Source organism: Streptomyces sp. NPDC007025 (assembly GCF_042869455.1).
Taxonomy (GTDB): Bacteria; Actinomycetota; Actinomycetes; order Streptomycetales; family Streptomycetaceae; genus Streptomyces.
Map to the genome: position 1 here is coordinate 111,127 of NZ_JBIAFT010000018.1, position 56,299 is coordinate 167,425.

Sequence of the window (56,299 nt, forward strand, 5' to 3'; positions counted from 1 at the left end):
CCGGGGTGAGCGCCTCGAAGTCGATCACCACGAAGGTCGTGCCGCGCAGATTCCCGATCAGGCTGCCCATCCCGCGGCATCCTGCCCGATCACCTCCGGAACACTGCTACCGCGGCGCGCCGAGCGTGTCGCGACACGGCAGCCCCTTGCCGCAGGCCCCGTCGCCGGGGAACCGGCCCGTGGCAGGGACGTGGTGGCAGGGGTGGCAGGAGTCGAACCTGCGGCATCCGGTTTTGGAGACCGGCGCTCTGGCCTCTGAGCTACACCCCTCCGACACGCTTCAGCCTGGCACCCCGGGCAGGCGGACCGCCAGGGAATTTCCGCGGTCCCGGTTGCCGACCGGAGTGCTGCCAACCGTGGATCCTCTCCGGCAGCCCGGGCACGGATGAGCCCGGTGCCCGCGAGGAGGCCCGCCCCTCCGGGCATCGGCGGACCGCCACCTCTCCGTGCCAGGACTACGGCCCCGAGGCGGAGGCCGGTTCCGCATCGTGCCCGCTCGCGGAAACCGTCACCGACCCGAGCAGTCCGTCCCCGCGGAGACGGGCCAGGTACAGGTCGAGCAGCGCCGCGTCCACAGGCGGGCAGGAACGGGCCCAGTCAGGCCAGATCTCGTCGGTACGGGTCCGGTGGATCTCAGGGAAGACGCTGTCGAAGTACATCTCCTTGACCGAGAAGTCCGCGCCCCGGGCGGGAGTCACGAACAGCGGCAGGAAGGGCGCGATCGGGGCCGCAGGATGCTCGCGGACATGTTCGCCCAGCATGTCGACCCATTCGTCGTAGGGCACCGTCCGCACCGTGTGGCCGGCAGTGCGCATCCGCTCGGCCATGTCCGCGAGCATGGCGGGCCGCGGGTTGGTCAGATGCACGGCGCCGCCCAGGTGCGGCAGCTGCATGGCTATGCGGGTGATCGCGCTCGCCACATGGTCGACAGGCACCAGATCCAGCGGGAGGGGCACTTCGGGGACGGCTCCCAGCCGGGCGACAGCATCGACGACGGCACAGATGGCGGTCGTGGTGTTCCAGGCTCCGGTGCGGCTGTCCCCCGTGATCTCGTACGGCCGGTGGATCGTCACCGGCAGCCCTTGGGCGGCTGCCTGCGTCAGCATCCGCTCCGCCACCCACTTCGACTCGGGGTATCCCATGCTCAGCAGTTCGGGATGGCTCAGCGGTGTGGACTCGTCCACGTCCGGTACGCCGCCGACACCGCTGCCGGCGAAGACCGCGGTAGTGGAGACGTAGTGCAGCGGCACCCGGCGGGCCGCGGTCAGGTCCACGAGGGCGCGCACAGCTCTCACATTCGTGTCCCGCAACTGTGCGTAGGGATAGAGGAAGTTGACGTGTGCGGCGTTGTGGAGCACGAGGTCGACGGTGTCCGCGAGATGCTCCGCCGTGCCCGCGGGCAGTCCCAGATCCGGCTGCGACAGGTCGGCGGGCACCGCGCGGAGGCGGTCCGCCGGTGGTTGCGGGAGCAGATATCTGCGGGCGGCGTCCTCGATACGGCGCAGCGCCTTGTCCTCGTCGGAGGCACGCACCAGACAGTGCACCGTCGCGTTCGTGGTGCGCACCAGCCGGTCCAGCAGGAAGGCCCCGAGAAATCCGGTGGCGCCGGTCAGCAGCACCTCACCTCCTCTTGTGCCGAGCGGAAGAGTCGGCCGTGCGCGCTGGGAGTCGGGGGAGCGCGGGGGGAGAACCAGTTGCGCTTCCTCCTCGAAGTGTGCGAGAGCCGCTGCCGCAGGCGCGGCGGGTGCCGCGTGCACTGCCGCGCGGTAGGCGGTCAGGGTGGGTGCCGTGAGCAACTGCCGTAGCAGTGGGTCGAACCGCGAAGCGGGCAGCGCGTGGGCCGTGAGCGTGCGGGTGACGGCCTGGGCGGCCAGGAGGGAGTTCCCGCCCGCGGCGAAGAAGTCCGTCGCTCCGGTGACCGGCGTGCCCAGGACATCGGCCCAGATGTCGGCCAGCGGATCCTGCGTGTCCGCGTTCGCCTGTGCGGGCGCCTCCGCGCCGTCGGCGGAGCGGGCGAGCGCGGTGTAGTCGATCTTGCCGTTGCGGGTCAGGGGGAGGCGGTCGAGCACGGTGATCGGGGCCGGAACGGCGTGTGCGGGCAGCCGGGTGCCTGCCTCCGCACGCAGGCTTTCCGGCTCGGGGGGCCGCTCTCCGCGCGCGGGGGTGACGAAGGCACTCAGCCCTTTTCCTATCGCGTCGTTGGTCCGTACGACGACTGCCGCCTCGGCCACCCCCGGAAGGGAGCGCAGCTGCGCCTCGACGGCGTCCAGTTCCACACGGAAGCCGCGGACCTTCACCTGCCGGTCGGTCCGCCCCAGGAACTCCAGCAGTCCGTCGCCCGCCCACCGGGCTCGATCGCCCGTGCGGTAGAGCTGACCCGGCAACTCCCCGGAGCCGCCGGAACGGAGGGCGACGAAGGCCGCAGCCGTCTCCTCGGGCCGGTTGAGGTAGCCGAGGGCCACCCCGGGGCCGCCTATGTGTATCTCGCCCTCGTCGCCGGGGTCCGCCGGCGTACCGTCCGGGCGCAGCAGCAGGACGGTGCTGCCCGCCACCGGACGCCCGATCGGTACCTGGGCGGCAGCGTCCGGCGGCCGCGGCACGTCGTGCGCAGTGGCCATGATGCCGCCTTCGGTCGGCCCGTAACCGTTGATCAGGTGACGTGGACGTCCGGCATCGCACACCGCACGGGTGAGCGCCGGATCCATGGCTTCCCCGCCCATCAGCAGCATCTCCAGCGGCGCGAAGGCGTCCGGCCGCGAGCGCGCGGTGTGGTGGAAGAGGCTGGTCGTCAGGAAGGCATGGGTGACGCCCTTCTGCCGAACGGTCCCGTACAGTGCCTCGGTGTCCAGGAGCGTCCGGCGGTCGGCGACCACCAGGCAGCCGCCGTTGATCAACGTCGTCCAGGTCTCGAAGAGCGAGCCGTCGAAAGAGAGTCCGAACGTCTGGAGCACCTTCGCCCCCGGCCCCGCCCCCGCTGCCCATGGCGCCGGACCCATGGCCAGCCGGGCCACGGCCCGGTGCGGGAAGAGCACCGGCTTGGGACGACCGGTCGTGCCGGAGGTGTACAGGACATAGGCGGCTTCCCCGCTCCTGCGCCCCGAGCCGGGCAGGGCGGGGAAGGGGCCCGCGGTTCCGCTGCGAACCAGTTCCCCGTAGCGGTACCACTCCACGAAACGCCCGCCGGCTTCCGGCGGGAGCGGCGCGTACCCCGGGAGGGTGACGGCCAGGCGGACGCCGGCGTCGCCGAGCATCTCGGAGGCACGAGCGGACGGATAGTCGGCATCGACCGGTACGCACACCGCTCCCGCGCCCAGGATGCCCGCTGCCGTGACCGTGGCCTGCCAGGAGCGCACGCCCAGCATGCCCACGGCATCGCCCGCAGCGACGCCGCACGCGGTGAGGGCAGCGGCCACCCGCCCCGCGAGCATTCCGAGTTCGCCGTAGGTCAGGCTCTCGGAGCCGTCCTCGACTGCGGTCAGATCCGGATTCCGGGCTATGCGGTCAGTCAGGGCCGTGGCCAGAGAAGGAAGGGGGAGGGGAGTGGCGGGCGTACTCGTGTCCAACATCGCGCTCCAGACGGAAGAGGGCAGGCGGAAGGGCCTACTTCGTGGCCTTGCAACCGCCGGGTAACACCGACCGGGCCCCACCGCGCCGACGTGCCACCGCCTGCGTCCTCAGCTCTGGTGCGCCCATGGCTTCCACCACGGAGCTCTCTTCCTGCCGGGCGCCGGGCTTCCGGCACCCGCTCCCGGTCCCTGCGCCGCGGGTGCTGCTGTCACCGCGCTCGGCAGCTTGGCCCGCAACGTCCCCGCGGCATCGGCATCCAGCACCGGAAGCTTGCGTGACACCGGGCTGAACTCGACCGGCAGCGCGGCCAGGTTCCGGTACATCAGTGCCGACGACCACCGAAGCTCCTCCTCGGGGACGGCCAGCCGCAGGTCGGGCAGCCGCCGCAGCAGGGCGTCGATCGCGCTCTCCGCGATGGCTCGCGCGATCTGCTGACCGGGGCACTCGTGCGGCCCCCGGCTGAAGGCCAGGTGCGAACGGTTGCCGATGACGGGCGTGTCCTCGTCCCGGACCGCGGAGTCCACGTTGCCGGCCGCCAGCCCGAGCAGCAGCAGGTCGCCCGCACGGATGCGCTGCTCTCCCAGAGCCGTGTCCCTCGCGGCCCACCGCCCCAGCAGGGTCATCATCGGCGGCTCGTCCCACATCACTTGCTCGAGCCCGTCCGGCAGTGTCATATGCCCCCCGGCCAGGTCGGCGCGGAAGCGCGAGTCGGTCAGCACCATGTGCAACGTGTTGGCGAGGAGGTTGACCGTGGTCTCGTTCGCGGCCGTGAGGATCAGCCGCAGATGCTCGCGGACCTCGTCCGTGGAGAGCCCGGCCGGATGGGCCAGCAGCATGGACGGCAGATCATGAGCGGGTGCGTCCTGCTTGCGGGCCACCAGGTCGTCGAGTGTGCGGGTGACGAAATCGTTGCTGGCTGCCGATGTCGCGGTACCCCGCAGAGCGTCCTGCACGGCCTCGATGAACGCGGGTCCGTACTCGCCGCCGTGCTCGTCCGACATGCCGTACAGCTGGGTCATCACGCGCAGCGGCAACTGTGCCGCGAACTGGCCCACCAGATCGGCCTGACCCGCTTCGGCGAACTCGTCCACCAACCGGTCGGTGTGCTGGGTGACATGGAGCCGGATACCGCGCGACTCGAAGGCGTCCAGGCTCTCGGTCACCGCCCCCCGCAACCGCCTGTGCTTCTCCCCGTCCACGAACACGCACAGCGGCTGCCAGGCGGTGATCGGAATGAGCGGGTGGTCGGACGGTACGCGCCCCTCCTCCATGTCCCGCCAGTACCGCGAATCGCGCGAGAACACCGAAGGGGTCTGCAACGCCTTGAGGTTCTCCCGGTACCCCAGCACCAGCCAGGCCGGAAGATCGCCGTGCAACAGCACCGGGGCCACCGCGCCGTGCTGCTCGCGCAGCTCCTCGTACACGGCCCTGGGATTGCGGATGGCATCTTCGGTGTACAGCCGCCGTCCGACGGGCTGGCCCCCGGCGTGGGCGGGGCAGCCGGGAGGCGGAGTCCCCGGCGCGTGGGGGGCGGGGTCGGAACTGGGGGCGGTCATATCGGCTCCGGGTTTGGAAAGGGGGTGCGCACGTCGTGCAAGGGGAGGATGGGGAAGTGGCGGCCGGGAGGCTGGACATCCGGCAGACGGGAGAGGGAACTTCCGCTTCCGGGCGACTCTCGGTGAGCCATCAGCACCTCTCATCCAGGAGAAGACGACACAGTCCACAGGCACGCAGTTCCGCCCTGCCGGGACGGACAGGAAGGCCGGGAGGGACGTACGTCGACCGTCACCGGCCGCGCCGCCTCAACTGGCCGAGCCGGTCGCAGAATACCTGTAGATGATCAATCTGTGCACGGTGCCTCCGAACGAGCGTGCGCATGCCGGGCGATGAGTTCCGGCCGGCGCTTCGAGAGGTGGTCTTCGCCACCGGGGCGCGGGCCGACCGGCCCTCGACGACGCCGGCACCGATGCCGTCCGCGACCTCGGTCGCCCGCGGACGCCGAGAAGAACCGGCGACGCGACGGCAGCCGGATACCGGGCTGCACCGCTGCCCGTGCACCGCCGACGAGGCAGGCTGCTCCGGAGCCAGGTTTTCGGCTCCGAGCCCGGGGAACCCCGCGGTCCATGATGGGCAGCATCGCGCGCGGCTGCGCCGCCGGTGCGGTCGGCACCACCGCACTCGACGCCGTGACCTGCGCGGACATGGCCCTGCGCGGCAGGTCAGCCGGCACGATCCCCGCCGCACTGGTGGACGAGATCGGCGCCACAATCGGGCGCCCGGTCGCCGGGGACGCCGGCCGGGACAACAGACTCTCCGGCCTGGGAGTCCTGTCCGGCATCCCGGCAGGCACCCCTACCGGGGCGCTGGGGTCGCCGGCCCGCGGAGTCGGCATCCGCCCGCCCGCCCGGGGCGGCGGCCTGCTCGCCGGAGCGCCGGCCATGGCCGCCGCCGACCCTCCCCCGGCCTGCCTGGGCATCAGCCACCCACGTACCTGGTCGGCCCGCGACTCGGCTGTCGAGGCCATACCGCACCTCATCCACGGCCTCACCACCTACGGAGTCCGCAACTCCCGGGAGCGGAGACGATGAGCCCGCCGCTCCCCGCGCTGATCCGGGCCGGTCTGATCGGTGCGGCCACGGGTCTGCGTTCCACTTCCGGCGCGACGGTACTGGTGTGCGCGGCGCCGGCGGTCCTCCCCTCGGGCTCCTGGGCGGCCCGGCTCGCTCGTCCAGGGGTACGGGCTGTCGCTCTGGCAGGTGCGGCGGCCGAATTCGTGGCCGACAAGTCGCCGCGCACTCCCGACCGGCTCTCTCCCGGCGGCCTGGCTCCCCGGGTCGCCCTCGGAGCGGTGACCGGGGGAGTCCTCGCGAACGGCCGCACCGCGAAGCGGCCGGCGGCGGCCGGGGCTGCGGCGGGGGCCGCCGCGGCTGTCGCGGCCGGATACGCCGGAGAACGCTGGCGAACCGTGCGCGACCGGCAGGCGGGCAGGGACTGCGTGGCGGCGGCGCTGGAGGACATCGCCTCACTCACCTTGGCCGCGGGGGCCTGCACTTGGGCGGCCACCGCACGGCGACGCGCGTACACGGCCGCAGAGGAGAACAACAGCGGCCTTTGGGAGGCGTCCCCCTCGAAGCGGGAATCCCGGCTGCCGTAGCGGACGAGACGCGGCGATGCCTCCGGGCCGGCCCACCGCCCTACCGCCCGCGCAGGGTCCCCTGTTCGAAGGCCTGCCGCCCGTCGATGCCTCCCCGCGTACGGCGACGCCTCCGGCAACACGTTCCAGCGCCCCCGTCCGCCGGTAGAGCTGTCGGTGATCCGTAGGCGAGGTGTCGGTGACCACTGGGAAAGTGAATGCCGCGTCGCCCGGCACACAGCCGCAGCAGCAGTCGCCCGCCCGGAATGCAGAGGAGCCCACCGCCATGTCGTCCGCAGCCGCCACCCCTTCTTGGAACGTCCATCGGCTCCCGCGCGCAGACGGCAGCGTCTTCCTGATCACCGGCGGCAACGCCGGGATCGGCTACTTCGTAGCGGAGCAGTTGTCGGCGACCGGAGCGACCGTCGTGCTGGGCAGCCGGAATCCGGCGAAGGCCGAGGCCGCCATGGCCTCGATACGTGCACGTGTCGCCGATGCGGACGTGCGGGCGGTGCCGCTCGACCTCGCGGACCTCTCGTCGCTGCGGTCAGCGGTGGAATCGCTGGGAGTGGAGCGGCTCGACGCGGTGGTCCACAACGCCGGCGTCGCGCTCGACGATCCGCCGCGCAGCACGACCGAAGACGGTCACGAGCTCATGTTCGGCACGAACCACCTGGGACACTTCGCGCTGACCTGCCGGCTGATGCCGCTGCTGTCGGCCGCGCCGTCGGCCCGTGTGGTGACAGTGGGCAGCTTCGCCGCGAAGTCCGAGCGGCTCGACCTCGACGACCTGCAGTCCCGGACGGACTACCGGCCCAAGCGCACCTACGGACGGTCGAAACTGGCGCAAATGTACTTCGGCCTCGAACTCGACCGCCGTCTGCGCGCCGTCGACAGCACGGTGCAGAGCGTGATCGTCCATCCCGGGGGAGCGCTGGACTCCCTCACCCCGTCCCGGCCGCCCGTGCACGTGCGGACTACGGGCGCCTGGCTGCGCGCGGCACCCGCGGCTCTCTTGCTCCAGGGCAAGCACGCCGGAGCGTGGCCCGCCGTCAGAGGAGCGCTCGACCCGGCCGTGCGCGGAGACCACATATGGGGGCCGGGTGAGCTTGTTCCGCTTTGACGGACACCGTCGGTGTGGTGGTCAGGCCGCTGTGGTGGCGGCTTCGTAGTCGGTGGGGGTTCGGTAGCCGAGGCTGCTGTGCAGGCGTTTGAGGTTGTACCAGCTCTCGACCCATTCGAAGATCGCGGCGCGTGCGGCGACTTTGCTGGGCCATGGGCTGTCGCAGGGAAGTTCCCTCTTGAGGGTGGCGAAGAACGACTCGGCCAGCGCGTTGTCCCAGCACTGGCCGGTGCGGCCGACGGACAGCCGGATGCCGAAGCTGTCGGCGAGTTCGGCGAATTCACGGCTGGTGTACTGGGCGAGTTCAACCAGTCGTTGCAACACCGGGCTGTTGCAACGAGCGTAGCTGCTCCTCGAACGCTTCGGCCGGTGTCCGCCAACCGAGGATCTTTCGGGGCCGGTTGTTGATCGCCATAGCGACGGCTTCGAGGTCCGTGGACGACCAGCGGGAGAGATCGGTGCCCTCGCGTTTCAGGGCGGCGTGGACGCGCGGGGCACCGTAGGTACCGCGGGATGCCTGATGGACCTCACTGATCCTCCCGCTCAGTTCCGCATCACGCAGCGCACGGGCGCCCGGGATGCCGATGCGGCGGGAGTAGAAGGCGGCACGGGAGACCTTCAGCAGCTCACAGACGCGTTTGGTGCTGTGGCCTGCCTGCTTCTCCGCCTCGATGAACGGGTCGATGTTCACCGGGTCTCCGTCGCGAGGAAAGCCGTGGCCCGCTTGAGGATCTCGACATCTTCGCGCAGACGCCGGTTCTCCCGGCGCAGTCGGGCGAGTTCCTCGTTCTCACTACTGGTCAGCCCGGGTAGCCGGCCGGCGTCGGTCTCGGCCTGGTGGAACCACAGCCGCACCGCGGTCTCCGTCAGGTCGAAGTCCTTGGCGATCTGGCCGATCGAGCGGTCACCGCGCTGACACAACTCAACGATCTCGGCCTTGAACTCCGGCGTGAACGAGCGGCGAGGACGCGGCTTCTTCTTCCCCATGCTCTCCATGATGGACATCCTTCCGGGGCGACGCCCCTGATCTCGAATGTCCGTCAAACCGAATCAAGCCCAGGACAGCAACGGCCCACAGTCGATGGAACGCGCTGCTGAAGGGTGCGTGACCAGCGCGTTCCGGTTCTGTGTGGGGAGAGAGTTCGGCGCAGCGTGCGGCGCGGGGGTGTGTGGTCAGGGGAGCTGGAAGGTGTCGGCGAGGACCGCCGTCTGGATGTCGAGCATGGTTGCGGGGTCGTGTCCCATGCCGCTGAACTGGCCGGTGATCTCCAGGCTGACCGTGCCGTGCATCTGGGGCCAGGTCATCACGGCTCCGGTCAGCGCGACGTCGGCGGCGGTGCCGGTGCCGGGCTGCCCCGTCCACTGCTCGACCCAGGCCGCCACCTCGGGTTTCTCGCGCAGCCATGTCCGAAGCTGCGCTACGAGCGGGTCCACGCGGACCAGTGGTCGGCCCCGGGCGAAGACGGAGAGGAAGGGCCCCAGGACGGAGCGTGCTTTCAGTACGGTTTCGGTCGGCGCGGTGAAGCCCGCCACCGGGGTGCCCTGGATGAGCAGGTACAGGTGCGGCTGCGCCACGGCCCATTCCCGGAAGGCGCCGGTCAGGGCGTGCAGGGCGGCCCGCCCGCCGTCTTCGGTGTCCACGGCGTGGACGGCTGCGGCCGCGCCCTCATAGGCGTCGAGCACCAGCTCCGCCAGCAGGTCGTCACGGCTGGCGAAGTAGCGGTAGAGCGCCGGGCCGGACAGCCCGATCTCCTTCGCGATCCGCAGGAGCGCCACGCCCTCGATGCCTCCAGCGGCGAGTTGTCTTACGGCCGCTTCCTTGATCTCCGTGCGGGTCTGCTCCCGGTACCGCGCCCGCGGGCTGTTCGCACGGACTGTCATGTCCCGCCTCCTGTCTCATGCCCCGCCTCCTGCTGCCGGCCGCGCAGGATCCGCGATGTATGCGTCACAATATCGCTGGTGCGACGGGGCAGTGCTCTCTCCCGGTCGCTGACGGGGGAGGGCTGCCGGAGGTGCCCGGGACTGGTCGGTCAGCTCTTCGACCGGGCGGCGAGGAAGCCCCGGTACCACGCCAGGGTTTCCCTCAGGGTGGTCTCGATCGGGGTGGGTTCGGCGTCGAACTCCTGCTGGAAAGCGGTGGAGTCCATGATCTGTGGCTCGGTGTGCTGGTAGAACATCTCGGCGTAGGAATTCATGAACGTTTCGTCGAACGGCCCGAAGGGGCGTGCCTCGTTCATCGTGACGGTCCGCAGCGGGCGGCCCATCAGGTCGCCCAGCGCGGTGAGGATCTCGCGCGTCGTGCGGGCGGGGGCGGTGGGCAGGTGCCAGACCCGGCCGTCTCCTGAGGGGTTCTCGCCGAGTGCGGCCAGGCCGCGGGCCACGTCGAGGACGTTGGTGTAGCTGTGCTCGAGGTCGATGTCGCCGAGCACCAGGACCTCGCCGTCCGTGAGTGCGGCCGGGAAGACGGTCCCGCCCAGTGTCGAATTCAGCACGCGGGGTCCGACGAAGTCCGCCGAGCGGCCCAGCACGGCCCTCGCTCGGCCTTCCTCGTGCGCGGCCAGGTACTTCTCGTCCAGGGCCGCCCGCATCCTGCCCTTGGCCGTGGCCGCCCGCCACGGGGTGTCCTCGGTCATGACCTCGCCGTGCGTCTCGCCGTAGGGGTACAGCGTGTCCAGGACCACCAGGCGCGCACCGGTGCGCGCCACCGCGCCCAGGACCGCCTCCTGGATGCCGGGCATGACGTCGACCTGGAGGTGGTAGGCGACGTTGACGCAGTGGTAGACCACGTCCGCGCCTTCGATCGCGGCGAGCGCTCCGTCCACCGTGCCGACATCCCCCTTGAGCCGCTCGACGCCTCCCAGCGGCTCACCGGAGCCGGCGCGGTCGACCAGCCGCACAGCGTGTCCCCGGCGCGCGAGTTCCAGCGCGACGGAGGTGCCCGCGGGACCGGCTCCCAGAACGGTGTGAAGCGAACCTGTTGCTGCGGTCATGACGCGGTCCTTTCGGCAGAGGGCCATGAAGCCCTTCGGTGTTATCAGCAGACACTTAAGTTATAACATGTAACTTATCCGAATGGCCATCGCGAATATGGTGCAGCGGCTGACGCTGTAGCCCGTGGAGGTCTCGGCGACGTGATGCGACCGGTTCCACGACCTGGACCCGCACACGATCGGCCGACATGGCTACGACGGGCACGCCCCCGCCGCATCGGGAACCGCGGACCTGTACCTGCGCACGCTCCCAGCCATGGCTGCGCCATCGGCGCGGCAAATGGCCACCAGCGGCCCGCGCTCGACGTCGGAGGGCTCTAACCACCGGCTACGCCTACGTTGACGGGGAGCCTGGCAGGACGAGTTGCCGCCGAGCGGCCCGCGGCAGACGGGGCGGTGCAGGATCACCAGGTGTATGGGCTCCGGGGATGGGCCAGTCCCGTCTGCGGCAGCCGCCGGCGGGCGGCCGGTAGCGGTGAAGGTGGTACGCCCCCGGCTCGCTCAGGAACCCGGCCGCCGCCGGTTCGCCCGCGAAGTGGCCGCCGCCCGCAGAGGTACCGATGTTCTTCGGGGGTGTGGTGGGAGATGGTCGGGACGCTGACGTGCCCGCTCGTCCCGGGGCCTCCCGCGGCGTCTCTCGCGGGCCCCGGGCCGGCAGCCGTCCGCCGGCGAGGGTGCAGGCCGGCGGCCTCGTCCGCTCGGGGCCCGCCCCGCCCCCATCTCACCGGCCCAGCCGCTGCCCCACCCACGCCAGCCGCAGCGCCTCGTGGTGCGGTCCGCCGCCCTCGTGCCCGTTGAACTCGTAGACCTCGATCCGCTTGTCCTGCTCCGCGTAGGCGTTGTACGCGGCGAAGACGGTGGAGGGCGGGCAGGTGTGGTCCTCCAGGCCGACCGAGAAGAGGGCGGGGGCGCGGCCGCGGGCGGCGAAGTGGACGCCGTCCACGTGGGCCAGGGTGTGGCGAACCCGTTCGGCGCTGCCGCGGTGGGTGGCCAGGTAGGCGCCGACCTCGCGGTAGGGGGCGCGCTCCCCGAGGGTGACCGCCCGGGGGAAGTCGCAGAGGAACGGCACGTCGGGAGCGACCGCCGCCAGATCCGGTACGAGCCCGGCGACCGCGAGGGCGAGGCCGCCGCCCTGGCTCTCCCCGACCACCGCGGTCCGCGCGGCATCGGCGAGCGGGTGGGAGCGGGCCGACTCCACCGCGCGCACGGCGTCGGTGATGACGCGGCGGTAGTAGAAGGTGTTGGGGTCCTCCACGCCGCGGGTGAGGAACCCTGGGTAGGCGGGGGCGCTGCCCACCGGGTCCGGGGTGTCTCCGCCGCCGCCCCAGGCGCTGCCCTGGCCCCGGGTGTCCATGACGAAGTGGGCGAACCCGGCGGAGGCCCACATCAGATGGCTGTGCGGCAGGCCGCGCCCACCGCCGTACCCGAGGAACTCGACGACCAGCGGCAGGGGTTCGGTGCTCCCGGCGGGCAGGACGAACCAGCCCCGGACGGGGTGGCCGCCGAAGCCCGCGTAGACCACGTCGTACACCTCGACAGTCTGCAGCGCGGTGGTGACCGGGGCGAAGCGGACTGAGAGCGGGAGCGCGCGGGTCTCCTGCAGGGTCGACTCCCAGAAGGCATCGAAACCCTCAGGCTCCACCGACGTACTGCGGTGGGTGCGGAGCTGTTCGAGGGGCAGATCGAACCGGGCCATCAGGCACCGCCTTTGCTCGGGGAGCGGGCTAGGGGGCACGCGGGAGGGGCCAAAGTCCGCCCGTCGGGCCGGGTGAGAGACGACGTGAACTGCGGCCCGGCCGAAGTCGCTGAGAGCGCCGACGAAGGGGACCGCGACCGGGGGCGTCCCGCGCTGCCGGCCGCCGCCGGAGCACGGGCGTCCGGCAGCACGGGGCGCAGGCCCCGGGGGTCAGCCCCTGGCAACCGCGATCGCTCCGGAGAGCCGTTCGCCGGCCTCGTACACCATGTACGGCACGCCGCTCATCGTGCCGAACGAGGGGGCGGCGGCGCGGCCGTTCTCCGGGGCGCTCGAGCGGGAGTCGTAGAAGACGCCCAGGTGCTTGCGGAGCGAGAAGTCCGCGCCCACTTCGGTGACCATGAGGTCGCCGCCGCTCTCCTTGTCCTTGTTGTAGACGACGTAGGCGGAGCCGTTCCGGGTGACCAGGTGCGGGCCGCCGACGTTGACCGCGCCGACGTCGGAGTGGCGGACCAGCGGTGTCTGGTCGAAGGTCCAGGTGCGTCCGTCGGCCGACCAGCCCCAGCAGATGTCCCGGTGGTTGGTGGTGTTGTTCAGCATGAACAGCATGACGTAGTGGGCGTTGTGCGCGGGGAGGTCGTGCCGGAAGACGCGGGCGTAGGAGGTCTCGGTCGTGCCGGACGGCATCATCGACGTCGACAGGACGACCTTGTCGTAGGTGAAGTGGATGCCGTCCTCGGACCGGGCGAGCCGTGTGGTGGTGTTCTCGCCGTGGAAGTAGAGCCAGAACTCCTTCAGGTCGTCGCGCCACAGCACGTGCGGCGAGGAGACGTGGCTGACCGAGTAGTGCGGGTCCCACGTGTTCGACACGATGGGGTTCGCCGGGTACTCGGTGAAGGGCCCTTCGAGGGAGTCGCCGTAGGCGAGGCAGATGCCGCCGGGGGCGTCGTGGGGCGCGTAGTAGAGGTAGTAGCGGCCGAGCGGGGACGCCAGTCTGTCGTAGACGCCGCGCATCGTCGGGAAGATGATCTCGCCCGTCGGGTTGTACTTCAGCTGCGACGGCGTCAGCAGCGTGCGGACGTAGCTGTAGTCCGGGAAGCCGCCGGGAGCGGCCGACGCGGACGGCGCCGAGAGCCCGCCGACGGCGAGCGCCGCACCCGTGACGGCGGTGGTGCGCAGGAACGTACGACGGTCGAGGCCGGACTGCGGCTCATGCATGACAGGCTCCTGAGGTCGGTGACTGCGGGGGATCAGAGGTAGGTCGCTGCCGTGACGCACAGGCCGCCCAGCGCCACCGCCCACACGTAGGGCAGCGTCCTGACCATCACCTGCTGCGGCGAGACGCCCGCGTACTGCGCGCTCCACACGGTCTGGGTGCTGGTCGGATCGGCGACGCCGAAGACCTGGTTGTAGGACGTCGCCATGCCGAGGACGGCGGCGGCGGGATAGATGCCGGTGGCGATGAGGACACCGGCGATGCCCGCGCCGAGACCGAAGACGTTCAGCGGGCCCCGGTACAGGCACAGCGGCACGAGCAGGGTGAAGACGAGGACGAACAGGACGGCGTTCTGCGGACTGACGGCTTTGACGAGCGGTTCGAGCGCGTCGACCGCGCCGGGCAGCTTCACCGCGGCGAGCAGGATGCCGATCGCGACGAACAGGGTGATGGGCGGGGCGGCCACCTCGAAGCCGCCGTACAGGGTGCGCAGCAGCCGACGGTTCATCTCGCGCGGCCGGGTCGTCGTGACCAGCGCGTACAGCACGCCCGCCAGCAGTGACGGGATGATCGCCAGATCGAGGCCGAGCGCGAGCACCAGCGGGACCACCGGGGTGAGCAGCGCGTACCAGGGGGCGTCGCCCAGCGCCTGGCGGCGTCCGGAGCGCGATGCCGGCCTGTTCGTCGCGGACTTGAGAGCCCAGGCGTGTTCCACTCCGCGGCGCCGGGACTCGATGAGGACGTAGGCGATCGCGGCGGCCAGCGCGAGAGGGAACAGCTTCAGCATGAACCCGCGCACCGTCTCGATCGGCAGGTCGAGGGCCGTGGAGAAGAACTGCCAGACCGGCAGCTCGAAGGGCATGCCCGCGGCGATGCCCATCAGGATGGTGCCGGCCGCGGTCACCTTGGGGATGCCGACGGCGATCATCGCGGGGATGCCGATGAGTCCGGCGAGCATCGCCGCGGGCGCCGATCCGGTCACCGTGCCGACGAGGGCGGACACGGCGAGGACGCCGAGGGCGACGAACACCGGGCGGTCGCCGCCGAACTCGACGATCTTGCGCACCAGCGTGCCCGCGATCCCGGTCTCCTCCAGGAGTTTGCCCAGCCAGGAGCCGAGGAGAATCGCGATCATCGTGGCGGCGAGTGCCGGGGCCCCTTCCTGGAGCACCGTGTCCAGCACACTGTTCTTGCCGGTCGGCGGTGCGCCGGCCAACAGGGCGATGACCACGGCGAGCAGGACCAGGGCGAAGGCCGTGGGGAGCTTGCGGCTGAGCATGGCGGCGACTCCGGCCGCCATGACGAGCAGGATGACGACACCCATGGGTCAGTTCTCGCTTTCCGGGGACACGGTGGCGGCGAGCGCCTCGGTGAGCAGCAGGGGGCTGCGGCCCAGGCCGCAGGCGGCGCGGGCAAAGGCGTGAGCCGCGAGTTCGTCGGCACCCGCGACATGCGCGTACAGCCGGTGACGGCCCAGGCGCAGCGCCGTGTGGCCGAGCGTCCGTTTGAACGCGGCCCGCACGTGGGCGTGATGGAGCCAGGCGTGCGCCTGCTCGTGGGCCAGGGCCGCGGCGCGCACCGACCCGGGGGGAAACCAGTGCCGCCAGCCACGTTCGGCCACGAGTTGCTCGGCACGCTCGACGGTGTCGGTGTACACCTCGACCAGCGGCGGACGGGAGCGGTAGCGGGCGAGGAGCCCGGCGGCGAGCCCGCCCTCCTGCTCGACTACCCGCACGGGCCGCTCGTCCGGGTTCATGGCGCGGCCGAACTCCTCGGCCGCCAGCGCCCACCGGCGCAGCAGCAGCGGGTCGCGCCCCTCATGCGTGGGGGTCGCGGCGAGCAGCGCCACGGCGAGCCCCAGGTCGTGCTCGTGGTCGCGGGCGGCGGTCATGACCGCGGCTCCACGACCGCGACGACCGGCTCGTCGGCGCCGCGCGAGCGCAGTTCGCTGCGGGCCAGGGCAAGCAGCGCGTCCGGCTCCAGGACGCCGGACAGGTCCGCGATGCGGGCACCGACCAGCAGTCGCACGGCCGGTGCCCGGACCCCGCCGTCGCCGTACGCGGTGGCGTCGCGCACCAGCGCTGCCAGCGCTTCGCCCGCGGCGCCGACGGTCGTGGTCGCGACCTGCGCGTCGGGGACGCCGAGGCGCACCACACCGTCCGCGTCCACGACCCGCACCGGCTGGCGGCGCCCGCGGAACCTGCGTCGCACCTCGGTGCCGTACACCGTGTACGCGTCCGTGCCGGCCAGCACCCGCACCATGGACTCCCGTGCCTTGAGGCTGCCGGCGGCCGAGCGCAGCCGCTCGGTGTCGTCGGCGCGGTGTGCGCGGTCCTGGGTGCGCAGTTCGGTGGCGCCGGTGGCGACGGCGCGCACGGTGCTGGTCTGCGGGTCGACGGTCACCTCGACCTCGACGCCGTCGGCTGCCGCGCCCTGGGCGACGACGGCCTGTTCGGCCTCGGCGCGCACGGCGAGGATCTGTTCCTGCGTGGCGCCGGGGATGATCCGCTCGACCTGCTCGCGGACCAGCGCGAGGGCGACACCGATGGGGCTGATGACCTCGCTGTGCCGGGCGATGCGCCCCTCCAGTCCGGTGTGCGCCGCCAGATGCGGGGTGACCGAGGCGGCGCCGCCCCCGCCGCCGACGAGAACTGCGGTGTCCCGGTCCAGACGGTAGTCGCGGATCATGGCGTCGACCACGGCCTCGACCTGCTTGGTGCCCGCGTCCAGCACCGCGCGGGCGGCGCCCGCCACGTCCGTGCCGAGTGCGGCCGCCAGGGGAGCGAGGGCGGCGCGGGCGCACTCCTGGCCGCTGCGTGCGAAGTCGCCCTCGGGGACCCGGCCGAGTGCGTTGGCCGCGCAGGTCAGGGTGAGCGCGAACCGGCCTCCGGCGGCGTCGAGCACGACATGGTCGTCCGGGTCGCCGTCCATCGGACGCACCGTGGCCAGACGGGCGTCGCGCAGTTCGTCCGGCGCGGCGAAACAGGCGTACGGCAGGCCCGCGATGTGCGCGCTGCGCGGACCCACGCCCGTCACCCTGCCGCCCGCCAGACGCACCATCGAGCCACCACCGACCCCGACGGTGCGGACGTCGAGGGCGTTGAGATAGGAGGTCTTGCCCAGGATCGTGGCGTGCCGCACGGCGACCTTGCCGCGGCGCACGACGCTGATGTCCGTCGAGGTGCCGCCGGTCTCCAGGAACACGCCCTCGCTGATCCGCTCCTGCATGAGGGCGCCCGCGACCCCGGCCGCCGGGCCCGACAGGATCGTCAGGAGCGGGCGGCGGCGCATCTCGTCCAGCGACATGACCCCGCCGTCACAGCGCATCACCATCAGCGGCGCCGTCACTCCGGCCTTGGTGATGGAGGCGTCGACGAGGTCGGCGGTGGCGAGCATGCGGGGCAGGATCGCCGCGTTGACGACGGCCGTCCTGGTTCTCTTGTGGAGCCCGTACAGCGACGTGATCTCGTGGGCGGCGGCGACGGGAAGCCCCGCGGGCCGCGCCGTCTCCAGCACCGCCTGCTCGCCCTCGGGCCGGTCCACACCGAACGGTTCCGTGGCCACGAGGACCTCGGCCCCCGCGCCGCGCACCTGCTCGACGGCGGCGCGGACCGCGGCCTCGTCGAAGGGGTCGGTGATGTGCGCGTAGGAAAGCGGAAGCCGCTTGCCCGGGGCGAGTTCGAGCTTGCCGAACGAGGCGAGGCGGCGGGTGAAGACCGCGCCGGCGCCGCTGCCGATCCCGAGCAGGCCGACCCGCGCGACGTCGCCCTCCAGCAGGGCATTGGTGGCCTGGGTGGTTCCGTGCGCCAGGAAGGTCACGTCGCCGGCCGTGCGGCCGGCCTTCACCAGGAGCTCTTCGAGCGCCTGGACGATACCGTGCGCGACACCGTCGGTGTGGTGGTGGCTCGTGGGCACCTTCACCTGGCCGACCAGGGCCAGGGTCGTGGCGTCGACCGCCACGGCATCCGTGAACGTGCCGCCCACGTCGATGCCGACGCGGATACGACGATCAACGGTCATGTCAGTGCACCTCCTTGTGCGTTGACGTGCGTGAGGGAGAGCAGGACGTGGGGGCTTCGAAACGTGCGGGGGTCAGTAGCCGCGAACGTCGGGCCAGTGGCGCTGCACGCCCGAGCGGTCCAGCAGTCGGCCGAACTCCTCGAACCGCTTGTCCTCGGCCTGCACCTGATACGGCTCGACGTCCTCGGACAGGCAGTGGGCGGCGAGGGCGCCCGCGACCTCGCCGATGTTCCACTCGACGGGGTGCAGGCGGTAGCAGCCGTTGGTGATGTGCGTGGTGCCGATGTTCTTGCCCGCCGGCAGCAGGTTGCGCACCCGCCGGGGCACCAGTGCGCCCAGCGGGATCTCGAACGGCACCGAACCGACATCGACATATGTGTCGCCGCCCGTGGAGGGATGCAGGTCGATGCGGTAGCCGCCGACACCGACGGAATCGCGGTACTGGGGCGTGCCGTACGGGCCCACCACGTCGATGGCGACGTCCTGTTCGACGACGGTCGTGACGGCCTTGATGCGGCGAGACTCCCGCACGTACGCCGCCTTGGCCAGACCGTCGGCGGTGCCGGTGACGTCCGGGCGGATGCGCAGGCCGGGGAAGCCGGTGCCGCCGTCGGCGCGCGGTGCCTCGGTCTGCAGCCAGTAGAGCACCGACAGCGACAACTGGCGTGCTCCGTGCAGGGCTTCGGCCTCCTGGCCGATGTACGGCTTGAGCCAGTAGTCGTTCAGCGGCCAGTTGACCAGGGTGATGTCGGAGTCGAAGCTGCCGGGCCGGTGCAGCCCCCGGGCCAGGATCCGGCGGAACCCCCACAGTTCCTTGTCCCCGGCGTCCGCGCTTTGATCGGCGCTCACCGCCAGCGGGTCGAGGTCCGGATTGGGCACGAAGGTGCGGCCCACGGGCTCCAGCGTGCGCGGGTCGGGCGCCGTGAAGCCGAGGAGCGGGCCGGGCCAGAAGTCCGGCCGGTAGTCGCGCCAGAAGGCGTAGTCGGCGGGCCGCTCGACGGTGTGGTCCTCGCCCTCGTGGTGGGAGAGCGCGAAGCAGACGGTGATGCCCTGCTGGTTGTCCGGCTGAGCCCGGGCGGGGGCGTGCGGTTCGTCGAACTCGCTGTGTGCCTCGGCGCCGACCGCGTGCTCGACACCCGCCAGCGCGAGCAGCTCCCCGGTCTCCGTGGCGTCGACGACGTAGCGGGCGGTGAAGGTCGCCAGGTGTCCGGTGCGCAGGTCGCGTACGGTCACGGCACTGATGACATCGTTGTCGGTCTCGGCGGACTCGGCCTTGTGCTCGATCAGCACGGTCAGCCGCCCCGCCGCCCGGTGCGGCGCCAGCATCCCCTCCAGAACGGCGAGGGCGACGCGCGGCTCGTGACAGAGCTTGCTGACCCGGCCCGCGCCGGGGTTGAGATCGCCCAGGCCGAGGGCCTCCGAGCGCAGCGGATACCACTGACGGTAGTAGGCCCGGATGCCCTCGCGCAGGGCACGGTAGGTGGCGGTCGTGCCGAACTGCTCCACCCACGGGTGCTCGTCCGGCGGCACCGCCTGGGCGGTGAGTTGGCCGCCGACCCAGTCGCTCTCTTCGGTCATCACCACGCGCCGGCCCGCGCGGCAGGCGGCGAGCGCGGCGGCGATCCCGCCGAGTCCGCCGCCGACGATCAGGATGTCCGGTTCGGGTGTCACAGTGCTCCTCGCGGTCGTCATTCGTGCGTCGTATGTGAACGGGTGGTGTGCGGCCCCGGCTGGGCTCACGGCGGGCCCGCCGTCTCACCGGTGCGCAACTCGCAGGCCACCAGGGGTTCGTGCGTGTCCTTGCCGGCCACGAGGGCGGCCAGGAGGCGCACGGCGGCGGCGCCGAGCCGGTGCCGGGGGATGTCGAAGCCCATCGGGACGGGCTGCCCGGCCAGATCCGCGGGCGGGCTGCCCAGCAGGGCGAGGGAGACGTCGTCCGGGCAGCGAAGGCCCGCCCCGCGCACGGCGGCATCGAGCGCCCGCCAGGCCGCCCCGGTGTCGGTCTCCTCCGCGACGAAGGCCGTCACTCCGTCCGCCACCAGATCCCGCACACGCTGCGCGGTCAACTCGGCGGCCGGGTCGGCGCAGCGCAGCACGGCCTCGTCGCCGTGCTCGATACCGGCCTGCGACAGCCCGTCCAGGAACCCCTGCTGGCGGTCGGTTGAGGCGGGCGCGTCGTCGTCCTCGCGCACGAGCACGATGCGGCGGTGCCCTTGGGCGGCCAGGTGGGCGACGACGTCACGACTGGCGCTGACGTAGTCGGCTCCGACCCAGGCCAGCCCCTCGAGTTCTTCCCTGCGCCCCAGGTGGACCACCGGGTAGCCGTCGGCCACCAGCCGCTTGAGTTCGGCGTGGGGCACATGGCGGCCGAGGAAGAGGCAGCCGTCGGCCAGCCGGACCCGGCTCAGGGTGTCGGGCCCGCCCGAGCCCGCGCCTCCCGTGCTCGACCCGGTGAACAGGACGAGGTCGTAGCCGCGGGCGGCAGCCTCCTGCTCCACGCCCACCAGGAAGGGGTAGTACGAATGCTGCACATCGGTGGGGAAGGCCGCCGTGAAACTGAAGACGCCCAGGAGGTTGTTGCGGGTCGCGGCGAGCCGGCTGGCGGCCGGGTCCGGTACGTACCCGAGGCTGGCGGCCGCGTCCAGGACGCGCCGACGGGTCTCCTCGGAGATGGTCGCGGCCCGCCCGTCCCTGCGGGCCGACAGCACCAGCGACACGGTGGCCTGAGAGACCCCCGCGAGCCGCGCCACCTCGGCCTGCCGCGGCCGTGAGGTGCGGCCCGCCGGTGCGGGGGTGCGGCCGGGCTTGGCCCGCTTCCTGGGTTGCTCCACGCCTGAAGACTCCTCGAACGCAGGGAAGTAATGCGCATTAGTAATGCGCATTACTGCACTCTGCGGACTGCCTGCGGCGGCCGTCAAGAGGTGTGCAGCAGGTTCTTTCCGGCTCCAGGCCGGTCGGCCGTCGCAGGGATGCGGAGCGCGGAGCGGTCACCGGGAGACGGCTCGGCGCGTGTGTCGTCGGGCAGGGTGGAGTCCGGCCCGTCGCTCGCGGGGACATCACCCCTCGTCAGGCAGGGGTCGGAGCGCGGTTCTGGACGCGTTGGGCGACGGTGAGGACGAGAGGCGCCGTGAGCCAGCACAGGTACGCGCCGGTGCTCGTGGTCAGGAACGAGACGGGGACGGACGCCCCGAACACCGCGGCCAGGCAGAGGCTGCGCACCCGGCTCCGGGCGAAGGCCCGGGGCGGGGCGTCGGTGCGGTACAGGTGTTCATGCCGGATCTCCCGGATCATCAGCGCGATCAGCGTGGACGCCAGGACCTGCACGATGGCGTAGAGGCTGAACCGGGGTGGGAACGCGCCCTCGGCGGTGATCACTCGGGTCGCGAACGGCATCAGGATCTGCATGAACAGCCATGCCAGGGTGAGGCTGGTCAGCCGGCTGCTCGGCGAGCCGACATACCGGAAGATCTCGTGGTGGGCCCGCCAGTGCGCGGCGATGACCACGAAACCGAGCGCGAAGGCCAGGTACTCCTTGCTGTGGTCGGACACCGAACGCAGCACGGCACCGGTGGTCTCGCCGGCGGGGACGGGGAGGTCCAGGGCCAGCAAGGTGAGTGCGATCGCGACGGCGGCGTCCACGAACGCGGTGAGCCGGCCGGTGGCGAACGTTCCGGTCTCGCCGTGCTGGTCGCCGGAGTCGTGGCTGTGGTGAGTCGGCATGGTGTGGAACAGCTCCTGGAGTGTCAGACGGCGGCGGCTTGCGTGGCCGGCCGGGGTGTGGCCCGCTCCAGGCGCTGGGAGCGCACGGCCAGCGTGATCATGACTGCCGGGATCAGGAGGTCGTTGACGAGGACTCCGCCGGTGTTGCCGGGGGAGTGGTCGCTGTTGACGAACCACTGGTAGACGTGGCCGGCCAGGGCTCCCCAGAGGAACATCCCCCCGCCGAGCCCGATGGTGATGCGCTCGCGCGCGGATGCCGAGGCGGCCCGGAAGCCCATGACCGCCAGCCCGAGGTTGGCGAAGGCGATCTCGAACAGGAAGGGCGTCCGGTCGAAGCCGATCGCCGTCGCCATGACGTCCGGGGCGCCGAGGAACGCGACCGTCATCCAGAGGCTGCCGCAGCCGAAGGCGCCGATGGCCCACCAGCGTTGCCAGGTTTCCAGCGCCTGTTGGGGGGAGGGGGCACGGCGGGTCCGGATGAAGGCTCCGACGGTCGGCACCAGGAGCCACACCAGGGGGAACGCGGACTGGGCGAGGTAGGAGAGGTTGCTCATGACTCAGTCTTAACAGGTTAATATTAACCGCGCAACAGTCAGGTACAGTGGTGCTGTGGATGACGGACTCGCAGACCTGCTGCACCGCGTGGTCATGCTGCTGGGCGAGGCCGCCCGGCGGCGTACCGATGGCCCCGACGGCCTGACCTACAGCCAGATCCGACTGCTCGGCACGCTGGAGGACATCGAGCCGACGACGCAGCACAAACTCGCGCAGGCCCTGTCGGTGTCCGACCCGGCGATCAGCCGGGCACTACGGCCACTGCAGACGGACGGCCTGGTGCAGATCACCGTCGACCCCGAACACGCGCGGCGGCGGCTGGTCCGCCTCACCGAGGCCGGCCGGGAAGCCTTCCACACCACAGGAAAGCCGCTCGACGAGGAGTTCCGGGCCGCACTCGTCGCCGCCGGCTTTCCCTACGACCGCTACCTCGAAGACACCCTCCGGCTGGCCGAACTCCTCGCATCCGACTGAGTACGCCGCCATGCGCTCCAGACCCCTCCCGCCCAACTCCCGGACACCGATGGAGCCACCACCACGCTCTCCCATCCGACCGGAGCAGCACTGCACCGGTCTCCGTCGTGGCTGCCGGCCGGGCCGAGGGCGGGCCGGCCGGGGCCGCCCTCGACGGCCGAGCACGCTCACGCGCCTCGACGCGGCTCGGTCAGTGGGCCGCCTTCACCGTGGGAAGCGTGGCCGGGATCCGCTCCAGGACTCCGCCCGCGAACACGTCGTACAGCGGCAGCGACTCCAGGTGGACGTAGCCGATGTGGCAGTCGCAGACGGCCAGCGGGCAGGCGCGGGGGCGCAGAGCCCGGCGGTAGGAGCCGTCGTAGAGGTTGCCCAGCCGGGCACGGACGAAGTGACAGCGGCGGACCGTGCCCTCGCCGTCCACCGAGAGGACGGACTCGCCCGTGCGGCAGGGGAGGCCCGCACTGCGATGCGGGTGAAGGCTGTACGGGAACAGTGGGTCGAGGGCCGTCCACCGGGCGGCCTCGGCATCGGTGTAGGTGTGCCCCTCGGCGGCGTTCACCCACAGATAGACCTGTGCGGGGAGGTCGGCGCGCAGTCGGCGTGCGTCCTCCAGATGCTCGGCGAGGCCGACGACGCCGACGCTGTGCCGGACACCGCGGGCGGCGAGGTCGTGGCACTTGGCCAGGAACCGGTCGTACGGCGTCTGCCCCGGGTGGAAGGTGCACCACAGTGCGAGGGTGTCCAGGTCGGCGGCGTCCAGCCAGTCCGTGCGGCAGCTCAGGTTGGTCTGGATCGCCACCCGGCGGATGTGCGGCTGCCGGCTCAGCTCCGTGAGCACACGCCGGTACCAGGAGCGCACGAGCCCCTCCCCCCACGGCGTGAACAGCACCGAGAGCCGGTCCTCGCGCTGCCCGGCCGCCCAGGCGGCGAAGCGCTGCAGCGCAGCACGGTCCGCAACCAGTTGGGCGCGACTGTCGCGGCGCTTGGCGAACGGACAGTACGGGCAGTCGTAGTCGCACGAGGCCAGCGGGCCGCGATAGAGGAGCGTCAGGTCCATCGAGTCCATCACAGCTCCGTCACCGTCCTTCCCCTCACTTCGGTTCGTACGCGGCCATGCGCTCCCGCACGGCCTCCGAGAACAACTCGGGGCCCAGCGCGTCCGACCGTGCCAGGCCCTCGGGGGTGAGCCGGAGCAACTCGGGTGCGGCCGTGGCGTCCAGCCAGCGCCGCTCGGCGAACCGTTCCAGCTCGGCGGCGAAGTCGTCGCCCGGCTCGGTGCCGAAGCGGGCCCGGTAATCCGCCACCGGCATGCCCTCGGCCCGGAGCAGCGATTGCAGCAAGTGGCGGCGGCGGGCCTCTTCAGCGTCCATCGCATAGCCGAAGTCGGCGTGCCGGAAATCATCGGCGGCACGGGCGGTGTAGTCGTCGATGATCCCGCGTATGCGCCGCATGTCCACCGCGTAGTCGAAGGAGTAGTGCAGCGCGGAGGTATACGAACGGGCGCCGCAGCCCAGACCGACCATGCCGTCGGTCTGGCAGGCGTGGTCCGCGAGTGCGTCGGTGGGCGCGTCGGTGGGTGTGCCGGTGCGACGGAACATGCGCATCGACACCTGCTCGTAGCCCCGCGAGAGCAGCCGGTCCCGGCCGTAGCGGTACAGGCGCAGCCGCTGCTCGTCCCACTCCGCGTCGCCGGGAGGCCCGGCGCCGTGCCGGCCCAGGCCGGTGAGCGGGCGGACGTAGAGCGGATAGAGATACAGCTCCTCCGGCCACCAGCCGAGGGCGGCGTCGAGGGTCTCGCGCCAGGTCTGCTCGGTCTGGCCCGGGATGCCGTAGATCAGGTCGATGTTGAGGACGGGGATGCCCGCCTCGCGGACCCGGGCGAGGGCCGCCTCGACGTCCGCCCGGCGCTGTGGGCGGACGGCCGTGCGCGCCTCCTCGTCGACGAAGGTCTGCACGCCCAGGCTCAGCCGGGTGGTGCCGCGTGCGGCCAATATCTCCAGCCGCTCGGCGGTGGCCGTGGCGGGCGAGGACTCCACCGACATCGGGACCGTGCTCAGGTCGACGCCCATGCCATGCTCGACGAGGTCGCACAGTCGCTCCAGCTCGGCTGCCTCCAGGAATGTCGGGGTGCCGCCGCCGAAGGCCGCCCGCGCGAACCGCGCCCGGTCGCCCAGGGCCTCGCGCACCGTGGCCGCCTGCCGCTCCAGCGCGTCCAGGTAGGCGCCGGTCAGTCCGTCGGGGGCGCCGGTACGGGTGAAGAGATTGCAGAACCCGCAGCGCACCTCGCAGAACGGGATGTGGAGATAGAGCGAGAGTGCGTCCTTGGGCTCTTCCGCCCACAGCGCGCGCAAGGACGCGCTCCCGCACGGCAGCGGGCGGTAGGCGGTCTTGTGCGGATACGCATAGACGTAGTGCTGGTACGGACGGACGGCGGCGGGTGTGGGCGCCGCTTCGGTCGGGATCATCGGGCCTCGTCGAGGAAGAAGTGGGCGTAGGGCACGGTCCAGACGACGTCATGGCCGAGGCGGTGGCCGTGATAGCCGTCCTCGCCGTACGCGGTGCCGTGGTCGGAGCAGATCACCGTGAAGCACGGTCTGCGGCTGCTCGCCGCCGCGAGAAGCCGTCCCATGTGCTGGTCGACATACTCCAGAGCCGCGGCATGAGTGGCCCGGCTGTCGCCGGCCTCCCGGGTTCCGCCGGGCAGGTGGAACCAGTTGGGCTGGTGCAGGGCCGAGACGTTCACGAACAGGAACAGCCGCTGCTCCCGCGGGAGCGCGGCGATCACCTTCTCGGCGCAGGCCACCTGCGCCTCGAAGGAGGTGGGGGAGGCCACTCCGAACTCCTGCTCCCAATGGCTCTCCCGGAACATCCCCGGCAGGACGGAGCCCAGCGGCCCCCGCTTGCTGAAGAAGCCGACGCCGCCCACACACACCGTGTGGTAGCCGACCGCCGCCAGTCCCGAGACCAGGTCGGGCGTGTCATAGACGAACGTGCCGCTCTCGGTGGTCTCGCTGCCCGCAAACCGGGCGGCGAAGAGCCGCGGATGCGGTCCCGGCGCGGCCGGTGTCGGCAGGAACCCGGCGAACATCGCCTGGTGGGAGGCGTAGGTGAAGCTGCCGGGGGCGTGCCTGCGCTCCCAGGCGCCACCGGGCAGATGCCGGGCCAGATTCGGGATACGGCCGGACGCCGCAGCCTCCTGGGCCACGTCGTGGCGGAGCGTGTCGAGCGTGACGAAGAGGAGGTCGTGGCTCCCCACGACCTCGGTCATGTCCGGCCCGGGAAGTTCCCCGAGCTGGCCGGGTGCGTCAGGCGGGGGTGTCATGGAGGTGCTCCTCGTGTCGGGCATGCCGCGTGGCGGCGAGCGGCGCCGCGCCGGTGGTCACGGGGGCGCCCAGGGCTGCGTCGGACGCGGAGCCCCGGGTCTCCACGGCCGCGATCTGTGCCGCGTAGGTGTCCAGGCCCTCGGCTCCGCGCCCGGGCAGGCCGGTCAGGCCCGGCAGCAGGTCCCCGAAGGCGTTCACCTCGCAGACGGCGAAGCGCCGCCACCGGGCGACCGGCAGGACATCCACCCCGACGCACAGCGTGTCCGGGAAACAGGCGGCGGCCCGCTCGGCGCAGTCCAGCGCGTCGTCGAAGCTGCCGCCCGCGGCCCGGATCGCGGCGCGCGCGGCATCCAGATCGCCGCGTGCGCCGCCGAGGTGCAGGTTCGTCATGGGGTGCCGGCTGGTCCGCACGACCGCATGGGTGGCGCGCCCCGCGGTCACGACCACCCGCAGATCGGCGGGACAGCCGCCGCCCAGCGAGCTCTTCGGCAGCCACTGTTCGACGTGCAGCCCGTCGGGCGCCAGGGCGTCGACGAGAGCGGCGACCTCCGGTTCCGAGGTGTGGTGCCGCACCCGCAGAGAGTTGAACAGACGCCCGTCCGGGGCGGTCTCCACGGAAGTCGTCGCGCGCACCCGGCCGGAGCCCGCCACGGTGAGGGCCACCACACCGGAGGCGGAGGAGCCGTGCGCGGGTTTGACGAAAGCGCGGGTGACGCGCGCGGCTCGCAGCGTCCCCCGCAGCTCGCTCCAGCAGCCGACCGGCCCCCTGGGTGCCGGGGGCACCGGGACTCCGGCGGCGGCCAGCCGGGCATGGCAGCGTCGCTTGTCGAAGAGCGTCGCCAGATCGTCCGGGCCTGTGGAAGGCACCGCGCCCGCCCGGTGTGCCGCCTCCGTCACCGTCCGCACCGCGGCGGTGAACCGGCGGTACCACAGAGCCGTTCCCCCGACTCGGGTGGGATCGTCGGCGTCCCGCAGCAGACGGTCCACCTCCGCGTCCTCGCCGGGGGAGTCGATTTGCACGAACTCGCCCGGGGCGAAGGCCGGCCGCCCGTGCAGCACGTCCCGCCACGCCACCACACGCGGGGCGGGATGGCCCGCGGCGCGCGCGGCCGCGGCGAACATCGTCGTCCGCCGGTCGCCGGGGACGCCCACCACGGCGAACCGGAGGCCGGTGCGGGGCACGACGCGGCCGGACGGCTCCGCAGCCGTCTTTCCGGCACTCATTCCGAGACTGCCGTGTACCGGTAGACCTCGCCGTCCTCGTCTTCGTCCTGGTCCTCCTCGCCCGGCTCGGACAGGTCGACCTCCACACCGAACGGCTCCAACGCGGCACGGAACCGCTCGGCCACCGGTTCGGTGACGAAGTTGTAGTGGAGGTCCAGCCGGGTCAGGTGGGTGAGGGGCCGGCCGTCGAGCAGAGCTGTGAGTCCCTCGTCGGAGAGAGTGCCGAGGGACAGGTCGAGCGAGGTGAGTCGGGCGACGACCGGTGCGCGGGCCACGGCGGCGGCTATCTCGTCCTGGAATTCGCTGTTGCGCAGGCCGAGATGACGCAGCGCCGGGAGACGGTCGCCGGCCAGCAGCGGAGCGAGGTCGGCGACGGTCGCGTCACCCTCGTACTCCTCCACACCGAGCCACATCTCCAGGTGCTCCAGTGCGGGCAGCTCGCTGGCGGCGACGCCGCGCACGACCTCGCCCGGCAGACCTCCGGCCTGGAACCAGAGAGTGCGCAGGTGCTGGTGGCGGACGGCGGGGAAGCGCAGCCCGGTGCCGCCGCGGACACCCAGCTCCTCCAGCAGCGGATAGGCCTCCAGCACGGGCGTGACGTCGGACTGCACGATCCAGGAGATCTCCGCTTCCTCCATCTCCAGGTCCCCGATGAACACGGCGCGCAGAGACGTGAGCTTCTTCCGGGCTGCCACGAGATGGCGCACGACCTCGCCGGAGTCGTCGTCGCACGGCTCGCCCCACGGGCCCACGATGATCGCCCGGACGCCCGCGGGGTCCACGGTGGCCAGGAATCGCTCCCACAGGGCGCCGAACCCGGCGTCCGCACTGTCACCGTAGACGCTGAAGGCCAGCCGCCAGGCCGCGGCGCCCGCCTCGGGCAGCTCTTGCGGCTCCCCGGGATCGGGGAAGTCGAAGGCGGGGAGGCCGTGCAGCTCCGGCAGGTGCTCGATGTCGGTCATGTCGCTGATCTCCTGGGCGGGAAGTGGCGGAAGCGCTGTTCGTGAAGAGTTCTACCAATCGCCTCTGACAACGCCTGTGACCGGGCAACCGGTGCCTGAGCCCGCGCTGTCGCACCACGTCGTGCGCTGGGAGTTGGACATCGGCCGGGCTTTGCCGGATCGCCGTTGCGCCTTCTGGGCGGGGCCGGTGCGCGGTCCCGGTCCGCAACCGTCCGCAAGACCCTCAGGTGGCTCCGTCGCCTGCTGTCCGGCTGTGACGCGGTTCGATGCGGTCGATCGTCTGCTCGCTCCACGCCTTGACGGTCGCGGCCTGCTCAGGTGTGAGCGAGTCGAGAGAATGCCGGCGGATGTTGCCGCCGTGTGCGGAGATGGCGCGCTGCGCTACGCGGCGGCCCACGGCGGTCAGGCCCGACGGTGAGCCCCCTTTTGCACGCTCCGGCCGTTCGGTCACCGCGGTTTCGCGCTCCAGCTGGGCGCACCGCGGCCGCCGAGTTGTTCTACCGCCACACAGGGGCCTGTCTCGGCAAACGAGAGCTGCGTCCACGATGCGTTCACCGCGATGCGCACCCGGACCGCGCTCCCGGGTTCGGCTCACGCCCAGTCCATGGGGTGGCGCGGAAGTGACGAAGGCGGATGAGGTTGTCGATCGTGGTCACTGGAGAAAGCTGCCGATGCCGAAATGAATCGGGCATATGAGCCAAGGGTGACGCCCCCCCGTTTGGCCGGTCAGGTCCCTTCCCCGCTGTCAGACTCCTGAGGTGAACGCCCGGTGGGGCGTGGTTGCGGGCGATACGAAATGGGCGTCACCGAGCACGATAGGGCCGACCGTGCCGTTCGGGTGAGTCGGAGCCGGGTGTGACGGACCATGGCGTCAATCGCGCACGCACGGCGACGGGGGGCCGGCCGGTGGGGCGACAGTACGGCGATGAGCAGCAGCGGGCCGACGGGTCGGCGCATTCGGTGCCGCGGCACGTGGCCTGCGTGATGGACGGCAACGGCCGTTGGGCTCAGCGGCGTTCGCTTCCCCGAACGGCGGGCCATAGGGCTGCGGAGATCACCGTCATCGACATTATCGAGGCGGCCCGGACGGCCGGAGTCGAGTGGCTCAGCCTGTACGCGTTCTCCACCGAGAACTGGAACCGGCCCGGCACCGAGGTCGACTACCTGATGCGTCTGGTCCGCCGGGCTGTGCGCAAGCATGCGCCACTGCTGCTCGCCCGTGGCATCCGCTGCCGCTTCCTGGGGGCCGCAGACCCGCGCATCCCCCGCGAACTGGCCCAGGACTTCGACGATCTGGCGACGCTGACCGCCGACAACCAGAGGATGACGCTCACCGTCGCCTTCGACCACGGGGGACGCCGAGACATCGTTGAGGCCACCAGGTCGCTGATCCGCAGCGGGACACTCGCCGATGATGTGACCGAGCGGCTCTTCGCGGACCACCTGCCGTTCCCCGACACCCCCGACGTCGACCTCGTGATCCGCACCTCCGGCGAGCAGCGCATCTCCAACTTCATGCTCTGGCAGGTCGCCTACGCCGAGTGGGTCTTCCCCGAAGCGCACTGGCCGGACTTCCGGGCCCCTGACTTCCTCGCCTGCCTGCACACCTACCGGCGCCGTGACCGCCGCTTCGGCGGCGTGCCGCCCCAGACGAACGGAGACCCGTCATGACGACTGGAACCACGGGAACGACCCACGAGGCACCCCTGTTCGGCCCGGAATCGCAGTTCCGCGCCTTCTTCGACGACCCGCGTTGGGCACTGGCCATCATCCGCGCCACCGTGCTGGAGGCCGCCCACCCGCAGATCGGCGCCGCCCTCGCCGACAACTCCACCTTCGTCGCCCACCCCTGGCGCCGGCTGCGCAACACCTTCCTCAGCATGCGGCGCATGCTCGACGCCGACCCAGCGGTACGCGAACGGGAGGCCGCCCGGCTCAACAGGCTGCACGCCCGCATGAGCGGCTGCGACTCCCGCGGCCGCGCCTACGACGCCATGGACCGCGCGACTCGCGCCTGGGTCGTGGCCACCCTCTACGAAAGCGCCGTCACCATGTGCCGGCTGAGCGGTCAGCCGCTCGACCAGGACACCATGGAGCGCCTGTACGCCGAGTACCGGGCCTTCCTCGCCGCACTCGACGGCGACGCCGGGGAACTCCCCGAGGACCTGAACGACTTCTGGCGGTACTTCGACAGGGTCGTCGAGGACGAACTGGAGAACACCGAGGCAGCCCGAGTCATCCTCTACCGGCTCTTCGACCACCTGCCCGCCCCGGCACTGCTGGACTGCGCGCCGACGCTGTGGGCGACAGGCCGGGCCGTCGTCGGTCCGCTCCTCGGTTCGATCACCGTCGCCTCGCTTCCCCAGCCCTACCGGCGCAGGGCCGGCCTGCCCGAGATGCCTGGTGCCACGGCCCTCATGCAGGGCGCCTACCTCGCCGCCGGGCTCACCCGTATCCTGCCCGAGGGCTGGATCAATACCGAAACCATCATCGAAGCCCTCTCCCTCTCGCCCGACAGCGACGACCCCCGCGCCCGCACCGTGAGCGCACTGCGCGCCCGTATGAAGCGGGCTTCGGCCCTGCTCCGCCTCCTCACACCATCGAGCGGTGGCACCGGCCCCGACTCGGAACCGGCCGCCTCGACGACCACGGGAGAGGGCCGGCGCTCGGCCGAGGAGTTCTTCCGTCAGGTGCTGGACCAGACCGGCGACGGCCACCTCGCCTGGCCCGACCTCGCGGCCATGGCGCGCGAACTGGCCACCCGCCTTGACCTGGACGAACCCGAGGAGACCCGGCTCTACGACGCCTTCGCCGCCTGGTGGCGCGAGCTCCAAGCCGCCCTCGACACGGACGGCGACGGCCGGGTCAGCGCCGACGAGTACGCCGCCGCCGTACCCTCCCTCGCCGGTCCCGCGCTCATCCGCGTCGCCGAGGTGCTCTTCGACGCCACCGACAAGGACGGCAACGGGACCATCGACGCGGACGAGCACCGGGCGCTCTTCCGCACCGCCTTCCACCGCGACCTCACCACCACCGACGACACCTACGGCCGCAGTGCCTTCGTGGGCGACTTCCTTTCCTTCATGTCAGGCCTCCGCAGGAACACTCCGTATGACCCCCTTCTCGCCGACGCCTAACGAACTCGCGCATATGGGGGCCACGGCTGCACCATTTGTACCCACATCCGGAGGTGCAGCTCAGGCGGCCGCGAAAATTCCTCACGCGGCAGGATCTCCGGAGCGCGCGATCGTCGTCCACTGAGATGGCTGGGCCTGGCTGTGACTGCACACGGCCCGGCCACTGCACAGGACGAGGCCCGGGGTGGCTCTGTTGATGACGAGGGGCAGTGAGGGTTTTTCATCCTGCCTCTGAGCTGGCCTGCTGGGGAGTGAGGACAGGCTGGCCGGGGCGGTGATGCGGGTGGTGGAGCATCGCAGCTTTCATCCGGGCCGCCGCTTCGGCCGAACAGGGCTGGTGGGACGGCATCCTGCCCGACTGCTGGCTGCTGATCGAATGGCCCGAAGAGGCCGGGACTCCCACCGGCCACTGGCTCTCCAGCCTGCCGGCCGGCGCCCCGATCGCCGACCTGGTCCGTCTGGCCAAGGTCCGCTGGCGCATCGAGCACGACTACCGCGAACTCAAGCACGGTCTGGATCACTTCGAGGGCCGGGGGTGGTGGCGCGGCCGGCACCACCACGTCACCCTCGTCACCGCCGCCCGGGCATTCCTCACCCTCAGGCGGCTCGACCCAAAAGTCCGCCCGTCGGCCTGACGCTCTACCAGGTCCTGGACCTCCTCCAAGACCTGCTGAAGGGCTGGACCGGCACTTGCACCACCTGCAACCGCCCCCTGCCCCGTAACCGAGCCGGACGCAGAACCTGACGAAGCACTACTATTCATCGCCGACCGCGGCTTCTGGTCGGTCGAGTTCACTCACGTCTTCACCGCGGCGGGTGCGGATCTGCTGGTCAGGCTCCAGTCCAACCACCTCGGCACCGTCCAGGAAGACCTTCCGGACGGCTCATACCTGTCGATGGCGCGGCTGGGAAAGGACGTCCGGCTCCGAGCGGCGCGAGAGGGTCGGACGCTGCCCAAGCACGTGATCTACCGGGTCATCACCCTTGCGGAGGGCGACAAGGTCGCCACCCTGGGCACGACGCTGCTGGACCCCGGCAGTATCCGGCCGCCGAGCTGATCGCGCTCCACCGGGAACGCTGGGAGATCGAGTTCGCTTCGACGAGATCAAGAACCACCTCGGGCCAGGAGGCCCGATCAGGTCACGGACACCGGAGGGCGTCCGGCAGGAACTGTGGGCCTACCTCGCGGTCCACCACGCGATCCGCCAGTTCGCCCACACAGCCGCCCCTGCCCGGCCAGCCGTGGACACCGACCGTGTCTCCTGCCTGAAGTGCGTCCGCATCGTCCGCCGCAGCGTCCCGTCCCAGCTCGGAGCGACCGCCACCAAGCTCACCCGTTCCTTCACCGAGGCCGGTCGGGAGGCACGTGCACGCCTCCTGCCGGCCCGGCGCGGGCGGGACTCTCCACGCGCGCTCAAGAAGCCGAACCGTTGGCCCGTGCTGAGGACCCGCGCCAGACGCGGCACGGTCCAGCCCGGCCGTCGGGCGCACAACCAGACCTCGAAGCCGAAGAGCAACCGTAGGGCTGGGCGGTCAGTTCTCAAGAGAACGCAAGCCCCCGACGCCACCTCAGCCGGTCTCGTCCAGCCGTCTCTCGGCGTAGCGGGCACGCTTACGACGGGATCCGACCTCCCGTGCGAGTGAGAAGGCTGCAACAGGTGCGAGGACTGTGAGCACGGGATACACCAGAACACCCCCGATAGCCGTCTGTCCGGCGAACACGCACGTGCCGTCGTCACACCGTACTCTGTGAGAGTCTCCCACTGACATGCCCTCACCTCCCTCCTTGAGGCGGCTCTCTTCAACCGTGCGCCCGTCGTCGGAGGTGAACGTTCCAGTGCAGACAGTGGTAGGACCACCACGCCCACTGCTCTGTGTTTCGCAGGCCGTAGCCACGAATCGCCCCGGCCCTCCGTCAAAGCCAAGGCCGATCCTGGCTTCTTCCCATGCGTCCAGGCTCGCCAGCGCTCCGCCCCCCATGGCGAACGCCCCGACCAGGACGATCAGCGTCCGCAGAGCCCACTTCGTTCCTCTTGCCAGCTTCCTCTCGCCCATGCGTCACACCCTGTCAGGGCAGGCTTCAGCGGTCTTTGCCCTGCGCTGGCAACAACAACCGCTGTTTCATGCTGGGACCGGTGCAGGGCCGGCCTCATGGAAGGCCAGCCGGCGCAGCAGGGAGACAGCACCTGAGCCGAGCTCGATTCTTTGGCGCCCCTTCCGGCTCGGCGCGGTGAGTATTCGCTGACCTGCGGAAGCTGAGGCGACAGCAGCGCGGCCCAGGTGTGGTGACAGTCCAGATCACCGAATCCACCTGTACTGCCACACCTTGAACTTCTCCCAACCTGGCCTGGCCTGCCCTGGCCTGGCGTGTGCGTAGGTGTGCCGCGCAGGGGTGGGGTGTGCGTCATCCCGTGGGTCGCTCTGAGCCTTCCCCCGCCCTCGACCCTGTGGCCAGGGGGCCGTCCGCTTTCCTGCAAGCAGCTCGCAGGGGGACGTGACGTGACCTCGGGGTTCCCGATGCGGCTCTCACTGCGGTGGATCGGTGCAAGATCGGGGCGATGGTGCGGGGGCTCGGGTTGGCGCCGGCCGTCGTACGGGACCTGCGCGATCTGCGCACCCTGCTCCTCGGCACCCGTCCGGAACCGTGCCGCCCGCCGCGCTGTCCTGCGGCGGGCAGCAGCCGGGACGGCCCTCCGCGCCTACCGAGCCTCGGACCGCAGGAGAGACCCGGCCCCGGCTCCTTGCTCGGAGCCGGGGTGGGCGACGAGGTCGGAGTCAGCGGCTGCCGACGTGTGTGCGTTCGAAGGTGGTGGCGGCGGATTCCAGGCGCCACTGGGCGGCTGCCTTCGGACTGGCGGCCAGGAGGCGGCCGCAGGCGCCGCCGGGACTGCCGCTGCCTGGGCGTTCCTTCGCGCAGGCCGATGTGGGCCGGTACCCGTCGCGCGTCGGGTTGCCGCGCCACAGGCTGCGGCCGGGCAGGAAGGCGTGTTCCAGCGAGGCCCGCGCCAGGTCTTTGAGTTCGGGGTAGCGCAGCCGGTAGGTGGTGGACGCGTACTGGAACTCGTGGCTGATGTCGGTGCGGGAGATGCCCGGGTCGTCGGTGGCCAGGACGACCGGCACGCCGTAGGCGCGGTAGGTGTTGAACGGGTGGTCGTCCCCCTTCACGCCGAGGATCTGTGCGTTGCTGGTGAGGGGCACCTCGACGGCCGTCTCCCGGCGGGCCATGGTGCGGGCCAGCTGCTGCCAGTTGTCCTCGTGGACGAGGTCGACGCCGTGGCCGATGCGCTCGGCCTTCGCCACGTTCACCGCCTCGCCGATGTGGAAGGACAGGTCCTCCGGCTTGACCAGCCCGGGCCACAGCTCCCCGGCGTGCAGGGTGAGGTGGGCCTTCGGGTACTGCTTGCCCAGGTAGCTCAGCATCCGCATCTGGAGCCGGTAGTTGCGCAGCGCGCTCTGGCCGTCCTCGGGCTGGACGAGGTTGACGGCGACGAACCGCGGGTCGCGCTCGGCCAGCCGCAGGCCGAGCGCGATCTGGGTGAAGACGCGCTCGGGTGAACTGCCGCGGGAGACCTGCGAGATCCACCGGACGGGCAGCCGGCAGGCGCGGCGGGGGTGTGCGGTGTCGCAGCGTGCCTCGCTGCGGAACTCGGCGTTGGTACGGTCGGCGTCCTTCCGGGCCTGTGTCACCAGCCGGTCCAGCTTGCCTCCGGCGAGGAGCTTGCGATGCATCCGCGTCGGGTCCGGGTCCCAGCCGACCTCTTCGGCGAGCTTCTTCGCGCCGTCGGAGGCCGGGGTCGCCATCGTCTCCAGGTAGGACTGGTTCTGCTGGGCCGCATGCTCGGCGACCTCCGCGAGGAGCTTGCCCGGATGCCGCCACGTCACCTCGCCGAACTTGCCGAAGGCGGCGAAGAAATGATCATGCCCGGACTCGCCCTGCGGGAAGTCCTCCATGGACCAGGCCCGCACCAACTCCTTGTGGAACGCCGTGTCCTTGCGCGCGTCGGCGGCCGGGCGGGCACCGTCCTTGCACGGCGGCTGCACCGCGGTCATCGTCTTCGTCTCGATGCACAGACCGTCCTGCGCGGCCAGCTCGATGAGGTACTCGGTCGTGACGGCGCCGGAGAGGTGGTTGTGCAGGTCGCCGCCCTTGGGCAGCTTACGGAAGAAGTCCCCCAGCCGGCCGGGATCGTTGCGGACGGATTCCAGATAGGCGGCGGTGCGCGCCTCGGCGGGCGTGGCAGGTGGCCGGACGGCGGGCCCGGCGGAGCGACCGGCCTTGTCGGACCGGCCCTCGTCGGATTGAGCGGCGGCTGGCAGCGCCGTGAGCGCGGTCAGCAGACAGAGTGCGGCGGCGCCGCTCGGGTACAGCACCCGGCGGCGGCCGATTCGGGATCGATGAGTCACCTCAACATGATCAAAGGGCCGGGCTCAGGTGTGACCGCGATCGCGGGGGCGCCACTCGATCGTGGGATTGTCCCGCGGGGAGGAGGAAAGGGGGAGGTGGGGGTCAGCCAACCCGCCCCACCCGCCCGGACCGGCTCATCTGGGACGCCCACTCCGACACCGAACACTCTCACGTCATGGAGATGCTGACGCTGTTCCGCGGCCCGCATCCCTGCAGCCGTCTACCGCGCGAAGAGGCCCTGCTCGAGGATTCTTCAGCTCGGCTCCGGCAGCGCGTCGATGGAGGGCGGCTGGTTCAGGGCCACCGGGATCGTGCCGAGCTTGGCCGTCGATGGCATGCCGGCCCCGGGCGTCGGGGCCGCACGCGCGCATCCACGGTGTGCAGACCTGCTGCCCGGGTACGGCCGTGCATTGCGCCTGGCCGGGCGGCGGTCGGTGCTCTTGTCGGCGTCTCCGACGGCACCCCTCGGGCCCGGTGACACCGCCTCCCAGGTCATCGACGTCGACAGAACCGTCGTGCCGGGCCCGGAGTCCAGTGGCCCTCTTCCAGGGACACGGAGAAGCTGATGGGGCAGAGGCCCCGCATGGGTTGCACGGCCATCGCCCATGGGGGCTTGGCGGCGGAAGGGGTGGCGGCACCTGGGGTGTGCTCGTGCGTGCTGTCTGGGTCTGTCTCCGGGGGAGAGCACTCGATGCTTCGTGCGGCACCGCCGGTACCGTGCCTCGGCCGTGCGTCGTGGCCTGGCGTGGTGTCATCGGCGTTGTGCCGGTCGGCGGGGAGGGTGATGGCTGGGTGCGGCGGCGTGTTCGGGAGTGAGGTGGGTGGTCTTCACGTCGGGGTGTGTTGCTCGGCGGCGTCGAGTGCGGGAGTGAGCGGTGCGAGTGCCGCGTGGAGCTGGTCGGGCAGTGACCCTGAGGGCACGAGCAGTCCTCCGGCGCCGTGACTTCCGCCGGTTTCTGCGTTGTCGGCAGGCCGGAGCCAGCTTTCCAGTGCGATGCGGACAGCCGTGGCGACGCTTGCCGCGAGAACGCGGGCTGTGTGCGCTCGGGTGTCACCCAGGCGTGCGGCGATCGCTGCCGTGAGCGGGGGCTCGATGCCGGCGGTGGTGTCGAGGAACGCGTCGCGCAGCGCGGTCCGGGTGGTGATCAGCAGCAGTGCCTGCTGTTCGCTCTCGCCGGTGTCCGTGTACTGCTCGACCACCGCGTCGGTGACGGCGTCGGCCAGGCGCACCTCTGCGGGCCGGGCCGCGACCGCCGCCGCGATCCGCGCCTCCCGGTCCGCGGCGACAGCGGAGACGATCGCCTGCTCGCGGCTGGCGAAGTAGTTGTTGTAGGTGCGGGGTGAGACCCCGGCGGCTTCGGCAATGTCCTCGACCCGTACCTGGTCCGGGCCGTGCTCGACGGCCAGGCGCAGTGCCGCCTCGCGCAGTGCCTCGCGCGTGGCCTGCTTCTTCCGCTCCCGCAGCCCTGGTGGTCTCGTCACGGGACCAGCATCCCACGCAACGGAAATGCGTGCACGCAAACTTGCGTGCACGCATTTTTGTTGTCAGTCTCTACCCGATCGAGACCGACAGAGGGGATGCCACCATGCGTGCAAGAGGAATGACCTACGACACCGGATTCGTCATGCACGGCCAGATATCCCGCCAGCACCTCGACCCTGCGGTGGTCCGGCGCGAGCTCGCCATCATCCGCGACGACCTGCACTGCAACGCGGTCCAGATCACCGGCGGTGACCCGGACCGGCTGGAGCTGGCCGCCGGTGCCGCCGCCGAACTCGGCCTGGAGGTCTGGTTCTCGCCCTATCCGCTGGAGTTGGAGGCGGAGCAGATCCTCGCGCTCCTCCGCGACTGTGCCGGGCGAGCGGAACGCCTCCGGCAGCAGGGAGCCGCAGTCGTGTTCGTCGCAGGGGTCGAGCTGAGTGTGATGAACCGCGGCTTCCTGCCCGGAGAGAGCCCCGAGGAGCGCGTCGAGCAACTGATGAGCCCACCCGAGCGGCGCGCCGAGGCCATGGGCGAACTCGGCGTGCGCATCAACACCTTCCTCCACGATGCCGCGGCCACGGTCCGCGAGTACTTCCAGGGCAAGCTCACCTACGCAGCCATCCAGTTCGAGCAGGTCGACTGGACCCCCTTCGACATCGTGACGTTCGAGCTGATCCGCTCGGCCGAGGTCGCCGACCGGTTCCGGGACGCTGTGCGCACCCTGGCCCAGGGCCCGAAGCCGCTGGCCGTCACCGGGTTCGGCACCGCGGCCTACCGCGATGCCTCGGACCGCGGGGGCCGGGTGCTGGAAGTGGTCGAGCACGACCCGCAGACCAAGGCCCCTGTGCGGCTGAACGGCGTATACGAGCGTGACGAGGCCGGCCAGGCCGCATATCTGAGCGAACTCCTGGAAATCTTCGACACCGAGGGCGTGGACAGCGCGTTCGTGTTCCTGTTCGCCCTGCCCGGCTACCCGCACCGCCCGGACGGCGACCCCAGGGACGACCTGGACCGGGCCGGCCTGGGCATCGTCAAACTCCTCGAAGGACGCCGGGGGCAGACCTACCCCGACATGGAATGGGAACCCAAGGCCGCCTTCACGGCGGTCGCCCAGCGGTATGGGAGATAGTCCGAGACTGCCCTCGGAGGGGGCGGGCCCGGCACGGCAAACGCGGAACCCTTCTGAGAAACCCCCGAAACTCCCGAAGCGGCGGCGCTCGGTCTCACGACGCCGCCGCTCATCCGGGCGTCGAGCTCACCGCACTCCAGCGCTTCGGACGGGCAACCGGCAACCTCCCTGAACGCGGCCGGGCGAGAACGTGAAGGCGGGAAGGGCGATGAGTGGACCAGGGCAGGACAGGCGCCACAGACGGGCAGCAGGCGCTGTGCTGTGGAGCCTCTCGCCAGCGCTGCACCTGGCCCCGCTCGCGTTCGCCCTGACGGATGTCTCTGCGGACGAAGACCCCGCCGACCCGGCGTCGGACGTGCATGAGGAGTCCGGCTCCCCGACGTTCCCAGGCCCGACGGTTGCGGAGGCTCCAGGGTGTGGATGTCCAGGAAGCCGGCCACAGCCCGTTCTTCGCCATCGAGCACCCCCGGCCTGCCCTACGGCAATGTCTGCCGCTGCGGCCAGAACGTGAGGGCACCAGCATCCGGCACCCCACCGGTCAATCAACTGCCGTGACACCAAGAAAGCCCTGACGGTCGCCGAAGCCGAACAAAGGCCGTCCGTACCGGAGATGGCGTGCCAGGCTCGGTCGCGGATAGGCCGTGCCCCCGTTGGGGAGCAACAAGGCGACACACAGGGGAGGGAAGGGGGAGACGACCTATGGCAGCCCTGCTGGTCATGCTGGCCGCGCTCGCGGCCGGAGCCGTCATCGCGCTCCTGGTCCGCGCCGGGCGGCGCGAGAGCCGCGCGGAGGCGGTCCGGCTCGCCGAAGACGCACGGCGGGAGGCCCGCCGGTCGCTGGAGGCGGTCTGGACCATGGACGGCCGTGAGTTCGAGGACTACATCGCCGGCCTGTGCCGCCGGGACGGCTGTACCGGAGTGCAACGTGTCGGCGGCGCCGGCGACCTGGGCGCGGATGTGATCGGCTATCTGCCCGACGGACGGAAGATCGTCGTGCAGTGCAAGCGATACGCCAAGAACCGCTCTGTCGGCAGTCGCGACATCCAGACGTTCAACGGCACCGCCCGCGCCGAGCACAAGGCCGACCTCCCCCTCTTCGTCGCCTCCTGCGTCTTCACCGGCCCGGCCCGGCAGTTCGCCGCACGCCAGCACCTGGCGCTCATCGACATCGACCTCCTCGGCTTCTGGAACAGCGGCACCGCCCTCAGCTCACTCCTGGCCCTGGACATCGGCCGCTCCGGCACCAACCGGAAGCTCACCCCTGACGACTGAAGCCCGGGCCGGACGTTCCCGCGCCGCAGGCCATCAGGTCTGGGCGACGTGCCGGGACCCGCTCCGACCCGACTCTCGCGGGCACGGTGCCGACTGGCGCCGAGGGAGCCTGGCTGGCTGGTTGACACCGCCCGGTGCGGTACTCGCTGACCAGGTCCGGACCAAGATCCCCATGCGATGAGAGGGGAGGGCAGGGCCGTGGGCGCGGGTGTCCTGTCCCATCGGAGCGTGAGCGATCTCAGCGAGGAGTGAGCGGCCGCCCCGTCGGAGCGAGTGCTCCGGTGTGCTGTCGGAACTCCCAGGGGTCATGCGCGGAGATGATCTGCACGCCGGAGGCGGGGTCTGCGGCGAGTTTCTGCAGTCTGGCCACATTGGCCAGGCGGAGGTCCCGGTCGGTTTCCGTCTGTTCCTGCAGCGCGTCGAGCATCGCCGGGGCGGAAGGGATGTCGTGGCGGAGTTCGCCGTGGAAGTAGTAGGCATCCCCGGCATGCAACAGCCACCCGGACCCCCTGCGCACAGCGATTGCGGTGTGGCCCGGAGAATGCCCGGCCAGGGGGATGAGCAGGATGTCCTCCACCACCCCGGAGGGCTGGTGAACGCCGTCGAATCCGTGCCAGCGCCCACCACCATCACTCGGGTAGAGCGCCCAGCGGGGGCCATGAGCCCAGTGCGCATGCGGGGCGCCCGGATCGCCCAGGGCGGCGGCCTGCTCGGTTCGGGCGACGTGCACGACCGCTTCGGGGAAGTCGGCCAGCCCACCGGTGTGATCGCGATGCAGGTGCGACAACAGGATGTGCCGCACATCCTCGGGCCGGTGACCGAGCCGGGCGAGCTGCCGGACCGCCGCTTCTTCCGGGTCCAGGCGTGGCTGCGCCCAACTGAGGAAGTCCGCGCCCAGCCGCGCCTCCGGAGCGCCGATGTCCGCCAGCCCGAACCCGGTCTCGACCAGTACCAGCCCGCTGACCTCGGTCTCGATGAGAAGGCAGTGGCAGACCGCGGGCAACGGATCCAGCCCGTGCCCGGCCTCCGGCTCGATGACGGCCATCGAACCGCAATTGAGATGATGGATACGCATGGCAGACGACGCTAGGAGGGCTGATCGTGGCTCACCAAACGGTTGGACACGGAGGGACGGGGCTGCTGGACGCCTGCTCCGGACCCGTAATCGAGCCTGCCCCAACCTGCCCGGTGGAGATCACCCTCGCCCTCCTGCGCGGCCGGTGGACGCCCCTGGTGCTCCGCGAATTCCTCCACCGGCCGACCCGCAGCTACACCGAGCTCGCACAGGGTCTGACCGCCCTGTCCGACAAGGTGCTCTCCGAGAGGCTGACGCAGCTGACACAGGCCGGAGTCCTCAGTCGTGAGCGCAGCCCCGGCTGGCCGCCGCGCGTTCGGTACACCCTCACCGACCGCGGCCATGACCTGCTGCCCGTGCTACAGGCTCTGTGGGACTGGGGAACCGGGGCCCCGGCCCTCCCGGCGCGTTCAACGTCCGGTGAGACATAACTCCCGGTGACCAGACTGCGGCGAGACCGCCCAAGCTCCGATGCGACATGATGTACCGCTCCCTGGGTTCTCCCAGAGTCCGCGGAGGCTGGCGACCAGCGGGCGGGCGAGCCGGGGCCGGGCATGTACGACGATCACCGGCCGGCTCCACCGGCCGGTCACTTCAGAGCTGCGGAGCCGGGGATGGGCCCCGGAGGCCCCTATGGGTTTCGTCAGCCCGTAGGGGTTGGTCGGGGGTGCAGAAGGTGCCGTCGCGGAGCAGCGCGAAGAGCATGTCGTCTCCTCGTCTCGCGAGGCAGAGGAGGGCGGCGCTTTCCCGTTGCCGCCGGCTTCCGCACGGCCTGCCTGGTCCGGGCGGACGGCGGATATGCCGACGCCGGTGATTCCAGGCTGCCTGCCCGGGCCGGGCAGGCGCTGGGCATCTCGCCGTGGAAATCGCGAAACGGGCCGACGGGGCCAAGGGATTCCAGGTGCTGCCCCGGCGCTGGATCGTGGAGCGAACGGTTGGCTGGCTGATCCGCAACCGGCGCCTGGCCCCGAGCGGCGGCCGGCTCACCACCACCTCGGAGGCGATGGTCAAGGTCGCGATGATCCTGTTGATGCTCTTCCCCCTCGCCGGTCAGTCGTCACGCTGGAGCCACGTCAACAACCGCAAGACCCGCTCCATGAGCGTGAGGTTCTTCTCGCAGCATGACCAGCCAGCCCCCGGCAGGCCCTCAGTCGAGGAAAGGCGTGCGCCCTCCGCAGTATTCGTCGTCGCGGAAGACGCACCTGATTGCCGCTGTGAGCCCCGTCGCTCGCGCTCCGCGCAGCTGTGCTGTTCCGCTCGCCGACGTGCTCCATGTGCGCTTCTGGCCCGTGCGCGGGGCTGGGAGAAGGTCCGACGACGCACCAGTCAGCACCCTGGGGTATTCAGTACCTGTGGGTATGCTACTTTGTGCTTCATGACAGATACGGAGAGCCAGTCACCCGAGCCCACCCCTCGCACCCCGCGTGCGGAGGTGCAGCGCAGGCTGCTGGCGGCGGCCGCGCGGGTCTTCGCCGAACGGGGCTACGCCGACAGCCGATTGGAGGACATCGCCCGCGCCGCCGGCTTCACCAAGGGCGCCGTCTACTCGAACTTCGGAAGTAAGCAGGCTCTGTTCGGCGCTCTTCTTGGCGAGCGCGCGGATACGGAACTGGCCACGGTGATGGCCGAGATCCGCGACATTGATGAGGCGAGTGCGGCTGCAGTCCGGGCCGCTCAGTTGGTGGCGCGTCGGATCGTCGAGGACACCGAACGCGGGCGGCTCGGACTGGAGTTCGCCGCGCGTGCCGCTCGTGATGAAGAGACCCGGGCGGTGGTCGCACCGCTGCGGCGCGCGCAACGCGCGGCAGCGTCCCAGGCGTTCGCCGAGGTCATCGACGGCAGCGGCATACAACCTGGGGTACGTCCAGAACTGGCCGGACTGATCCTGCACTGTCTGACCAACGGCCTGGCGATGGAGCGTGGCGCCGATCCCGAGGCGCTCGACGCCGAAATCGTCGAAGAAGCCCTCTCCGCCACCCTCGCCGGCCTCCTCGCCCTGCCTGCGAACGGCTGAAGGAGCCCTCAATGTCCACCGTGCTTCATTCCCTCGGCCGGGCGGCGTTCCGTCACCGCGCCCGTTTCCTCGCTGCCTGGCTGCTGGTGATAGCCCTGGCCGGCGGCGGCTTCGCCGTCTACGGCTCGCATCTCGACAGCGAGGCCACCATCCCCGGCTCGCAGGCGCAGGAGGGCATCGACGTACTGGAGAAGGCGCTGCCGTCCGCTACCGGGGTGACGGCGCAGGTCGTCTTCGTCGCCCCGAAGGGCTCGACCGTCAACGACCCGGCCCAGCACGCGGCCATCGAGCAAGCGGTGCGTAGCGCCGCGAAGGCACCGCAGGTACAGAGAGTGGCCGACCCGTTCCAGGCGAAGACTGTCTCGGCCGATCACCGCACCGCACTGGCGCAGGTGCTCTATCCGATCAAGCGCGACGCACTTCACGACAGCAGCGTCGCCGCGCTGGAGGACATCGCCGCCGAGGCACGGTCGAGCGGTCTGCGAGTGGAAGTCGGAGGCACCATCTACAGCACCGCAGGTGTGCTCGTAGGCGTCGCGGAGGTACTGGGTGTTGTTGTCGCCGTTGTTGTCCTCGTCCTCACCTTCGGGTCGCTGCTGGCCGCCGGACTGACGCTGCTCACTGCGGTTGTCGGCCTGGCTCTCGGGCTGGTTGGTCTGATGCTGGTGTCGAACGTCGCCACCGTTTCCTCTACCGCGCCGAGCCTCGCGCTGATGATCGGTCTCGCGGTCGGCATCGACTACGCGCTGTTCCTCCTGTCCCGACATCGAACTCAGCTTGCCGCCGGAATGGATCCCGAGGAGTCGACGGCCCGCGCCACGGCGACTGCCGGAAGCGCCGTGGTCTTCGCCGGCCTGACAGTGATCACCGCACTGGCCGGACTCAGCGTCGTCGGCATCCCGTTCCTGACCGTCATGGGCCTGGCCGCCGCAGCAGCGGTGCTGACGGCCGTGGCGGTAACGATCACTTTGCTGCCGGCCCTGCTCGGCTTCACCAAAGAGCGCCTCCGGCCCAAGCCCGGCTCACGGGCCGACCGGCGCGAGCGCGTTGCGGCGGCCGGCCTCCGCAACGGCGGCGAACGATGGGCCCGACTGATCACCCGCCGCCCGCTCGCCACCATGCTGACCGTCGTCCTGGGTCTGGTCGTGGTCGCCATACCGGCCACCCAACTCACCCTGGCCATGCCCGACAACGGCACCGCCGCACCAGAATCGACCCAGCGCAAGGCCTACGATCAGATTTCCGAGGCATTCGGCCCCGGCAACAACGGCCGACTCATCGTCCTTGTCCAAAGCCGAAACGGCGATCCGCAGCAGTCCGCCGCCCAGATCGCGACCGGGCTCCATCTACCCGGCGTCATATCCGTCGGCCGGCCCCAACTCGGTACGGACGGCCGCACCGCAATCCTCACGGTGACCCCGAAGAACGGTCCCCGGGACGCAAAGACGGAAGAACTCGTCCGCGACATCCGCACTGTCACTCCCCGGCTCGGGGCGAAGGCCGACGCAAAGGTACTGGTCACCGGTTCGACTGCCGCAGCGATCGATGTATCCGACCGGCTCAGCGCCTCGCTGCTACCGTTTGCCGCGATTGTCGTAGGACTCGCGCTGGTCCTCCTGCTCCTCGTCTTCCGCTCGATCGTGATACCGGTCAAGGCAGCAGTCGGTTTCCTGCTCTCCGTCGCAGCGGCCTTCGGCGCCGTTGTGGCCGTCTTCCAGTGGGGCTGGCTCGCCGACCTGCTCGGCGTCCCCACCACCGGCCCCGTATTCAGCTTCATGCCGATTGTTCTGCTCGCCGTACTGTTCGGCCTGGCGATGGACTACGAGATCTTCCTCGTCTCACGTATGCGCGAAGATTTTGTGCGCTCCGGTCGGTCTCATCAGGCCGTGTACGCCGGCTCACGGTACACCGCGAGAATTGTCACAGCGGCCGCACTGATCATGTTTTCCGTCTTCGCGAGCTTCATGACCACCGAAGACCTCACCCTCAAACCGATCGCTCTCGGCCTCGCAGTCGGCATCCTCGTCGACGCCTTCCTCATCCGTATGACCCTTGTCCCGGCCGTCCTCGCACTCATCGGCAAACACGCCTGGTGGCTGCCCCGTTGGCTCGACCAGCGCATACCCGACCCCGACCTCGAAGGCACCCGGCCCAGCAGGCCGAAAGAGGACCCGGCACCGACCACGCACGCCGGGGAACCGACCCGCCGATAAGGTCCTCGGCCCACCTCGCCCAGTCAGACACCACTCCAGTAACGGAGACCCTCCATGGCCATAGCCCACTACCGGCCCCGCACACTGTTCACCTTCGGGGGCGCCTCGCTAACCCTCACCCTGCTGGCACTCGCCGCCTTGACTTACTTCAATGTCTCGGCGGACGACGCAGAACCGCAAAAGCGCAGCTTCGCCCCGGTCAGCGACCAGCTCACCGTCGCCAAGAACAACGGCGAACTCGACATCCGGCCTGCCGACGTCACCCAAATCGAGGTGACCCGCCAATTCGCCAGTCGCTCCCTGCCCGGCGGCAGACCTGAAGCCACATGGGACCTCACGGACGAAAGGCTCACCCTGGCCACCGACTGCGGACCCCTCAGCCTGTGTGACGTCCGGTACGAGATACTCGTGCCCAAAGACGTGGCGCTCACTGTCGAAGGCGACAGCGGCCAAGTCACTGCCACCGGATTCGGAATGGCACTGAAGATCCGCACGGACAGCGGCGCCATCCGCGTCGACAACGCCTCAGGCCGCCTCACCTTGGACACCGAGAACGGAGAGCTGCGCGCCACCCGCCTCACGTCGAACCAGGTAGACGTCGGTTCGGAAAGCGGGGACGTCCACCTCTCCTTCGCCAGCATCCCCGAACAGGTGAGAACGGCAACAGAGAACGGCGCACTATCGATCGGCCTGCCGAACGCCGCCTACAAGGTCATCACGACGACAGACAGCGGCGACGTGCGCACTGACCTCCCCGAAGACCCGAACAGCTCACACACGATCACAGCTAGCACCGAGAACGGGGCGATCACCTTGCGCGCCACCGAGTAGACCCACACGCCTGCTGCAGCGGAGCCAGACGACAGCTACCCCTTGGAAGCACTCGGGACTGCTGCAGGTCAAGATGCCACCCGATCATGCAGCAATCCCTAATCCCCTCCTCACCTGGTGATTTATGCCATGGACATGCTCGGGCTCGGTTCCATCGCCTACGGTCTGCTGCTCTCGGCGTCCGCGCTGGAACCGGTCCGGTCGATCGCGTGACGAGTCCGTCCGGGGCGTGGACGTGGGTACGGGGCAAGGGCCTCACAGGGCGGCCGACTGCTGCACCGTGACGGGGTACCCGCACAGGGCGCGGCGGATCGGGACACAGCAGCCTCTCTGTCTCAGAGCGTGTTTGAGATGACTTCATCGAGCGCGTCGTAGGGGTTGTCGTCCGGGGCGTGTGGTGGGGCCGTTGCGGGTGAGGCGGCGGGTTATGACGCCGATCATGGCCCAGCGGATGAGGGTTGCGGAGTGTGCCGGGTCGCGTTCGTAGTCGCGGGTCAGGCGGCGGTGAGCACTGATCCAGGCGAAGGTCCGTTCTACCGCCCACCGGCGGGGCAGGGGCCGGAAGCCGCGCTGCCCGGCTGGCTTGCGCACGATCTCCAGGCTGCGGCCGAGGATGTCTTTCACCCAGGTCACGCACTGGCCGGAGAACCCGGCGTCGGCCCAGAAGTGTCGGGTGGCGGGTGCGTCGTGGTGGGTGTGGAGCAGGGCCCTGCGTCCTCCGTTGCGGTCCTGGAGCGAGGCGGAGGTGACCAGGATGACAAGGAGGAGTCCGAGGGTGTCGGTGACGATGAAGCGCTTGCGTCCCCGGGTGCGCTTGCCCGCGTCGTATCCGCTGGTGGAGGTGGGCACGGTGTCGGTGTTCTGCACACTCTGGGAGTCCAGCAGTCCGGCGCTGGGCTCGGGTTCGCGGCCTTCACGGGTACGGACCTTGCGGCGCAGGGCATCGTGGAGGCGGGTGGCGGTGCCGTCGTCGTGCCAGCGGGTGAAGTACCAGTACACGGTCTCCCAGGGCGGGAAGTCTTTGGGCAGGTAGCGCCATGGGCAGCCCGTCCGTGTCACGTACAGGATCGCCTCCACGAGCCGGCGTCGTGGATGTTTCTCGGGCCTGCCGGCGTTCGGGCCAGTCCTCGGCGGCGGCAGCAGCGGAGCGATCAAGTCCCACTGCTCATCGGTCAGATCAGACGGGTACCCCTGCGCTCTCCCCATGCTCGGCCCAATGAGCCGAGCACCCCACCGGCACGGCACCTCTCAAACACGCTCTGAGTTAGGCTCGCAATCAGCTCCGCACCCTTGGGTTCATTGGAATCAAGGCGTCGGTATTCGTGAACTCACGGGGTTTGGCGGTCATGCGGGCGTCTGTGGCGAACAGCTCCCGCTCAGCCGGGTGGAGGATGTGCTGGGTGATGAACGAGCGGCCGGCGACCTTCCACAGACCTCGGCCCTTGGCCAAGGCGGACACCGCCTGGGTCTCGACTGTCCGATGATCTGCACGGCCGACTGCCCCGCTTGCAGCGGACCGGCCGTTCCACTCCGGCGAACACGCGAAGCAACGGATGAACGTGCAGGTCATCGCAGCCCCCTGCGGTCGGCTGTTGTGGGCCTCACCTGCCCTGCCCGGCGCCGTCCACGACACCCGCGCAGCCCGCGGACACGGTATCGTCGGCGCCCTCACCGAGGTAGACATCCCGTGCTGGGCGTAGGCATCCCGTGCTGGGACGAGAAAGGATGCCGGGGCGCCGGCGGCACGGTCCGCATCCCGTGCCGGGGACGCCGGGAGATCCTCTCCGCGGGCCGGCAGGCGGTGAACCGGTCCCACGCAAGGATCCGGGCCCTCGTCGAGTTGCCGTCGCCTCCCTCAAGCCGTGGCATCTCCTCCGCACACTGCGGTGCTCGACCGCCCGGATCACCAGCCTCGTCCAAGCCGTCCTCACCCTGCACCTGACCGGCTCAGGGTGAGGACGGAAAGAGCTCAGTGTCTCCCCGGTGATCCGGAGCTCAGGGGTCACGGCCGCGTACGTGCGCTTGCCGCCGTCCGCGTGGTACACCGCGACGGCGTCCCTCCGGAACTCCTCCGGGTACGGAGACTGGCGTCCCACCTGGACATCCCTCCCTGGACCAGCAAGGTCCATTGTCAGGGTGCCCACTCCGAGGGGTCAGCCTCACCACGAAGGTGCCCCGCCCCGCGAAACTGTTGCGGGTGCCGACCCCGGTCGACTGCGGACCGGGCCGTACGTGGCGGCCGGGCACCCCACCTCCGGCACCGATCGATCCGGACCTGCCGAGCTCGGATGTCCGCATCCAGGAAGTCATGGCCGGGATCCCTGCACGTGGGCAGGGGCGCGCCCGTTCTGCGGCCGTCGGGGTGCGGCGCGGAGGCAGGGGCGCGACAGCTCAGTGTCAACGGGCTCCTGCTGGGCGATTGCCTCAGAAGTCGGATTTGCCCGCAGGAAACATCGCGCTCATCTCGGAGTCAAATCATTAATTAGCAATTAATCTTGACCTTGCTCGCCCGGTCCTTCCATACTCGGAGCACGCCGCGGCGGCGATCCGCCCCGAATGCGGTTGTACGCAGCTTTTGCACGTGATTCGGAGTGATGTCATGAAGAACGGCAGGAGGCGGCATCGCACCCCGTTTGCCGTGTGCCTCGGTCTGGCGCTGACGATGGTCGCGCTCACCGGGTGCATTCCACGGGCCGGAGACGGGGGGCGGGTCGGCCTGGTCTACATGGACGCCCAGGGCTACTACGCGGGGGTCCGCAAAGGCATGCAGGACTCCGTCGGCCGGCTCGGCGACGGGTTGCAGCTGCTGGAGCTGAACGCCCAGGGCGACGCCTCCAAGGAGAGTGCCTTCGTCGACACCGTGAGCGCCGCCGGGGTCAAGGCCCTGGTGCTCTCGCCCGTCTCCACCACCGCTTCCATCCCCGCGGTCCGTCTGGCGCACGAGAGCGGCGTCAAGGTGGTCTGCTATAACACCTGCCTCACTGATGAGGCGACGCAGAAGTACGTGAGCGCCTGGGTGCTGGGCGATCCGGTGAAGTTCGGGGAGCTGGCCGGGGCCGAGGCGGCGAAGTACTTCAGGGCCAAGGGCATCGAGGACCCGCGCATCGCCGTTCTCAACTGCGAGACGGTCGAGGTCTGCATCCAGCGCCGGGTGGGGTTCGAGAAGGCCCTCTTCGCCGAGCTGCCCAAGGCCAGGATCGTCACCAACCAGCAGGGCACCACGATCGACCAGGCCCTCAAGGTCGCCGACCGCATCCTGAGCGCCCAGTCCCGGGTCGACGCCTTCTACGGCGAGTCGGGCGGCGCCACCATGGGCGCGGTCCGGGCCGTGCGCCAGCGCGGCTTCGTCGGACGGACGGTGGTCTTCGGCAGCGACATGACGTCCGACCTGGCCAGGGAGCTGGCCGACCACCGGGTACTCAAGGCCGATGTGGACATCTCTGGAGTCGAGGTAGGCGAGCTGGCCACGCGTACGACCGCACGGGTCATCGCCGGCGAGGAGCTCGACGACCCCGTGGTCCCCGCGCCCGTGAAGCTGTACTCCACCCCGGGGGAAGCCCGCGAGTGGCTGAGTACCCACCCGGACGGCCTGCCGTGACGGGCACCGGGCCCACGGCCGATACCGGGCCCGCGGCCATCGCCTCCTCTCCTTCCCCCGCCCCTCCGGTGCCCCTGGAGCGAGTATGACCACCACCCCACCGCCACCCGCCCCGCCCGGCCCCGTACCGGCCGCCGAGGCGACCGGCCTGAACAAGCAGTATCCGGGCGTACGCGCCCTGACCGACGTCGACTTCCGGATCGAGCCGGGCGAAGTCCGCGCCCTCCTCGGGCGCAACGGAGCGGGCAAGTCCACGCTCATCCGGATGCTGTCCGGCGTCGAGGTCCCCGACAGTGGCGAGGTCCGTATCGGGGGCGAGGCCCTCGGCCACGGCGGGGTGCGCCGTGCCGCCGAGCTGGGCGCGGCCACCGTCCATCAGGAGCTGAGCCTGGTGCCGGAGATGACGGTCGCCGAGAACCTGTTCCTCGGCGAGTGGCCCCGGCGCGGGCTGTCCGGAGTGGACTACGCCCGGATGCGGCAGGAGGCGGCCGAGGTGCTGGCCGAACTGGACGTACGGGTGGATCCGAAGGACACCGTCGGCTCGCTGCCGCTGGCCGAGCAGCAGCTCGTGGAGATCGCCCGCGCGGTACGCCGCCGGCCCCGGCTGCTGATCCTGGACGAGCCGACCAGTGCGCTCGCGGCCGGGGAGGCGCGGACCGTCCTGGAGGCAGTCGGCCGTATCTCCGCGGCCGGGGTCGCGGTCATCTACGTGAGCCACCGGCTGGACGAGATCCGGCAGGTGGCGCGGAGCGTCACCATCGTACGGGACGGCAGCGTGATGGACACGGTGGACGTCCAGGAGGCAACGACCGCGCAGATAGTCGCCCTCATGCTCGGCGAAGCCGCCCGCGAACAGGAACCGTTCGCACCGCGTACGGTCGACCGCTCCCGGGAACCGCTCCTCTCCGTACGCGGGCTGACACTCGCACCGAAGCTGGAGGGGGTCGATCTCGATCTGTACGCTGGTGAAGTAGTGGGCATCGGCGGCCTGTTGGGTTCGGGCCGAAGCGAACTGCTCCGCTCGATCGCCGGCTTCGAGCCCGCCGCCGAGCGCAGGATCACCTTCGAGGGGCAGCCGGTGGCGCGACCCACCGCGGCCGCCATGAAACGCCTCGGGGTGGGCATGACCCCCGAGGACCGCAAGGGCGAGGGCATCGTTCCCCTGCTGGGCGTCGGCGAGAACATGACGATGTCCTGGTTCGCCGGGGTCAGCGGGCGGGCCGGCCTCTCCCCGCGCCGGGCCGGTGAGGCGGGTGGGGAGCTGGTGCGCCGACTCGCGGTCAAGACCCCCGGGCTGGACACCCCCATCGTCAACCTCAGCGGCGGCAACCAGCAGAAGGCCGTCATCGGCCGCTGGCTGCACGCCCGCAGCCGTGTACTGCTCCTGGACGAACCCACCCGGGGAGTGGACGTCGAGGCCAAACAGCAGATCTACCGCCTGATCCGGTCCCTGGCCGAGGAAGGCGCCGCCGTCCTCTTCGTCTCCGGTGAGTTGGAGGAGCTCCCGCTCGTCTGCGACCGGGCCCTGACGCTGCAACACGGACGGTTCACCCGCGAGTTCCTCGCACCCGACATCACTCTCGACGACATCATGGCCGCCACCATGGCGGTGGAAGTGTGAGGCAGACAACCATGTCCTCGACCCTCGTGGCCGACAAGCCGTCCGGCCCTCAGTCACCGTCCCAGGGTGCCGTCCGCGTCCGCCGCCTGCGCCACCTCAACGAGCTGGGACTGCTGGCCGCGATCGTGGCCCTCTACCTGGCGCTCGGCGTCACGGCGGGCGGGTTCCTCAGCACCGACAACCAGCTCGGCATCCTGCGGGACGCCGCGACCGTCGGCATCCCGGCCCTCGGTGTCACCCTCGTGATCATCGCCGGGGAGATCGACATCAGCATCGGCCCGGCCGTGGCCTTCGCCTCGGTGCTCTTCGCCAAGGGCGCCACCGAGTGGGACCTCGGACTCCCCGTCGCGCTGCTGCTCACCCTGGTGGCCGGCGCCGTGTGGGGATCGGCGGCCGGATGGCTGCGGGCCCGGTTCGGGGTGCCGTCCTTCATCGCGACGCTCGGACTCTGGAGCGCACTGGGCGGCCTCGCGCTCTACACCACCAACGCGCTCCCTGTCGCCACCCCCGGCGGCGGCTTCATGGACGCGCTCGGCGGCAAGATCCTCGGTGTCCCGACCCCGGCGGTCGTCCTGGTCCTGCTGTTCCTGGTGTTCTGGTACATCGCCCGCCGCACGGCCTACGGGCGGTCGGTCTACGCGGTGGGCGGCAACGCGGCCGCCGCGCAGTTGGCGGGCATCCCGGTCAGCCGCGTTCGCGTCACGCTCTTCGCCACCACGGGGCTGCTCGCCGCGCTCACGGGCATCCTGATGGCCGCCCGGCTGGGTTCGGGCAACGGTGGGGCGGCCGCGGGCCTGGAGTTCGACGTGATCGCCGCCGTCGTCATCGGCGGCACCGCCCTCGCCGGCGGCCGGGGAAGCCTGGTCGGGACGATGCTTGGCGTCCTGTTCATCTCGGTGATCGCCAACGGGCTGGTCCTGCTGGGGGTCAACTCCTTCCTCCAGGACGTCGTGCGCGGCCTGATCATCGTCGGGGCCGTCCTCATCAACGTGATCATCTCCCGCAAGGGCCTGACGACACGCACCACGTGACCCGTACGCCACGATCCGCACGAAGGACACCCCAATGAGCGAGATCCCCACACCCCCGCCCGCCACCATGCGCGGTGTGTACCTGCCGGGGAACAGCACCGCCGAGGTCCGGGAGCTGCCCGTGCCCGTCCCCGGTCCGGGACAGGTACTGCTGCGCGTGGGCGCGGCCGGCATCTGCGGCAGCGACATCGGCTACATCTACCGCGAGCACAAGACCCACCGAGGGGTCGACGGACCCGCCTACCGGGGTGTCGTCGCCGGTCACGAGCCCAGCGGCACCGTCGTGGCGACCGGCCCCGGCGTCCGGCGGCACCGTCCGGGCGACCGGGTGGTGGTCTACCACATCGCCGGCTGCGGGCTCTGCGACAACTGCGCCCGCGGATACCAGATCAGCTGCTCCTCCCCCTCCCGCGCGGCCTACGGCTGGCAGCGCGACGGCGCGGCCGCCGACCACCTGCTCGCCGAGGAGCACACCCTCGTCCCCCTCCCCGACGAGCTGAGCTTCGTGGACGGGGCACTCATCGCCTGCGGTTTCGGCACCGCCTACGAAGGTATCCGGCGGATCGGCGTGAACGGGGACGACGACCTGCTCGTCGTCGGGCTCGGACCGGTCGGCCTCGCCGCGGCGATGGCCGGCCGGGGGCGCGGAGCGCGGCGGGTCATCGGGGTAGAGGTGTCGCCCGAGCGCCGCGCCTGGGCAGACGGACTGGACGTCTTCGACGCCACGGTCACCCCCGAGGAGGCCGCCGAAACCGTGCCGGCCCTCACCGGCGGGCGGGGGGCCTCCACCGCGATCGACTGCTCGGGCACCCGGCCAGGACGGTCGACCGCCATCGCGCACATCGCCGAGTGGGGGCGGATCTCCCTGGTCGGTGAGGGCGGGACGCTGGAGACCGAGGTCTCCGACGCCCTGCTGCACAAGCAGGTCACGCTCTACGCCTCCTGGGTCACCTCGGTCCCGGTCATGGCCGAACTGGCCCGCAACCTGGTGCGCTGGGGTGTCCGGCCGGAGCGGATCGTCAGCGACCGCTTCGCCCTCGGGCGGGCCGGCGAAGCGTTCGCGCTCGCCGCGGGCGACGCCCGGGGCAAGGTCGTGCTCGAACCCGGCCTGGACGGCTGAGCGGTGACCGCCGCGAACGACACCGTACAGGTGCGGCGCACCCCGGCCGCGTACGGCGAGCTGATCACACTGGACGCCGGGGCGCTGACAGTGACCGCCGCGCCCGCGCTGGGCGGCCGGCTGCTCTCGGTGACGCTGGACGGCGCGGAGTTCCTGTACCGCAATCCGCTCCTGCTCGACAGCAGCCTCGCACCGCTGCCGGGTGTGCGGCCCGGTCCGCACGGGGGCCCGATGGCCGACTGGCTCAACTGGGGCGGGGACAAGACCTGGCCGGCGCCGCAGGGCTGGGACGGGCCCGAGCAGTGGGCGGGGCCACCGGACCCAGTGCTGGACTCGGGCCCGTACAGCGCCCGGGTCGACCGGCTCGGAGACGCGGTGGCACTCGTGCTGACAAGCGGTGACGATCCCCGGACCGGCCTGCGGCTGGAACGCCGTATCGTCCTGCGCCCCGGCAGTACGACCTTCGGCCTTCACCTGAGCATGACCAACACCTCGCCCAAGAAGCGGCGTTGGGCGCTGTGGAACGTGACCCAGCTAGCCGGTGCGCCGTCGACGGACCGGGCGGCCACCGAGGGCGTCTACCTCGGTCGCGCCGGTTCCGGGCGGCCCGCCTCCGTACCGCTGGTCGCCGGGACCGGGCGGCCCCGGGTGCTGGAGGCCTCTTCGGGCGTTCTCCACGTGCCGCACCAGGAGGTCGTCGGGAAGGTCGGTTTCCCCGACTCCGCGGGGTGGCTGGCGCATGTCGGGCCGGAGCGCACCCTGACGCAGCGGTTCGCCGTCCACGAAGGCGCCTATCCCGACCACGGGTCGCGCGCCGAGGTGTGGATGGAGTGCCCGCAGACGGAGGGACTGCCGCATCTGGGTGGTCTGCTGCCGCGCGACCACGTCGTGGAGTGCGAGGCGCTGGGACCGCTGACGACGCTCGCGCCGAGGGCTTCGGCCTCACTGGAGGTGGTGTTCGGAGTCGGTCCCTCGGCCGGCCCGGTCAGGTCCGTGACCCCGGCCGGCCACTGGGCGGGGCCGCCGCGCGCAGCGGTCGCGGGGCGGGCGCAGGGCGCGTTCGTGCCGTACGCCGCGGGCACGCTCGAAGCCCGCGGTCCGCTCGGGGCTCAACCGCTCGCGCTGGGTGCGCTGGAGCCCGGACGGGCGTACCCCGTGTGCCTGCCGCAGGACCAGCTGCCGTGCGGGGACTGGGAGTTGACCGCGCCGGTGCCCGGGGGCGGCACCGCGCGGGTGGCCCGTTTCGCTGTTGGGGAGGACCGACAACCAACATGTTTTAATTGCTAAATATTGAAGAGTGATGGTGTGCGCACCGCGCGGAAACGCGGTCGAGGAAGGACGGAACATGGCCGAGTACGTGGGCAGGGGCCTGCACGGGCAAATCGTCGAGACGGTCGGCACCCGTATCGTGCAGGGACGTCTGCGGGTGGGAGAAACCCTGGACATGGTCGCCCTCATCGATGAACTCGGCATCAGCCAGACGGTGTTGCGGGAGGCCGTCAAGGTCCTCACCGCCAAGGGCCTGGTCGACGCACGGCAGAAGCGCGGTACGTTCGTCCGCCCCCGCGAGCACTGGAATCTCCTCGACGCCGACGTCATCCGCTGGCAGTTCGCCGCCGACGCACCGGAGTTGGTCCTGCGGGACCTCGGAGAGGTGCGGCTCGTCATCGAACCCGCCGCCGCCCGCCTGGCCGCCGAACGGCGTACCGAGGAGGACCTGACCGCCCTGGAGGCCGCCCTCGCCCGCATGGGTGAGACCTCCGGCGACCCGGCCGAGGCGGCCGAGGCCGACCTCGCCTGGCACCGCGCCCTGCTCCGGGCCACCCACAACGAACTACTCCAGCGCATGGACGTCTTCATCGGACCGGCCCTCGCCGAACGCGACCGGCTGGTCCACTCCGCCGAGGCCGACGACCCGGTCCCGGCGCACGAGCCCGTCCTGAGCGCCGTACGCGACGCCGACCCAGCCGCCGCCGAGCAGGCCATGCGCGCACTGCTCGCCCGTGCCGACGCCGACCTGGCGCGCACCGCGGCCCCCTCCCGCGCCCGCACCGAGACCGAGGCGGACGACGACGACCGCGCCGACCGGGACGGCGGGCACGCCACCCGACCGAAGGACCGAGAACCAGCATGAAGATCACCCGCATCGAGACCTTCCGGGTACCGCCCCGCTGGCTGTTCTGCCGTGTGGAGACGGACGAGGGGATCGTCGGCTGGGGGGAGCCGGCAGTCGAGGGCCGCGCCGACACCGTCCGCACGGCCGTCGCCGAACTGGCCGAGTACCTCGTCGGCCTGGACCCCCGGAGGATCGAGGACCACTGGCAGGTGATGACCCGCGGCACCTTCTACCGCGGCGGGCCGGTGCTCTCCAGCGCCGTCGCCGGCATCGACCAGGCGCTGTGGGACATCCGGGGACAGGCCCTCGGCGTCCCCGTGCACGATCTGCTCGGCGGCGCCGTCCGCGACCGGGCCCGCGTCTACTGCTGGGTCGGCGGCGACGAGCCGGCCGAGATCGCCGACGCCGTGAGCGCCCAGGTCGAGGCCGGGTTCACCGCCGTCAAGATGAACGCCACCGGGCGCACCGGGCGCCTGGGCGGCGCGGCCGACATCGCTGCGGCGTACGCCCGCGTGGCCACCGCGCGCGAGGTGCTCGGCCCCGGCCGTGACGTCGCCGTGGACCTGCACGGCCGCCTCGGCCCGGCCGGCGCGCGACGGCTGCTCGCCGCGCTGGAGGACCTGCACCCGCTGTTCGCCGAGGAGCCGGTCACCCCGGAGCACACCCGGCTGCTGGAGCCGCTCGTCCATGCCACCACCGTGCCCGTCGCCACCGGCGAACGCCTCTACTCACGCTGGGACTTCCTGCCCGCGCTGACCGCCGGCATCGCCGTCGCCCAGCCCGATCCCTCGCACGCCGGGGGCATCTCCGAACTGCGCCGGATCGCCTCCCTCGCCGAAACCTTCGACGCCCAACTGGCACCGCACTGCCCCCTGGGGCCGATCGCACTCGCCGCATCGCTCCAGGTCGCCTTCGCCACCCCCAACTTCCTGATCCAGGAACAGAGCATCGGCATCCATTACCACGACGGCGCCGAACTCCTCGACTACATCGTCGACCCGGCGGTCTTCCGCTTCACCGACGGGTACGTCGACCGCCCCACGGGGCCGGGGCTGGGCATCACCGTCGACGAGGAGGCGGTCCGCCGGGGCGACGCTGCGGCCGGAGCCCCCTGGCGCACCCCGCTGTGGCGCCACCCCGACGGTTCGTTCGCCGAGTGGTGACACCCGCCCGCCCCAGGACCGCCCGACTCGCATCCGTACCGCACTCCCCGAGGACCGACCGAATGAGCTTCACCGACCGACTCCGCCGTGA

The 56,299-nt window shown here is 71.0% G+C and carries 49 protein-coding genes, 1 tRNA gene and 4 pseudogenes (2 of these 54 running past the window's edge); 23 read left to right on the forward strand and 31 right to left on the reverse strand.

Translation table 11 applies throughout. The features are described 5' to 3' along the window. The 4 genes from ACFYMO_RS29175 to ACFYMO_RS29190 form a co-directional block, all read right to left on the reverse strand. Positions 1-70: the 5' end (the start) of a 3'-5' exonuclease gene (locus ACFYMO_RS29175; protein WP_366771276.1), read on the reverse strand. The gene continues 605 nt to the left of window position 1, outside the view; 70 of the gene's 675 nt are visible here — the first part of the coding sequence; its start codon is at positions 68-70; its stop codon lies beyond the left edge, outside the window. A gap of 124 nt (positions 71-194) precedes the next feature. Beyond that, positions 195-270: transfer RNA gene (locus ACFYMO_RS29180), tRNA-Trp, on the reverse strand. 185 nt (positions 271-455) lie between these two features. After that, positions 456-3,566 carry an amino acid adenylation domain-containing protein gene (locus ACFYMO_RS29185; protein ID WP_366771275.1) on the reverse strand — a complete coding sequence of 1,037 codons (3,111 nt, stop codon included), beginning with the start codon at positions 3,564-3,566 and terminating at the stop codon, positions 456-458. Between the two features lie 108 nt (positions 3,567-3,674). Continuing rightward, positions 3,675-5,123, reverse strand: coding sequence for a cytochrome P450 (locus tag ACFYMO_RS29190; RefSeq protein WP_366771274.1), 1,449 nt, complete (start codon positions 5,121-5,123; stop codon positions 3,675-3,677). Positions 5,124-5,690: 567 nt separating this feature from the next. Here ACFYMO_RS29190 and ACFYMO_RS29195 point away from each other — a divergent pair. From ACFYMO_RS29195 to ACFYMO_RS29205, 3 genes are all read left to right on the forward strand, one after another. Then, positions 5,691-6,155, forward strand: a complete 465-nt coding sequence (locus ACFYMO_RS29195) for a hypothetical protein (protein WP_366771273.1) — start codon at positions 5,691-5,693, stop codon at positions 6,153-6,155. Then, positions 6,152-6,721, forward strand: coding sequence for a hypothetical protein (locus tag ACFYMO_RS29200; RefSeq protein ID WP_366771272.1), 570 nt, complete (start codon positions 6,152-6,154; stop codon positions 6,719-6,721). The genes ACFYMO_RS29195 and ACFYMO_RS29200 overlap by 4 nt, the downstream gene beginning before the upstream one ends. A gap of 265 nt (positions 6,722-6,986) precedes the next feature. Further along, on the forward strand, positions 6,987-7,823 hold the full coding sequence (locus ACFYMO_RS29205; RefSeq protein ID WP_366771271.1) for an SDR family NAD(P)-dependent oxidoreductase: 837 nt from the start codon (positions 6,987-6,989) through the stop codon (positions 7,821-7,823). Positions 7,824-7,844: 21 nt separating this feature from the next. Here ACFYMO_RS29205 and ACFYMO_RS29210 read toward each other — a convergent pair whose 3' ends face one another. From ACFYMO_RS29210 to ACFYMO_RS29275, 14 genes are all read right to left on the reverse strand, one after another. After that, entirely contained in the window at positions 7,845-8,147 is a 303-nt protein-coding gene (locus ACFYMO_RS29210) for an integrase core domain-containing protein (protein WP_366771270.1), read from the reverse strand. Next, positions 8,128-8,514, reverse strand: a complete 387-nt coding sequence (locus ACFYMO_RS29215) for an IS3 family transposase (RefSeq protein ID WP_366771269.1) — start codon at positions 8,512-8,514, stop codon at positions 8,128-8,130. The genes ACFYMO_RS29210 and ACFYMO_RS29215 overlap by 20 nt, the downstream gene beginning before the upstream one ends. Beyond that, complete coding sequence (locus ACFYMO_RS29220) at positions 8,511-8,819, reverse strand: transposase (RefSeq protein WP_388550158.1); 309 nt, start codon at positions 8,817-8,819, stop codon at positions 8,511-8,513. The genes ACFYMO_RS29215 and ACFYMO_RS29220 overlap by 4 nt, the downstream gene beginning before the upstream one ends. 177 nt (positions 8,820-8,996) lie before the next feature. Continuing rightward, positions 8,997-9,704: a TetR/AcrR family transcriptional regulator gene (locus ACFYMO_RS29225; protein ID WP_388550161.1), complete on the reverse strand. Its 708-nt coding sequence runs from the start codon at positions 9,702-9,704 to the stop codon at positions 8,997-8,999. Between the two features lie 149 nt (positions 9,705-9,853). Next, positions 9,854-10,813 (reverse strand): NAD-dependent epimerase/dehydratase family protein, encoded by a 960-nt coding sequence (locus ACFYMO_RS29230; RefSeq protein ID WP_388550164.1) that lies wholly within the window; start codon positions 10,811-10,813, stop codon positions 9,854-9,856. A gap of 721 nt (positions 10,814-11,534) precedes the next feature. Then, entirely contained in the window at positions 11,535-12,509 is a 975-nt protein-coding gene (locus ACFYMO_RS29235) for an acetylxylan esterase (RefSeq protein ID WP_366771266.1), read from the reverse strand. Positions 12,510-12,719: 210 nt separating this feature from the next. Next, on the reverse strand, positions 12,720-13,724 hold the full coding sequence (locus ACFYMO_RS29240; protein ID WP_366771265.1) for a twin-arginine translocation signal domain-containing protein: 1,005 nt from the start codon (positions 13,722-13,724) through the stop codon (positions 12,720-12,722). Positions 13,725-13,756: 32 nt separating this feature from the next. Further along, positions 13,757-15,046: a TRAP transporter large permease subunit gene (locus ACFYMO_RS29245; RefSeq protein ID WP_366771264.1), complete on the reverse strand. Its 1,290-nt coding sequence runs from the start codon at positions 15,044-15,046 to the stop codon at positions 13,757-13,759. A 3-nt stretch (positions 15,047-15,049) separates the two neighbouring features. Beyond that, positions 15,050-15,613 carry a hypothetical protein gene (locus ACFYMO_RS29250; RefSeq protein ID WP_366771263.1) on the reverse strand — a complete coding sequence of 188 codons (564 nt, stop codon included), beginning with the start codon at positions 15,611-15,613 and terminating at the stop codon, positions 15,050-15,052. Beyond that, entirely contained in the window at positions 15,610-17,742 is a 2,133-nt protein-coding gene (locus ACFYMO_RS29255; RefSeq protein WP_388550168.1) for a hydantoinase/oxoprolinase family protein, read from the reverse strand. Before ACFYMO_RS29255 ends, ACFYMO_RS29250 begins: the two co-directional genes overlap by 4 nt. 72 nt (positions 17,743-17,814) lie before the next feature. Beyond that, positions 17,815-19,413 (reverse strand): FAD-dependent oxidoreductase, encoded by a 1,599-nt coding sequence (locus tag ACFYMO_RS29260; protein ID WP_366771261.1) that lies wholly within the window; start codon positions 19,411-19,413, stop codon positions 17,815-17,817. Positions 19,414-19,478: 65 nt separating this feature from the next. Then, on the reverse strand, positions 19,479-20,573 hold the full coding sequence (locus ACFYMO_RS29265; RefSeq protein ID WP_388550171.1) for a LacI family DNA-binding transcriptional regulator: 1,095 nt from the start codon (positions 20,571-20,573) through the stop codon (positions 19,479-19,481). A gap of 235 nt (positions 20,574-20,808) precedes the next feature. Further along, the gene (locus ACFYMO_RS29270; protein WP_388550174.1) at positions 20,809-21,462 is read right to left on the reverse strand and encodes a TMEM175 family protein; all 654 of its coding nucleotides are present in this window, start codon (positions 21,460-21,462) and stop codon (positions 20,809-20,811) included. 23 nt (positions 21,463-21,485) lie between these two features. Next, a complete protein-coding gene (locus ACFYMO_RS29275) occupies positions 21,486-22,016 on the reverse strand; it encodes a DUF6790 family protein (RefSeq protein ID WP_366771258.1) in 531 nt (176 codons plus the stop codon). Positions 22,017-22,071: 55 nt separating this feature from the next. Between ACFYMO_RS29275 and ACFYMO_RS29280 the strand changes: the two genes are divergently transcribed. Further along, on the forward strand, positions 22,072-22,491 hold the full coding sequence (locus ACFYMO_RS29280) for a MarR family transcriptional regulator (protein WP_027761781.1): 420 nt from the start codon (positions 22,072-22,074) through the stop codon (positions 22,489-22,491). 190 nt (positions 22,492-22,681) lie between these two features. On the opposite strand, the gene ACFYMO_RS29285 is transcribed toward ACFYMO_RS29280, so the two are convergent. From ACFYMO_RS29285 to ACFYMO_RS29310, 6 genes are all read right to left on the reverse strand, one after another. Continuing rightward, positions 22,682-23,548 (reverse strand): STM4011 family radical SAM protein, encoded by an 867-nt coding sequence (locus ACFYMO_RS29285; protein WP_366771373.1) that lies wholly within the window; start codon positions 23,546-23,548, stop codon positions 22,682-22,684. A gap of 34 nt (positions 23,549-23,582) precedes the next feature. Beyond that, complete coding sequence (locus ACFYMO_RS29290; RefSeq protein ID WP_366771257.1) at positions 23,583-24,956, reverse strand: STM4012 family radical SAM protein; 1,374 nt, start codon at positions 24,954-24,956, stop codon at positions 23,583-23,585. Then, positions 24,953-25,759, reverse strand: coding sequence for an STM4013/SEN3800 family hydrolase (locus ACFYMO_RS29295; protein ID WP_019356603.1), 807 nt, complete (start codon positions 25,757-25,759; stop codon positions 24,953-24,955). The genes ACFYMO_RS29290 and ACFYMO_RS29295 overlap by 4 nt, the downstream gene beginning before the upstream one ends. 37 nt (positions 25,760-25,796) lie before the next feature. After that, complete coding sequence (locus tag ACFYMO_RS29300) at positions 25,797-27,038, reverse strand: STM4014 family protein (protein ID WP_388550177.1); 1,242 nt, start codon at positions 27,036-27,038, stop codon at positions 25,797-25,799. Beyond that, entirely contained in the window at positions 27,035-28,000 is a 966-nt protein-coding gene (locus ACFYMO_RS29305) for an STM4015 family protein (protein WP_388550179.1), read from the reverse strand. Before ACFYMO_RS29305 ends, ACFYMO_RS29300 begins: the two co-directional genes overlap by 4 nt. A gap of 223 nt (positions 28,001-28,223) precedes the next feature. Next, positions 28,224-28,397 carry a hypothetical protein gene (locus ACFYMO_RS29310; RefSeq protein ID WP_366771254.1) on the reverse strand — a complete coding sequence of 58 codons (174 nt, stop codon included), beginning with the start codon at positions 28,395-28,397 and terminating at the stop codon, positions 28,224-28,226. A gap of 587 nt (positions 28,398-28,984) precedes the next feature. On the opposite strand from ACFYMO_RS29310, the gene uppS reads away from it, so the two are divergent. The 4 genes and pseudogenes from uppS to ACFYMO_RS29330 all read left to right on the forward strand — a co-directional run bounded on the left by uppS (position 28,985) and on the right by ACFYMO_RS29330 (position 32,195). Then, positions 28,985-29,671, forward strand: a complete 687-nt coding sequence (gene uppS / locus ACFYMO_RS29315; protein ID WP_366771371.1) for a polyprenyl diphosphate synthase — start codon at positions 28,985-28,987, stop codon at positions 29,669-29,671. Further along, on the forward strand, positions 29,668-31,137 hold the full coding sequence (locus ACFYMO_RS29320) for an oxygenase MpaB family protein (protein ID WP_388550182.1): 1,470 nt from the start codon (positions 29,668-29,670) through the stop codon (positions 31,135-31,137). Before uppS ends, ACFYMO_RS29320 begins: the two co-directional genes overlap by 4 nt. A 314-nt stretch (positions 31,138-31,451) precedes the next feature. After that, positions 31,452-31,772 (forward strand): annotated as a pseudogene (locus tag ACFYMO_RS29325) (IS701 family transposase); the annotation flags it as partial. A 261-nt stretch (positions 31,773-32,033) separates the two neighbouring features. After that, complete coding sequence (locus tag ACFYMO_RS29330; RefSeq protein ID WP_366771252.1) at positions 32,034-32,195, forward strand: hypothetical protein; 162 nt, start codon at positions 32,034-32,036, stop codon at positions 32,193-32,195. Positions 32,196-32,706: 511 nt separating this feature from the next. Here ACFYMO_RS29330 and ACFYMO_RS29335 read toward each other — a convergent pair. The 3 genes from ACFYMO_RS29335 to ACFYMO_RS29345 form a co-directional block, all read right to left on the reverse strand. Beyond that, positions 32,707-33,192, reverse strand: coding sequence for a hypothetical protein (locus ACFYMO_RS29335; RefSeq protein WP_366771251.1), 486 nt, complete (start codon positions 33,190-33,192; stop codon positions 32,707-32,709). Positions 33,193-33,912: 720 nt separating this feature from the next. After that, positions 33,913-35,508, reverse strand: coding sequence for an adenosine deaminase (locus ACFYMO_RS29340; RefSeq protein ID WP_366771369.1), 1,596 nt, complete (start codon positions 35,506-35,508; stop codon positions 33,913-33,915). A gap of 862 nt (positions 35,509-36,370) precedes the next feature. Further along, positions 36,371-37,024 (reverse strand): TetR/AcrR family transcriptional regulator, encoded by a 654-nt coding sequence (locus tag ACFYMO_RS29345; RefSeq protein WP_388550186.1) that lies wholly within the window; start codon positions 37,022-37,024, stop codon positions 36,371-36,373. A gap of 119 nt (positions 37,025-37,143) precedes the next feature. On the opposite strand from ACFYMO_RS29345, the gene ACFYMO_RS29350 reads away from it, so the two are divergent. Beyond that, on the forward strand, positions 37,144-38,154 hold the full coding sequence (locus tag ACFYMO_RS29350) for a hypothetical protein (RefSeq protein ID WP_366771368.1): 1,011 nt from the start codon (positions 37,144-37,146) through the stop codon (positions 38,152-38,154). Positions 38,155-38,853: 699 nt separating this feature from the next. Next, positions 38,854-39,426, forward strand: coding sequence for a restriction endonuclease (locus ACFYMO_RS29355; RefSeq protein WP_366771249.1), 573 nt, complete (start codon positions 38,854-38,856; stop codon positions 39,424-39,426). Between the two features lie 238 nt (positions 39,427-39,664). Here ACFYMO_RS29355 and ACFYMO_RS29360 read toward each other — a convergent pair whose 3' ends face one another. Beyond that, positions 39,665-40,501 carry an MBL fold metallo-hydrolase gene (locus ACFYMO_RS29360; RefSeq protein WP_366771248.1) on the reverse strand — a complete coding sequence of 279 codons (837 nt, stop codon included), beginning with the start codon at positions 40,499-40,501 and terminating at the stop codon, positions 39,665-39,667. Between the two features lie 113 nt (positions 40,502-40,614). On the opposite strand from ACFYMO_RS29360, the gene ACFYMO_RS29365 reads away from it, so the two are divergent. From ACFYMO_RS29365 to ACFYMO_RS29380, 4 genes are all read left to right on the forward strand, one after another. Then, a complete protein-coding gene (locus ACFYMO_RS29365; protein WP_388550190.1) occupies positions 40,615-40,932 on the forward strand; it encodes a winged helix-turn-helix transcriptional regulator in 318 nt (105 codons plus the stop codon). 428 nt (positions 40,933-41,360) lie between these two features. Beyond that, complete coding sequence (locus tag ACFYMO_RS29370; protein WP_388550192.1) at positions 41,361-42,515, forward strand: TetR family transcriptional regulator; 1,155 nt, start codon at positions 41,361-41,363, stop codon at positions 42,513-42,515. Between the two features lie 11 nt (positions 42,516-42,526). After that, on the forward strand, positions 42,527-44,728 hold the full coding sequence (locus ACFYMO_RS29375) for an MMPL family transporter (protein WP_388550195.1): 2,202 nt from the start codon (positions 42,527-42,529) through the stop codon (positions 44,726-44,728). 54 nt (positions 44,729-44,782) lie between these two features. After that, positions 44,783-45,559: a DUF4097 family beta strand repeat-containing protein gene (locus ACFYMO_RS29380; RefSeq protein WP_366771245.1), complete on the forward strand. Its 777-nt coding sequence runs from the start codon at positions 44,783-44,785 to the stop codon at positions 45,557-45,559. Between the two features lie 357 nt (positions 45,560-45,916). On the opposite strand, the gene ACFYMO_RS29385 is transcribed toward ACFYMO_RS29380, so the two are convergent. Both ACFYMO_RS29385 and ACFYMO_RS29390 read right to left on the reverse strand, forming a co-directional pair. Beyond that, positions 45,917-46,765, reverse strand: coding sequence for an IS5 family transposase (locus tag ACFYMO_RS29385; RefSeq protein ID WP_366771244.1), 849 nt, complete (start codon positions 46,763-46,765; stop codon positions 45,917-45,919). A 70-nt stretch (positions 46,766-46,835) separates the two neighbouring features. Beyond that, a pseudogene (locus ACFYMO_RS29390) lies at positions 46,836-47,033 on the reverse strand (ATP-binding protein); the annotation flags it as partial. Positions 47,034-47,052: 19 nt separating this feature from the next. On the opposite strand from ACFYMO_RS29390, the pseudogene ACFYMO_RS29395 reads away from it, so the two are divergent. Further along, positions 47,053-47,515 (forward strand): annotated as a pseudogene (locus ACFYMO_RS29395) (transposase family protein); the annotation flags it as partial. Positions 47,516-47,520: 5 nt separating this feature from the next. Here ACFYMO_RS29395 and ACFYMO_RS29400 read toward each other — a convergent pair. Further along, a pseudogene (locus ACFYMO_RS29400) lies at positions 47,521-47,655 on the reverse strand (IS3 family transposase); the annotation flags it as partial. Positions 47,656-48,158: 503 nt separating this feature from the next. Between ACFYMO_RS29400 and ACFYMO_RS29405 the strand changes: the two are divergent. The 8 genes from ACFYMO_RS29405 to ACFYMO_RS29440 all read left to right on the forward strand — a co-directional run. Continuing rightward, the gene (locus ACFYMO_RS29405; RefSeq protein ID WP_366771243.1) at positions 48,159-49,157 is read left to right on the forward strand and encodes a substrate-binding domain-containing protein; all 999 of its coding nucleotides are present in this window, start codon (positions 48,159-48,161) and stop codon (positions 49,155-49,157) included. An 85-nt stretch (positions 49,158-49,242) separates the two neighbouring features. Then, positions 49,243-50,778: a sugar ABC transporter ATP-binding protein gene (locus tag ACFYMO_RS29410; protein WP_027761741.1), complete on the forward strand. Its 1,536-nt coding sequence runs from the start codon at positions 49,243-49,245 to the stop codon at positions 50,776-50,778. Positions 50,779-50,789: 11 nt separating this feature from the next. Then, a complete protein-coding gene (locus ACFYMO_RS29415) occupies positions 50,790-51,809 on the forward strand; it encodes an ABC transporter permease (protein ID WP_366771242.1) in 1,020 nt (339 codons plus the stop codon). A gap of 34 nt (positions 51,810-51,843) precedes the next feature. After that, on the forward strand, positions 51,844-52,929 hold the full coding sequence (locus ACFYMO_RS29420; protein ID WP_388550200.1) for a zinc-binding dehydrogenase: 1,086 nt from the start codon (positions 51,844-51,846) through the stop codon (positions 52,927-52,929). Between the two features lie 3 nt (positions 52,930-52,932). Beyond that, positions 52,933-54,216, forward strand: a complete 1,284-nt coding sequence (locus ACFYMO_RS29425) for a DUF4380 domain-containing protein (RefSeq protein ID WP_388550203.1) — start codon at positions 52,933-52,935, stop codon at positions 54,214-54,216. Positions 54,217-54,274: 58 nt separating this feature from the next. Beyond that, entirely contained in the window at positions 54,275-55,063 is a 789-nt protein-coding gene (locus ACFYMO_RS29430; RefSeq protein WP_388550205.1) for a FadR/GntR family transcriptional regulator, read from the forward strand. Then, positions 55,060-56,208, forward strand: a complete 1,149-nt coding sequence (gene dgoD, locus ACFYMO_RS29435; RefSeq protein ID WP_366771238.1) for a galactonate dehydratase — start codon at positions 55,060-55,062, stop codon at positions 56,206-56,208. The genes ACFYMO_RS29430 and dgoD overlap by 4 nt, the downstream gene beginning before the upstream one ends. Before the next feature lie 62 nt (positions 56,209-56,270). Continuing rightward, on the forward strand, positions 56,271-56,299 hold the 5' end (the start) of the coding sequence (locus tag ACFYMO_RS29440; protein WP_366771237.1) for a bifunctional 4-hydroxy-2-oxoglutarate aldolase/2-dehydro-3-deoxy-phosphogluconate aldolase. Its footprint extends 604 nt past the window's final position; the window shows 29 of its 633 coding nt (coding positions 1-29); its start codon is at positions 56,271-56,273; the stop codon falls past the right edge of the window.

Excerpts from the sequence above, each read along its gene's own strand:
- ACFYMO_RS29250 (WP_366771263.1), bottom strand. The coding sequence starts at position 15,613 with ATGACCGCCGCCCGCGACCACGAGCACGACCTGGGGCTCGCCGTGGCG.
- ACFYMO_RS29295 (WP_019356603.1), bottom strand. The coding sequence starts at position 25,759 with ATGACCGAGGTCGTGGGGAGCCACGACCTCCTCTTCGTCACGCTCGAC.
- ACFYMO_RS29200 (WP_366771272.1), top strand. The coding sequence starts at position 6,152 with ATGAGCCCGCCGCTCCCCGCGCTGATCCGGGCCGGTCTGATCGGTGCG.
- ACFYMO_RS29355 (WP_366771249.1), top strand. The coding sequence starts at position 38,854 with ATGGCAGCCCTGCTGGTCATGCTGGCCGCGCTCGCGGCCGGAGCCGTC.
- uppS (WP_366771371.1), top strand. The coding sequence starts at position 28,985 with ATGGACGGCAACGGCCGTTGGGCTCAGCGGCGTTCGCTTCCCCGAACG.
- ACFYMO_RS29275 (WP_366771258.1), bottom strand. The coding sequence starts at position 22,016 with ATGAGCAACCTCTCCTACCTCGCCCAGTCCGCGTTCCCCCTGGTGTGG.
- ACFYMO_RS29190 (WP_366771274.1), bottom strand. The coding sequence starts at position 5,123 with ATGACCGCCCCCAGTTCCGACCCCGCCCCCCACGCGCCGGGGACTCCG.
- ACFYMO_RS29225 (WP_388550161.1), bottom strand. The coding sequence starts at position 9,704 with ATGACAGTCCGTGCGAACAGCCCGCGGGCGCGGTACCGGGAGCAGACC.
- ACFYMO_RS29335 (WP_366771251.1), bottom strand. The coding sequence starts at position 33,192 with ATGGGCGAGAGGAAGCTGGCAAGAGGAACGAAGTGGGCTCTGCGGACG.
- ACFYMO_RS29430 (WP_388550205.1), top strand. The coding sequence starts at position 54,275 with ATGGCCGAGTACGTGGGCAGGGGCCTGCACGGGCAAATCGTCGAGACG.
- ACFYMO_RS29360 (WP_366771248.1), bottom strand. The coding sequence starts at position 40,501 with ATGCGTATCCATCATCTCAATTGCGGTTCGATGGCCGTCATCGAGCCG.
- ACFYMO_RS29330 (WP_366771252.1), top strand. The coding sequence starts at position 32,034 with ATGGCGCGGCTGGGAAAGGACGTCCGGCTCCGAGCGGCGCGAGAGGGT.
- ACFYMO_RS29420 (WP_388550200.1), top strand. The coding sequence starts at position 51,844 with ATGAGCGAGATCCCCACACCCCCGCCCGCCACCATGCGCGGTGTGTAC.
- ACFYMO_RS29350 (WP_366771368.1), top strand. The coding sequence starts at position 37,144 with ATGACCTACGACACCGGATTCGTCATGCACGGCCAGATATCCCGCCAG.
- ACFYMO_RS29185 (WP_366771275.1), bottom strand. The coding sequence starts at position 3,566 with ATGTTGGACACGAGTACGCCCGCCACTCCCCTCCCCCTTCCTTCTCTG.
- ACFYMO_RS29195 (WP_366771273.1), top strand. The coding sequence starts at position 5,691 with ATGATGGGCAGCATCGCGCGCGGCTGCGCCGCCGGTGCGGTCGGCACC.
- ACFYMO_RS29375 (WP_388550195.1), top strand. The coding sequence starts at position 42,527 with ATGTCCACCGTGCTTCATTCCCTCGGCCGGGCGGCGTTCCGTCACCGC.
- ACFYMO_RS29405 (WP_366771243.1), top strand. The coding sequence starts at position 48,159 with ATGAAGAACGGCAGGAGGCGGCATCGCACCCCGTTTGCCGTGTGCCTC.
- ACFYMO_RS29235 (WP_366771266.1), bottom strand. The coding sequence starts at position 12,509 with ATGGCCCGGTTCGATCTGCCCCTCGAACAGCTCCGCACCCACCGCAGT.
- ACFYMO_RS29300 (WP_388550177.1), bottom strand. The coding sequence starts at position 27,038 with ATGAGTGCCGGAAAGACGGCTGCGGAGCCGTCCGGCCGCGTCGTGCCC.
- ACFYMO_RS29385 (WP_366771244.1), bottom strand. The coding sequence starts at position 46,765 with ATGGGGAGAGCGCAGGGGTACCCGTCTGATCTGACCGATGAGCAGTGG.
- ACFYMO_RS29205 (WP_366771271.1), top strand. The coding sequence starts at position 6,987 with ATGTCGTCCGCAGCCGCCACCCCTTCTTGGAACGTCCATCGGCTCCCG.
- ACFYMO_RS29255 (WP_388550168.1), bottom strand. The coding sequence starts at position 17,742 with ATGACCGTTGATCGTCGTATCCGCGTCGGCATCGACGTGGGCGGCACG.
- ACFYMO_RS29270 (WP_388550174.1), bottom strand. The coding sequence starts at position 21,462 with ATGCCGACTCACCACAGCCACGACTCCGGCGACCAGCACGGCGAGACC.
- ACFYMO_RS29380 (WP_366771245.1), top strand. The coding sequence starts at position 44,783 with ATGGCCATAGCCCACTACCGGCCCCGCACACTGTTCACCTTCGGGGGC.
- ACFYMO_RS29410 (WP_027761741.1), top strand. The coding sequence starts at position 49,243 with ATGACCACCACCCCACCGCCACCCGCCCCGCCCGGCCCCGTACCGGCC.
- ACFYMO_RS29320 (WP_388550182.1), top strand. The coding sequence starts at position 29,668 with ATGACGACTGGAACCACGGGAACGACCCACGAGGCACCCCTGTTCGGC.
- ACFYMO_RS29290 (WP_366771257.1), bottom strand. The coding sequence starts at position 24,956 with ATGATCCCGACCGAAGCGGCGCCCACACCCGCCGCCGTCCGTCCGTAC.
- ACFYMO_RS29240 (WP_366771265.1), bottom strand. The coding sequence starts at position 13,724 with ATGCATGAGCCGCAGTCCGGCCTCGACCGTCGTACGTTCCTGCGCACC.
- ACFYMO_RS29285 (WP_366771373.1), bottom strand. The coding sequence starts at position 23,548 with ATGGACCTGACGCTCCTCTATCGCGGCCCGCTGGCCTCGTGCGACTAC.
- ACFYMO_RS29220 (WP_388550158.1), bottom strand. The coding sequence starts at position 8,819 with ATGGAGAGCATGGGGAAGAAGAAGCCGCGTCCTCGCCGCTCGTTCACG.
- ACFYMO_RS29305 (WP_388550179.1), bottom strand. The coding sequence starts at position 28,000 with ATGACCGACATCGAGCACCTGCCGGAGCTGCACGGCCTCCCCGCCTTC.
- ACFYMO_RS29415 (WP_366771242.1), top strand. The coding sequence starts at position 50,790 with ATGTCCTCGACCCTCGTGGCCGACAAGCCGTCCGGCCCTCAGTCACCG.
- dgoD (WP_366771238.1), top strand. The coding sequence starts at position 55,060 with ATGAAGATCACCCGCATCGAGACCTTCCGGGTACCGCCCCGCTGGCTG.
- ACFYMO_RS29230 (WP_388550164.1), bottom strand. The coding sequence starts at position 10,813 with ATGACCGCAGCAACAGGTTCGCTTCACACCGTTCTGGGAGCCGGTCCC.
- ACFYMO_RS29245 (WP_366771264.1), bottom strand. The coding sequence starts at position 15,046 with ATGGGTGTCGTCATCCTGCTCGTCATGGCGGCCGGAGTCGCCGCCATG.